This window comes from Pseudomonas sp. (genome assembly GCF_035554175.1).
In the GTDB taxonomy this organism is placed as follows: Bacteria; Pseudomonadota; Gammaproteobacteria; order Pseudomonadales; family Pseudomonadaceae; genus Aquipseudomonas.
Genome location: NZ_DATMIV010000041.1, coordinates 1 through 51423, shown reverse-complemented (window position 1 = coordinate 51423; position 51423 = coordinate 1). Strand labels below are relative to the sequence as shown.

At 60.2% G+C, this 51423-nt stretch carries 47 protein-coding genes; 7 read left to right on the top strand and 40 right to left on the bottom strand.

The annotated features are described in order from the left end of the window. Nucleotides 1-236: 236 nt before the first annotated feature. Together VNV36_RS18500 and VNV36_RS18495 are read right to left on the bottom strand one after the other, a co-directional pair. Complete coding sequence (locus tag VNV36_RS18500; protein ID WP_325719217.1) at nucleotides 237-3305, bottom strand: efflux RND transporter permease subunit; 3069 nt, start codon at nucleotides 3303-3305, stop codon at nucleotides 237-239. Between the two features lie 6 nt (nucleotides 3306-3311). After that, nucleotides 3312-4412: an efflux RND transporter periplasmic adaptor subunit gene (locus VNV36_RS18495; protein ID WP_325719215.1), complete on the bottom strand. Its 1101-nt coding sequence runs from the start codon at nucleotides 4410-4412 to the stop codon at nucleotides 3312-3314. Between the two features lie 94 nt (nucleotides 4413-4506). Here VNV36_RS18495 and VNV36_RS18490 point away from each other — a divergent pair, with 94 nt between their 5' ends. Continuing rightward, nucleotides 4507-5142 (top strand): TetR/AcrR family transcriptional regulator, encoded by a 636-nt coding sequence (locus tag VNV36_RS18490; protein WP_325719213.1) that lies wholly within the window; start codon nucleotides 4507-4509, stop codon nucleotides 5140-5142. A gap of 107 nt (nucleotides 5143-5249) precedes the next feature. On the opposite strand, the gene VNV36_RS18485 is transcribed toward VNV36_RS18490, so the two are convergent. Beyond that, entirely contained in the window at nucleotides 5250-6032 is a 783-nt protein-coding gene (locus tag VNV36_RS18485; RefSeq protein ID WP_414705528.1) for a class I SAM-dependent methyltransferase, read from the bottom strand. A gap of 92 nt (nucleotides 6033-6124) precedes the next feature. Here VNV36_RS18485 and VNV36_RS18480 point away from each other — a divergent pair, with 92 nt between their 5' ends. Next, the gene (locus VNV36_RS18480; RefSeq protein ID WP_325719211.1) at nucleotides 6125-6745 is read left to right on the top strand and encodes an energy transducer TonB; all 621 of its coding nucleotides are present in this window, start codon (nucleotides 6125-6127) and stop codon (nucleotides 6743-6745) included. Between the two features lie 3 nt (nucleotides 6746-6748). Here VNV36_RS18480 and VNV36_RS18475 read toward each other — a convergent pair whose 3' ends face one another. The 7 genes from VNV36_RS18475 to ppc form a co-directional block, all read right to left on the bottom strand. After that, complete coding sequence (locus VNV36_RS18475) at nucleotides 6749-7441, bottom strand: extensin-like domain-containing protein (protein ID WP_325719209.1); 693 nt, start codon at nucleotides 7439-7441, stop codon at nucleotides 6749-6751. 2 nt (nucleotides 7442-7443) lie between these two features. Beyond that, on the bottom strand, nucleotides 7444-8280 hold the full coding sequence (locus VNV36_RS18470) for an isocitrate lyase/PEP mutase family protein (RefSeq protein ID WP_325719207.1): 837 nt from the start codon (nucleotides 8278-8280) through the stop codon (nucleotides 7444-7446). 31 nt (nucleotides 8281-8311) lie between these two features. Continuing rightward, nucleotides 8312-9172 carry a DUF72 domain-containing protein gene (locus tag VNV36_RS18465; protein WP_325719205.1) on the bottom strand — a complete coding sequence of 287 codons (861 nt, stop codon included), beginning with the start codon at nucleotides 9170-9172 and terminating at the stop codon, nucleotides 8312-8314. Further along, on the bottom strand, nucleotides 9172-9477 hold the full coding sequence (locus VNV36_RS18460) for a hypothetical protein (protein ID WP_325719203.1): 306 nt from the start codon (nucleotides 9475-9477) through the stop codon (nucleotides 9172-9174). Before VNV36_RS18460 ends, VNV36_RS18465 begins: the two co-directional genes overlap by 1 nt. A gap of 223 nt (nucleotides 9478-9700) precedes the next feature. Beyond that, the gene (gene tsaB, locus VNV36_RS18455; protein ID WP_325719200.1) at nucleotides 9701-10375 is read right to left on the bottom strand and encodes a tRNA (adenosine(37)-N6)-threonylcarbamoyltransferase complex dimerization subunit type 1 TsaB; all 675 of its coding nucleotides are present in this window, start codon (nucleotides 10373-10375) and stop codon (nucleotides 9701-9703) included. Nucleotides 10376-10468: 93 nt separating this feature from the next. After that, a complete protein-coding gene (gene adk / locus VNV36_RS18450) occupies nucleotides 10469-11119 on the bottom strand; it encodes an adenylate kinase (RefSeq protein ID WP_217864255.1) in 651 nt (216 codons plus the stop codon). Between the two features lie 300 nt (nucleotides 11120-11419). Continuing rightward, nucleotides 11420-14050: a phosphoenolpyruvate carboxylase gene (gene ppc / locus VNV36_RS18445; protein ID WP_325719196.1), complete on the bottom strand. Its 2631-nt coding sequence runs from the start codon at nucleotides 14048-14050 to the stop codon at nucleotides 11420-11422. Nucleotides 14051-14263: 213 nt separating this feature from the next. Here ppc and VNV36_RS18440 point away from each other — a divergent pair, with 213 nt between their 5' ends. From VNV36_RS18440 to lptF, 3 genes are all read left to right on the top strand, one after another. Then, nucleotides 14264-14608: a pilin assembly protein gene (locus VNV36_RS18440; RefSeq protein WP_325719194.1), complete on the top strand. Its 345-nt coding sequence runs from the start codon at nucleotides 14264-14266 to the stop codon at nucleotides 14606-14608. A gap of 377 nt (nucleotides 14609-14985) precedes the next feature. Continuing rightward, nucleotides 14986-15390, top strand: coding sequence for a DUF4398 domain-containing protein (locus VNV36_RS18435; protein WP_325719192.1), 405 nt, complete (start codon nucleotides 14986-14988; stop codon nucleotides 15388-15390). A gap of 55 nt (nucleotides 15391-15445) precedes the next feature. Beyond that, the gene (lptF, locus tag VNV36_RS18430) at nucleotides 15446-16234 is read left to right on the top strand and encodes a lipotoxin F family OmpA-related lipoprotein LptF (RefSeq protein WP_325719190.1); all 789 of its coding nucleotides are present in this window, start codon (nucleotides 15446-15448) and stop codon (nucleotides 16232-16234) included. A 143-nt stretch (nucleotides 16235-16377) separates the two neighbouring features. Here lptF and VNV36_RS18425 read toward each other — a convergent pair whose 3' ends face one another. From VNV36_RS18425 to VNV36_RS18355, 15 genes are all read right to left on the bottom strand, one after another. After that, a complete protein-coding gene (locus VNV36_RS18425; protein ID WP_325719188.1) occupies nucleotides 16378-16707 on the bottom strand; it encodes a PA3694 family proteiin in 330 nt (109 codons plus the stop codon). Then, nucleotides 16704-17609: an alpha/beta hydrolase gene (locus VNV36_RS18420; protein WP_325719186.1), complete on the bottom strand. Its 906-nt coding sequence runs from the start codon at nucleotides 17607-17609 to the stop codon at nucleotides 16704-16706. Before VNV36_RS18420 ends, VNV36_RS18425 begins: the two co-directional genes overlap by 4 nt. A gap of 154 nt (nucleotides 17610-17763) precedes the next feature. Next, nucleotides 17764-19014, bottom strand: coding sequence for a flavohemoglobin expression-modulating QEGLA motif protein (locus tag VNV36_RS18415; protein WP_166554750.1), 1251 nt, complete (start codon nucleotides 19012-19014; stop codon nucleotides 17764-17766). A 184-nt stretch (nucleotides 19015-19198) separates the two neighbouring features. Further along, complete coding sequence (locus VNV36_RS18410) at nucleotides 19199-19912, bottom strand: TetR/AcrR family transcriptional regulator (RefSeq protein WP_325719184.1); 714 nt, start codon at nucleotides 19910-19912, stop codon at nucleotides 19199-19201. 106 nt (nucleotides 19913-20018) lie between these two features. Continuing rightward, nucleotides 20019-21521 (bottom strand): lysine--tRNA ligase, encoded by a 1503-nt coding sequence (lysS, locus tag VNV36_RS18405; protein WP_325719182.1) that lies wholly within the window; start codon nucleotides 21519-21521, stop codon nucleotides 20019-20021. Between the two features lie 114 nt (nucleotides 21522-21635). After that, a protein-coding gene (gene prfB, locus VNV36_RS18400) for a peptide chain release factor 2 (RefSeq protein WP_325719180.1) occupies nucleotides 21636-22731 on the bottom strand; the annotation gives its coding sequence in 2 pieces (ribosomal slippage) (nucleotides 21636-22658 and nucleotides 22660-22731; 1095 coding nt in all). A 202-nt stretch (nucleotides 22732-22933) separates the two neighbouring features. Next, the gene (locus VNV36_RS18395) at nucleotides 22934-23935 is read right to left on the bottom strand and encodes a diguanylate cyclase domain-containing protein (protein ID WP_325719178.1); all 1002 of its coding nucleotides are present in this window, start codon (nucleotides 23933-23935) and stop codon (nucleotides 22934-22936) included. Nucleotides 23936-23983: 48 nt separating this feature from the next. Further along, entirely contained in the window at nucleotides 23984-24994 is a 1011-nt protein-coding gene (locus tag VNV36_RS18390; RefSeq protein ID WP_325719176.1) for a chemotaxis response regulator protein-glutamate methylesterase, read from the bottom strand. Further along, complete coding sequence (locus VNV36_RS18385; RefSeq protein ID WP_325719174.1) at nucleotides 24991-27261, bottom strand: hybrid sensor histidine kinase/response regulator; 2271 nt, start codon at nucleotides 27259-27261, stop codon at nucleotides 24991-24993. The genes VNV36_RS18390 and VNV36_RS18385 overlap by 4 nt, the downstream gene beginning before the upstream one ends. Then, nucleotides 27258-27941, bottom strand: a complete 684-nt coding sequence (locus tag VNV36_RS18380) for a chemotaxis protein CheW (RefSeq protein ID WP_325719172.1) — start codon at nucleotides 27939-27941, stop codon at nucleotides 27258-27260. The genes VNV36_RS18385 and VNV36_RS18380 overlap by 4 nt, the downstream gene beginning before the upstream one ends. Next, nucleotides 27938-29209, bottom strand: a complete 1272-nt coding sequence (locus VNV36_RS18375) for a CheR family methyltransferase (protein WP_325719170.1) — start codon at nucleotides 29207-29209, stop codon at nucleotides 27938-27940. Before VNV36_RS18375 ends, VNV36_RS18380 begins: the two co-directional genes overlap by 4 nt. Then, nucleotides 29206-29742 (bottom strand): chemotaxis protein CheW, encoded by a 537-nt coding sequence (locus tag VNV36_RS18370; RefSeq protein ID WP_325719168.1) that lies wholly within the window; start codon nucleotides 29740-29742, stop codon nucleotides 29206-29208. Before VNV36_RS18370 ends, VNV36_RS18375 begins: the two co-directional genes overlap by 4 nt. Next, nucleotides 29742-31364: a methyl-accepting chemotaxis protein gene (locus VNV36_RS18365; protein WP_325719166.1), complete on the bottom strand. Its 1623-nt coding sequence runs from the start codon at nucleotides 31362-31364 to the stop codon at nucleotides 29742-29744. The genes VNV36_RS18370 and VNV36_RS18365 overlap by 1 nt, the downstream gene beginning before the upstream one ends. 704 nt (nucleotides 31365-32068) lie before the next feature. Next, nucleotides 32069-32791, bottom strand: a complete 723-nt coding sequence (locus tag VNV36_RS18360; protein WP_325719164.1) for a tellurite resistance TerB family protein — start codon at nucleotides 32789-32791, stop codon at nucleotides 32069-32071. Nucleotides 32792-32966: 175 nt separating this feature from the next. Further along, nucleotides 32967-33152: a hypothetical protein gene (locus VNV36_RS18355; protein ID WP_016771524.1), complete on the bottom strand. Its 186-nt coding sequence runs from the start codon at nucleotides 33150-33152 to the stop codon at nucleotides 32967-32969. A gap of 403 nt (nucleotides 33153-33555) precedes the next feature. On the opposite strand from VNV36_RS18355, the gene VNV36_RS18350 reads away from it, so the two are divergent. Then, nucleotides 33556-35184: a glucan biosynthesis protein D gene (locus tag VNV36_RS18350; RefSeq protein WP_325719160.1), complete on the top strand. Its 1629-nt coding sequence runs from the start codon at nucleotides 33556-33558 to the stop codon at nucleotides 35182-35184. A gap of 118 nt (nucleotides 35185-35302) precedes the next feature. Here VNV36_RS18350 and VNV36_RS18345 read toward each other — a convergent pair whose 3' ends face one another. The 3 genes from VNV36_RS18345 to VNV36_RS18335 all read right to left on the bottom strand — a co-directional run bounded on the left by VNV36_RS18345 (nucleotide 35303) and on the right by VNV36_RS18335 (nucleotide 39061). Then, entirely contained in the window at nucleotides 35303-36409 is a 1107-nt protein-coding gene (locus VNV36_RS18345) for an NADH:flavin oxidoreductase/NADH oxidase (protein WP_325719158.1), read from the bottom strand. 345 nt (nucleotides 36410-36754) lie between these two features. Then, complete coding sequence (gene recJ / locus VNV36_RS18340) at nucleotides 36755-38464, bottom strand: single-stranded-DNA-specific exonuclease RecJ (protein WP_325719156.1); 1710 nt, start codon at nucleotides 38462-38464, stop codon at nucleotides 36755-36757. Between the two features lie 54 nt (nucleotides 38465-38518). After that, the gene (locus tag VNV36_RS18335) at nucleotides 38519-39061 is read right to left on the bottom strand and encodes a YaeQ family protein (RefSeq protein WP_325719154.1); all 543 of its coding nucleotides are present in this window, start codon (nucleotides 39059-39061) and stop codon (nucleotides 38519-38521) included. 146 nt (nucleotides 39062-39207) lie between these two features. Here VNV36_RS18335 and VNV36_RS18330 point away from each other — a divergent pair, with 146 nt between their 5' ends. Further along, nucleotides 39208-40407 (top strand): CaiB/BaiF CoA transferase family protein, encoded by a 1200-nt coding sequence (locus VNV36_RS18330; protein WP_325719152.1) that lies wholly within the window; start codon nucleotides 39208-39210, stop codon nucleotides 40405-40407. A gap of 200 nt (nucleotides 40408-40607) precedes the next feature. On the opposite strand, the gene VNV36_RS18325 is transcribed toward VNV36_RS18330, so the two are convergent. From VNV36_RS18325 to VNV36_RS18270, 12 genes are all read right to left on the bottom strand, one after another. Next, entirely contained in the window at nucleotides 40608-40889 is a 282-nt protein-coding gene (locus VNV36_RS18325) for a DUF3509 domain-containing protein (RefSeq protein WP_016771530.1), read from the bottom strand. 162 nt (nucleotides 40890-41051) lie between these two features. After that, complete coding sequence (locus VNV36_RS18320) at nucleotides 41052-41459, bottom strand: response regulator (protein ID WP_325719150.1); 408 nt, start codon at nucleotides 41457-41459, stop codon at nucleotides 41052-41054. A 117-nt stretch (nucleotides 41460-41576) separates the two neighbouring features. Beyond that, nucleotides 41577-42950 (bottom strand): transporter substrate-binding domain-containing protein, encoded by a 1374-nt coding sequence (locus tag VNV36_RS18315; RefSeq protein ID WP_325719148.1) that lies wholly within the window; start codon nucleotides 42948-42950, stop codon nucleotides 41577-41579. A 119-nt stretch (nucleotides 42951-43069) separates the two neighbouring features. Next, nucleotides 43070-44479: a threonine synthase gene (gene thrC, locus VNV36_RS18310; protein ID WP_325719146.1), complete on the bottom strand. Its 1410-nt coding sequence runs from the start codon at nucleotides 44477-44479 to the stop codon at nucleotides 43070-43072. Between the two features lie 105 nt (nucleotides 44480-44584). Further along, nucleotides 44585-45889: a homoserine dehydrogenase gene (locus VNV36_RS18305; RefSeq protein WP_325719145.1), complete on the bottom strand. Its 1305-nt coding sequence runs from the start codon at nucleotides 45887-45889 to the stop codon at nucleotides 44585-44587. A 131-nt stretch (nucleotides 45890-46020) separates the two neighbouring features. Next, a complete protein-coding gene (dsbC, locus tag VNV36_RS18300; protein ID WP_325719143.1) occupies nucleotides 46021-46752 on the bottom strand; it encodes a bifunctional protein-disulfide isomerase/oxidoreductase DsbC in 732 nt (243 codons plus the stop codon). Nucleotides 46753-47002: 250 nt separating this feature from the next. Next, nucleotides 47003-47899 (bottom strand): site-specific tyrosine recombinase XerD, encoded by an 897-nt coding sequence (gene xerD, locus VNV36_RS18295; RefSeq protein ID WP_129999851.1) that lies wholly within the window; start codon nucleotides 47897-47899, stop codon nucleotides 47003-47005. A gap of 196 nt (nucleotides 47900-48095) precedes the next feature. After that, the gene (gene rplS, locus VNV36_RS18290; protein ID WP_041478196.1) at nucleotides 48096-48446 is read right to left on the bottom strand and encodes a 50S ribosomal protein L19; all 351 of its coding nucleotides are present in this window, start codon (nucleotides 48444-48446) and stop codon (nucleotides 48096-48098) included. A 45-nt stretch (nucleotides 48447-48491) separates the two neighbouring features. Beyond that, the gene (gene trmD, locus VNV36_RS18285; RefSeq protein WP_038860625.1) at nucleotides 48492-49244 is read right to left on the bottom strand and encodes a tRNA (guanosine(37)-N1)-methyltransferase TrmD; all 753 of its coding nucleotides are present in this window, start codon (nucleotides 49242-49244) and stop codon (nucleotides 48492-48494) included. A 2-nt stretch (nucleotides 49245-49246) separates the two neighbouring features. Then, on the bottom strand, nucleotides 49247-49783 hold the full coding sequence (rimM, locus tag VNV36_RS18280; RefSeq protein ID WP_325719138.1) for a ribosome maturation factor RimM: 537 nt from the start codon (nucleotides 49781-49783) through the stop codon (nucleotides 49247-49249). 5 nt (nucleotides 49784-49788) lie between these two features. Then, nucleotides 49789-50040, bottom strand: a complete 252-nt coding sequence (gene rpsP / locus VNV36_RS18275; protein ID WP_003185073.1) for a 30S ribosomal protein S16 — start codon at nucleotides 50038-50040, stop codon at nucleotides 49789-49791. Nucleotides 50041-50351: 311 nt separating this feature from the next. After that, nucleotides 50352-51423 (bottom strand): signal recognition particle protein (locus tag VNV36_RS18270; RefSeq protein ID WP_325719137.1); only part of this gene is annotated, 1072 nt, incomplete at its 5' end.

Sequence of the window (51423 nt, the reverse complement as noted above, 5' to 3'; positions counted from 1 at the left end):
ACACAGCGAGTGTAGGTGCAGCGAAGCAAACCGGAGCCGCTGCGCCCGGATCGATCCCGCAGCGAAGGAACCCGAGCCTGCGAGGGCCGAACGCAGGAGCAAGCCTTTTGGGTTACCTTTTTGGCGTTTGAAAAAGGTGACCCGCCGTAAGGGCGGAACCGTAACCAGCAACACCCAAAAAAACGGATATTCACCCAAAACCCCTAGAACCTGGTCGGCCCGAAGGCCGCCAAGGCTCAACCCTCCCGCCGAACCCTGAACCAAGCCGCATACAACGCCGGCAAAAACAACAGCGTCAACGCAGTAGCAACAATCAACCCACCCATGATCGCCACCGCCATCGGCCCGAAAAACACACTGCGCGACAACGGAATCATCGCCAACACCGCCGCCAGCGCCGTCAACACAATCGGCCGGAAGCGCCGCACGGTTGCCTCGATAATTGCCTGCCAGGGCTTGAGCCCCGAAGCAATGTCCTGCTCGATCTGATCCACCAGAATCACCGAATTACGCATGATCATCCCGGACAGCGCGATAGTCCCCAACATCGCCACAAATCCGAACGGCTGGCGGAACACCATCAGGAACAAGGTCACCCCGATCAAGCCCAACGGTGCGGTCAGAAACACCATCGCGGTACGCGAGAAACTGCGCAGTTGCACCATCAGCAAAGTCAGCACCACGACGATGAACATCGGCACTCCGGCATTCACCGACTTCTGCCCGCGCTCGGAATCCTCCACCGTGCCGCCGACATCCAGCAGATAACCATCGGGCAACTCGGCACGAATCGGCTCCAGCGTCGGCATGATCTGCTTCACCAGCGTCGCCGGTTGCTCCTTGCCATAAATGTCCGCACGCACCGTCACGTTCGGCAGGCGATTGCGGTGCCAGATGATGCCTTCCTCGAAGCCATATTCCAGCGTGGCAATCTGCGACAACGCCACACTGCGACCGTTATCGGTCGGCACAGCCAGACTCGGCAGCAACGACAACTCCGTACGCTCATGCACGGTGCCGCGCAGTAGAATCTCGATCAATTCGTTGTCTTCGCGGTACTGGCTGACCGTCGAACCGACCAACGAACTCTGCAGGAATTTCGCCAGATTGGCGGTGCTCACACCGAGGGCGCGGGCGCGATCCTGGTCGATGTTCAGATAGACGACTTTGCTCGGCTCCTCCCAGTCCAGATGCACGTTGACCACATGCGGGTTCTCGCGAACCTTCGCCGCCACCTTGCGCGCCAGCGCGCGGACTTCTTCAATGTGTTCGCCGGTAACGCGGAATTGCACCGGGTAGCCAACCGGCGGGCCGTTTTCCAGGCGGGTGACCCGAGAACGCAGGGCCGGGAATTGTTCGTTGAGGGTTTCGATCAACCAGGTGCGCAGCGCCTCACGCTCTTCGATGGTTTTCGCCAACACCACAAATTGCGCAAAGCTTGCTGCCGGCAGTTGTTGATCCAGCGGCAGGTAGAAACGCGGCGAACCGGTTCCGACGTAGGCCACGTAATTATCGATGCCGGCGTGCTGCTTGAGCATCGCTTCGAGGCGTTTGACTTCACTGGTGGTATTGGCCAGCGACACACCTTCGGCAAGCTTCAGATCGACCATCAACTCCAGCCGGTTCGAGGCCGGAAAGAATTGCTGTGGGACGAAACGGAACAACATCACCGAAGCGATAAACAGGCCGACGGTGAGCACGATCACCGTCTTGCGGTGCGCCACGCACCACTCCACCAGACCACGGACGCGTTGATAAAACGGCGTCGCGTACGGATCCGGCTGACCATGGCCAGTGCCATGTTTGGCCGCGTGAATTTTCGCCAGATCCGGCAGGAGTTTTTCTCCCAGGTACGGCACGAACATCACCGCTGCCACCCATGAGGCCAGCAGCGCAATGGTCACGACCTGGAAAATCGAGCGGGTGTATTCGCCAGTGCCGGACTGTGCGGTAGCAATCGGCAGGAAACCGGCGGCGGTGATCAGCGTGCCGGTGAGCATGGGAAACGCCGTGCTGGTCCAGGCATAACTCGCCGCTTTGATACGGTCGAAGCCCTGCTCCATTTTGATCGCCATCATTTCCACGGCGATGATCGCATCGTCCACCAGCAGCCCGAGCGCCAGCACCAACGCACCGAGGGAAATCTTGTGCAGGCCGATACCCAGGTAATACATGCAGGCGAACGTCATCGCCAGCACCAGCGGAATGGTCAACGCGACGACCATGCCGGTGCGTACACCGAGAGAGAAGAAGCTCACCAGCAATACGATCGCCAGCGCCTCGACCAACACCTGGACGAACTCGCCCACCCCGGTTTTCACCGCGGCCGGCTGATCGGAGACCTTGCGCAATTGCATGCCGGCCGGGAGGTTTTTCTGAATCCGCGAGAACTCGCCTTCCAGCGCTTTGCCCAGCAGCAGAATATCGCCGCCATCCTTCATTGCCACGGCCAGACCGATCGCGTCATCGCCCATGAAACGCATGCGCGGCGCCGGTGGATCGCTGAAACCGCGACGCACATCGGCGATATCGGAGATACGGAACGTACGATCGGCGACCCGGATCGGAAAGTTCTTTATCTCGTCGACTGTCTGAAAATTCCCCGAAACACGTAGCTGCAAGCGCTCGCTGCCGGTCTCGAAAAAACCCGCCGTGGACACCGCGTTCTGCTCCTCCAGCGCCTGCTGCACGGCCGCCAACGGCAGGCCGAGGGTGGCGAGTTTGACATTGGACAGCTCGACCCAGATCTTCTCGTCCTGCAGACCGAGCAGTTCGACCTTGCCGACATCCTTTACCCGCTGCAGCTGAATCTGGATGCGGTCGGCGTAATCCTTGAGCACGGCGTAGTCGAAGCCATCGCCGGTCAACGCATAGATGTTGCCGAAAGTGGTGCCGAATTCATCGTTGAAGAACGGCCCCTGAATCCCCGGCGGCAAGGTCTGGCGAATGTCGCCGACCTTTTTCCGCAGCTGGTACCAGAGGTCGGGGATGTCCTTGGAATGCATCGAATCGCGGGCGATGAAGGTGACCTGGGATTCACCGGGACGGGAGAACGACATGATGCGTTCGTACTCACCGGTTTCCATCAGTTTCTTCTCGATGCGTTCGGTGACCTGGCGCGAAACTTCCTGCGCGGTCGCGCCGGGCCAGCGGGTCTGAATGACCATGGCCTTGAAGGTGAACGGAGGATCTTCGCTCTGGCCAAGTTTGGTGTAGGACAACGCACCGACAACGGCGAGCAAAAGCATCAGGAACAGTACGATCTGGCGATTACGCAACGCCCATTCGGAGAGGTTGAAGCGCATCGGGGCTTACTCCTTGTTCGCCAGATTGACCACACGGTTGGAACGATCCACCGGCCGCACCTGCTGACCATCCAGCAATACGTGAACACCGGCGGCGACCACCCAGTCGCTGGCATTCAGGCCTTCGAGCACTGCCACGCTTTTCTCACCGAACGGGCCGACCCGCACCGGAGTTTTCTTCAGCGTGTTATTGCCGTTGACCACCCACACGTACGTCGCGCCGTTTTCAGCGGTCAGCGCGGAAAGCGGTACCGACAGCGAGACACTGTCGGCCGATTGCACGAAGACGCGGGCACTCTGGCCCAACTCTGCCGGGACTTTGCCGCTGGTGAAGGAGATACGGGCGGCGAAGGTGCGCGAGCGCGGGTCGGCGGACGGCGACAGTTCGCGGATCTGCCCGGCGAAGCGCTGATTCTGCTGCGCCCACAGTTCTACGGAGACCGGCTGACCGACTTTGAAACGGCCGAAGCTTTGCTCCGGCAGGCTGATCAGCACTTCGCGCTCGCCGTCGGTGGCGAGGGTGAACACGGTTTGTCCGGCAGCGACCACCTGACCGACTTCCACCGAGCGCTTGGCCACCACACCGTCCTGCGGCGCACGCAGCACCGCGTAACTGGCCTGGTTGGTCGAGACGTTGAATTCGGCTTTGATTTGTTTAAGGCGGGCTTCGCCGGAGCGGTATAGATTTTCCGCGTTGTCGTAGGCCGAGCGGCTGACCATCTGCCGCTCCATCAGGGTTTTGTAGCGATCACGCTCGGCGCGCACCAGGTTCAGATTGGCCTCGGCGGCCGCGACCTGAGCGCGGGTGGCTTCCAGTTGCAGGCGCACGTCCTGCGGATCGAGCTCGGCCAAAGGCTGATCGGCCTTGACCCGCTGGCCTTCGTCGACCAGCCGTCGGCTGACCTTACCGCCGATGCGGAAAGCCAGATCAGGCTCATAGCGGGCACGCACCTCGCCCGGATAACTTTCCATCGCCTGCGCGGAAGGTTCGGGTTGCACCACCATGGCCGGTCGTGTGGTGACTTTCGTCACCTCTTCCTGACCGCACGCCGATAACAGGAACGCCAGACTGACTGGCACGGCAAAGGACAACGCATGGCGGAACATGGTGACGGACCTTTCGCGAATGAGGCTTGGAATATTTATACTGGCGGGTATGGTATTAATAGCAAACTCACCAGTCCAGTATTAAAAGCGAAGAATGTCGAACAATCTTTCAGCTCCAAACGGCCCGGGCCGCCCCAAGGATCTGGCCAAACGCCAGGCGATCCTCGATGCGGCGAAAACCCTGTTTCTCAGTCATGGTTACGCCAACACCAGCATGGACGCGGTGGCCAGTGAGGCCGGCGTGTCGAAGCTGACGGTCTACAGCCATTTCAACGACAAGGAAACCTTGTTCTCCGCCGCCGTGGTGGCCAAATGCGAAGAGCAACTACCGCCACTGTTCTTCGAATTGCCGGAAGGCATCCCGGTGGAAAATGTGTTGTTGAACATAGGCCGAGGCTTTCATCAACTGATCAACAGCGATGAATCAGTGAATCTGCATCGTCTGATCATGGCCCTGGGCAGCCAGGACCCGAAGCTGTCGCTGATCTTCTTCGAGGCCGGCCCTGAGCGAGTAGTCAACGGGATGGAAGGTTTGCTGACGAAGATCCATGCGAGCGGCGCGTTGAATATCGACCAGCCGCATAATGCCGCCGAGCACTTCTTCTGCCTGATCAAGGGTGCGGGGAATTTTCGCTTGTTGTATGGCTGCGGCGAGCCGCTGACGGGTGACGCGGCGGAACGGCATGTGCGCGAGGTGGTGGGGTTGTTTATGCGGGCATACAAACCCTGACAGTTTTGCGATGTTTGTGCAGACCGCTTCGCGAGCAGGCTCGCTCCCACATTGGAATGCATTTCAACGGTGGGAGCGAGCCTGCTCGCGAATGAGGCGATACGGTCTCAGGGCTTCAGTGCTTTCTTCGGATAAATGTCATACCGGCTCGATTTGCCATCCAGCGCATGGCTCGGTTTCGGCCCTTCGATGCAGGGTGCCTTGCGCGGGCGTTTGACCACCACCCGGTGCGTGGCCAGTGCCAGTGCCGCTTCAAGCAGCGCCGGCGCATCCGGGTCATCGCCCACCAAGGGGCGGAAGAGGCGCATCTCTTTTTTCACCAGCGCGGTTTTCTCCCGATGCGGGAACATCGGGTCGAGATAGATCACCTGCGGCGGCTCGCCTTCCCAGTTGCGCATGACCTCGATGGAGTTGCCCTTGAGCAGTTTCATCCGCGCCACGATCGGCGCCACGTCGAAATCCTCCGCCGCCCGCGCCAGACCATCCTCGAGCAGTGCGCCGATCAACGGCTGGCGCTCGATCAGGCTCATTTCACAGCCGAGACTGGCCAGCACAAACGCATCCTTACCCAGCCCTGCCGTGGCGTCCAGCACACGCGGGCGTACGCCTTGGGCGATGCCGACTGCCTTGGCGATCATCTGGCCGCTGCCACCGCCATACAAACGCCGATGCGCCGCACCACCCTCGACGAAGTCCACTCGCACCGGCCCGGGGGCGTCCGGGCCGAGCTGCTGCAACTGCAAACCCTGCTCGCCGACCTGCAAGGCGAACTCGCCGTCAGCGTCGCCCAGCGGCAGACCGAGGCGTTCAGCCCAGTGCTCGGCCTGCGCTTGAAACGTCGGGGCGAGGGCCTGGACATGGATGCGGCAGGCCGCAGGTGACTCAATCATGAAAAAACGCTCAAAAAAGTTAAGGATCGACAAAAACCGCCGATAAACCATTCAACGCGCATTTTGCCAGAGCTGAGCGTCAACCGAAAAAAATGTCAGGCATTCTTCCCACATCGATTGGCTACATTTCGCCCCATGGCGATTTCAGCCGTCATAACACTCAAGCACTGAGCGGCGTCAGTCACCTGTGGCAGGATTTCTTCGCCCAGGCCCTGGCCGAGCAGACGAGTGATGTGGTGCCAGCCTGCGGCACGTTTCCTCCGGTAGACCTGAACAGCCCTGAAGAGCCAACCCTCGGCAGCGAGCTGCACGCGCACATCGTCAGCCAGCGTGAATGCGACGTGGTCGAAACCGAGGTTCGCCCGCCGGAGCCATTGTTCCTGCCGATCGCCGAGTTCGAAATGGAGCTGCTGGACAAGCCGTTCCCACCGTTCCCTCCGGAAGAACTCAAGTCGCAGCAAGCGCAACAGGATTTCGACAGCAGCTGGGTGCGCCCGATTGTGATCAACAATGGTCAGCCACTGCCTGAGCCCGGCCCTGCCCCGCAGAAACGTCCGCTGTACCTGCCGATCGCCGAGTTCGATCTGGACTTGCTGCAGAAGCCTTACCCGCCGTTCCCGCCGGAAGAAATCGCCGAGCAGCAGAAAGCCCTGGACTTCGATAACGGTTGGGCGCGCCCGATCGTTCTGCAGAACCTGCGCCTCGCCGCCTGAGCCTCAGCGACACACGCTCCAGCGTCCGACATCGACATGAAAGTGATTGCGATGGGCGGCGTTGTAATCCGGACTCAACACCACACTGAATGACTCGCAGGCGCCATCGCGCACTTGGCGCAGAAACTGTGCGTCCTGATTTTGTTTTGGCCAGTCCTTGAGCACGCTGATCGTGCGCCCGTCAGCCAGGCGGAAACCGGCGATGTCCAGCGCGTCGGCACTGGCATGTCGACTGAGGGCGCCGCTTTCACGGTTGTAGACATTACGACAGGCGAAGCTGCCGAGGTGATCGACGCGCGTGATCTTCTGGCCGTAAACCGATTGCGCGGCAGGTTGCAGGGCGTGGTGTTCGAACATCGCGTAGGCCACTGCCAGCGGGCAACTGGCGATGAAACTGCTGCTCAGCGCCACCTCACCGCCCTGCACCCGCAGAGCGCCGATCAGCGGACACTTGGCGCCGGGGCTGTCGGCCTGGCGGCTGACGCGCATATCCGAGCTGCTCAGCGCCTGTGCACAAAGCTCTGGGTCGCTGCGCAGGCGCATGAGTTTGTAACCGGTCAGCCAGTTGCGCGCTGCTTTTACCTCCAGGGGTGCCCACGGGTTCCACTGCGGCGGCACCTGCAACCAGCCGCGCCAGACACTCACCGCAATGCCCGCCACAGTCAGCACCAGCAGCCAGAACAGCCAACGCCCCATGCTCAATCCTTGAAGAACTGATTGGCCTTGGCATACGGCATCGACTGTGAGGTAAAGCCGAAGGTGCCGGACTGCCGGATTTCTTCAGCCGCGCGAAAGAATTCGCCGAACGCCGCGAGCGCCAGCGCCGAACCGGTGCTGATCCGCCTCACGCCCATTTCTTCGAGTTGCTGCACGGAGAGTTTCAAACCGCCGGACATCAACACGTTGACCGGTTTCGGCGCCACGGCTTGGACCACCGCCAGCACTTCTGCGGCAGTGCGCAATCCCGGCGCATAGAGCACATCGGCGCCCGCCTCGGCAAATGCCTGCAAGCGGCCAATGGTGTCGTCGAGATCGGGGTTGCCATGCAGGTAGTTCTCCGCACGGGCGGTGAGGACAAAGGGGAAAGGCAGCGTGCGCACTGCCGCAACGGCCGCTTCAATTCTCGCCACGGCGTGTTCAAAGCAATAGATCGGCGCATCCGCACGGCCCGTGGCATCTTCGATCGAGCCACCCACGGCGCCCGCCTCGGCTGCGCGAATCAAGCTCTGCGCGGACTCCGCCGGGTCATCGGCAAAACCGTTTTCCAGATCCACGGCCACCGGCAGATCCGTCGCCGCAACTATTGCGCGGACATTGGCCAATGTCTCATCGAGGTTCAACGCTCCATCGGCTTTGCCCTGCGAAAACGCGTAGCCGGCACTGGTGGTCGCCAAGGCCTGATAGCCGAGGCTGGCGAGCATTTTCGCCGAGCCGGCATCCCACGGATTGGGAATGACGAAAATCCCCGGACCGTCATGCAGAGCTTTGAAGGCTTGGGCTTTACGCAGTTGTTCTTGACTGGCTTGGACGTCCATCGACGGGCTCCCGGGCAGGAAAAAATCCGCTTCAGAGCAAGCCAAGTTGCTCAGCGGCGGGTTCTCTGTATAGCTCAGGCAGCGCGGGCAAGCCAGGCAAACGTTGCATCAGTTGTGCGTGAAAACGTTGTGCCAGCTTCGCCGCCAACAGGTTGTCGGCGGTGTGCAGGAAGATGTAGGGCGTGCGCCCCTCTTCGATCCACTCGGCAATTTTCGCGACCCACGGCAACAGAAACGGATCGTTGGCCTCAAGCTCGGGATGGCCGATGAAGCGCACCTGCGGGAACTGGGTGAACGCCGCCGGGCGCGTCGGCACTCGTGGTTTCTTCGCTTGCGCGTGGATCACCGAAGACTCGGTCGACAGACAGCTGAACAGCGCACGCGGATCAAGGCAGATGCGCTCTACACCGCGATCAAGCAGCAGACGATTGAGCAGGCGCTCGCTCTCGCCTTTAGCGAAGAACTGCTCATTGCGCACCTCCACAGCCAACGGGCAATCCAGCGCGTCGATGAACGCCAGCAGTTCCGGCAGACGCTGCGCAGTAAAGCTCTTCGAAAGTTGCAGCCAGAGCGGTGAGACACGTTCGCCGAGGGGGTTGAGTAATTGCAGGAAGGTTTCGGCAGCGGTCAGCTGCTCGCGCAAGTCGCCGCTGTGGCTGATGTCGCCGGGGAATTTGGCAGTGAAGCGAAAGTGCGCCGGCATGATCTCGGCCCAACGCTGCACAGTGGCTGGCGAGGGGCTGGCGTAGAAAGTGGTGTTGCCTTCGACGGCGTTGAACACCTGGCAGTAGAGCGCGAGAAAGTCGGAGGTTTTGGCATCTACCGGATACAGATACTCGCGCCAGGCATTTTCGCTCCAGGACGGGCAACCGAGGTAGTAAGGCAGATCCATCAGATATACAGATCGAGGCCCAGCACATCCGCATCCCAATCGACAAAACCGGCAGTGCTCAGGTAGCTGGCCAGGGCCATGGCTACGCTCTTCTTCATTGCACGGTGGTAGATCATGTCTTGCTGACGTGCAGGCAGATTGCTCAGGCGTTGCGCAGCGGCTTGAGCGCGAGCAGCCATTTGCTCTTCGCTCGGGAATTCCAGCTCGCCATCGATGATATCGGCGGACTCATCCAGCGCGGCGTTGCCTTTGCGAAGCTTGCGCTTGATGGGGTAGGACTGAGTGGAAACGCCGTCTATACGCATAATGTCATGCCCGGTATCGATGATGGCAATTTAGCGGCACCTGACCGACTTAGCAAACTGCCGAGTGATAACTAGAACACAGAAAGCGCAAAAGGTTTTAAGCGAGGGTGAGAAACTGACGATTGGCGTTTATAAAAGTCCAAAGATCGCAGCCTTCGGCAGCTCCTGCATTTGGAATGCATTGCCCTGTAGGAGCTGCCGAAGGCTGCGATCTTTCAAAGGCTCAGCGGGCTTTCGGAGTGGCGACTTTATCGCGCAGGTAAACCGGTTGTGCGTCGTCGGCCTGGATCGCCTCGCCGCGCTCCCAGGCGAAACGCGCCAGGGTCAGCAGATCTTCGGCGTGGGGCAGCATGCCAGCGTCGGAGCCGGCCAGATTGACCGCAATACGTTCGCCGTAGCCCCAACCGGTGCCAGCGCCGAACCAATCGCCATCAGCATCGGCCGGCAGCGCGGCCACTTCCGGCGGCAGTACGGCTTCGGCGCCCACCAGACGCATCTCCCCCGCCGTCTCGCGATAGCAGCCCCAATACACTTCATCCATCCGCGCATCGATGGCGGCCGCCACCTGGCCTGCGCCATGTTCACGGAAGGCACGCTGCGCGAGCACGGCAAGGTTGGATACCGGCAGCACTGGACGATCCAGAGCAAATGCCAAACCTTGCACTACGCCGATGGCAATACGCACCCCGGTAAACGCGCCAGGACCACGACCAAAGGCGATCGCGTCGACCGCTTGCAATGTGGTGCCCGCATCAGCCAGCAATTGCTGGATCATCGGCAGCAGCTTCTGCGCGTGCAGGCGCGGGATCACCTCGTAATGGCTCGTGACCTTGCCGTCATGCAGCAAGGCAACGGAGCAAGCTTCAGTCGCGGTGTCCAGGGCCAGCAAGGTGCTCATCGATGTTTCCAAAACAGGAGTGGGAAAAAGTGCGTCAGTATAAACAACTACGGCCCGCAAGCGGGCCGTGGATGATGCGGCGGTTCAGACTTCTCAGCTCAGCGCGGCCAGCACCTTGGCGGTGATTGCATCGACCGAACCCACGCCTGGAATGTGGCTGTACTTCGGCTTGCCACCATTGGCGGCAGACAGCTTCTGGTAGAACTCCACCAGCGGTTTGGTCTGCGAATGGTAGACCGACAGGCGATGGCGCACGGTTTCTTCGGTGTCGTCCTTGCGCTGCACCAGCTCTTCACCGGTGATGTCGTCTTTGCCAGCCAGTTTCGGCGGGTTGTAGACGATGTGATAAACGCGGCCGCTGGCTTCGTGAACACGGCGACCGGCGATGCGCTGGACGATTTCTTCGTCTTCAACAGCGATTTCAACCACAGCGTCCAGCTCGACACCGGCAGTGACCAGGGCTTCAGCCTGCGGAATGGTGCGCGGGAAGCCGTCGAACAGGAAGCCGTTGGCGCAATCAGGTTGAGCGATGCGGTCCTTGACCAATGCGATGATCAGGTCATCCGACACCAGGCCGCCGGCATCCATGATGCTCTTGGCTTGCACGCCCAGCGGGGTGCCGGCCTTGACCGCAGCACGCAGCATGTCGCCGGTGGAGATTTGCGGAATGCCGAATTTTTCGGTGATGAACTTTGCCTGAGTACCTTTACCGGCCCCGGGAGCTCCCAGCAGAATGACGCGCATCGATGTGCTCCTCAATTTTTTATATAAAAGCTTTACAAAACAAAGGATTCGCTCGTAACCGGCGAATCCTGAAAATACGGGTCGTGGCCGCATAAACGGCCAAAGGCTGATCAAGATACACAGCAGGCTGCGCCCACACAAGACGCCAAAAGTCGGAGAAACCGACGCCCGCCGTGACCTCGCGACGCGGTAACCCAAGTCGCAACCCCAACATTAACTGTCGCCTCGCGGCACTTTCCTACACGTGGTGCAGCAGCATCCGACCCTCAATGCGAATGCTGCCTGACGTGATCAGCAACCTTAGCCGGTATTGCGCAATCCGGCGGCAATCCCCGCCACAGACACCAGCAGCGCCTGTTCCACCGGGCTGCCCTGCTCGACATCCTGCTGTCGCGAACGGGCCAACAGTTCAGCCTGCAATAGATGCAGCGGGTCGAGGTAGGTGTTGCGCAACCGGATGAATTCGAGGGTGTCGGGGCTGTGCGCCAGCAGTTGCGACTGGCCGGTCAAGCCCAGCACCACGGAGCATGCCTGCGACAATAGGTCGCGTAACTGCGCGCCCAACGGCAGCAGATCCGCCTCGACCAGACGCTCGTCGTAGGACTGCGCAATATCGGCGTCAGCCTTGGCCAGGACCATTTCCAGCATGTCGATGCGGGTACGGAAGAACGGCCATTGTTCGCGCATCTGTCCCAGCAACTCGCCCTCGCCGCGCTCCAGCGCCTTGCTCAGTGCCGTCTCCCAGCCCAGCCAGGCCGGCAGCATCAGCCGCGTCTGGGTCCAGCCGAAGATCCACGGGATCGCCCGCAAGCTTTCGATGCCGCCGGCGCGGCGCTTGGCCGGACGACTGCCCAAAGGCAAACGTCCCAACTCCTGCTCTGGGGTCGACTGGCGGAAATACTCAACGAATTGCGGATTTTCCCGCACCACCTGGCGGTAAGCGCTGACACCGTCAGCCGCCAATTCGTCCATCAGATGGCGCCACTCAGGGGTCGGCGGCGGCGGTGGCAGCAAGGTCGCTTCGAGCACGGCGGCCAGATACAGATTGAGGTTTTGTTCGGCGATGTCCGGCAGGCCGAATTTGAAACGAATCATTTCTCCCTGTTCGGTGGTACGGAAGCGCCCCGCCACCGAACCCGGCGGCTGCGACAGAATCGCCGCGTGCGCCGGACCGCCGCCACGGCCCACGGTGCCGCCTCGACCGTGGAACAACAGCAATTCGACTTGCTGCTCGCGGCAGATTTCCACCAGCCGCTCCTGCGCGCGATATTGCGCCCACGCCGCAGCGGTGGTGCCGGCATCCTTGGCCGAGTCGGAATAACCGATCATCACTTCCTGCGGGCCGTGCAGGCGCGCGCGATAGCCCGGCAAGAGCAACAGGCGCTCCATCACCGGCCCGGCGTTGTCGAGGTCGGCGAGGGTTTCGAACAGCGGCACCACGCGCATCGGCCGCAGCACCCCGGACTCTTTGAGCAGCAGTTGCACGGCGAGCACATCGGAAGCTGCGCCAGCCATGGAAATCACGTAGGAGCCCAGCGAAGCCGCCGGTGCAGCGGCGATTTCCCTGCAGGTGTCGAGCACTTCAGCGGTGTCCGCCGACGGCTTGAAATGCGCGGGCAGCAACGGACGCCGGTTGCTCAGTTCCTCGGTGAGGAAGCTGATGCGCTGTTCTTCGTCCCAATCCTCATAGCGTCCAAGACCGAGGTAATCGGTGATTTCCGTCATCGCCGAACTGTGCCGCGTCGAGTCCTGACGCACATCCAGGCGCACCAGGAACAAACCGAACGTTACCGCCCGGCGCAGGCAATCGAGCAACGGCCCGTCGGCGATGACGCCCATGCCGCATTCGTGCAGCGAGTTGAAACACAGCTGCAAAGGCTCAAGCAGATCGCGATTGTCGTGCAGGACATCGACCGGTGCCGGGGTCGGCGCGGTCAACGCGGCGTGTGCCCAATTGCGCGTGGCGCGCAGGCGTTCGCGCAATTGCTTGAGCACCGCGCGATAAGGTTCGGCACTGTCGCCCGCCTTGGCCTTCAGCGCAGCGCTGGCCTGTTGCATCGACAGTTCGGCAGCAAGATGGTCGACATCACGCAGGTACAAATCGGCCGCCATCCAGCGCGCCAGCAACAACACTTCGCGAGTGACCGCAGCGGTGACATTGGGATTGCCGTCACGGTCGCCGCCCATCCATGAGGCAAAGCGGATCGGCGCCGCTTCCAGTGGCAAGCGCAGGCCAGTCGCGGCGAACAGCGCCTGATCGGCCTTGCGCATGTGGTTGGGAATCGCCTGCCACAACGAATGTTCGATGACTGCAAAGCCCCACTTGGCTTCGTCGACCGGTGTCGGCCGCGTGCGGCGGATTTCTTCGGTGTGCCAGGCCTCGGCGATCAGGCGCTGCAATTTGCTCTGGATCTGCTCGCGCTCGGCGCTGGTCAGGTCGCGATGATCCTGTGCGGCGAGTTGCGCAGCGATTGCATCGTACTTCTGGATCAAGGTGCGCCGCGCCACTTCGGTCGGGTGCGCGGTCAGCACCAGTTCGATTTCCAGCCGGGCCAATTGTCGGGCCAGGGATTCGGCGCTGTGACCTTCGCTGCGCAGACGAGCGAGCAGCTCAGGTAATACGCGCGATTCGAACGGTGCGGGCTGCGACTCCTCGCGACGATGGATCAGTTGATACTGCTCGGCGATGTTGGCCAGATTGAGAAACTGGTTGAAGGCCCGCGCGACCGGGAGCAATTCGTCCTCGCTCAATTGATTGAGGCTCGCGCTCAGTTCCGCGTCCATCGAGCCGCGCCGGTCGGCCTTGGCACCCTTGCGAATCTGCTCGATCTTGTCGAGAAATGCCTCGCCGTACTGGTCTCGAATGGTGTTGCCCAACAGCTCTCCGAGCAGGTGAACATCTTCGCGCAAACGTGCATCGATATCGGTCATCAGCAGTTCTCCAGCGGTAATCGGGGGCAGCGCAGAAACGCATGCTTTGCCAGAGAGTGCCGCTCTGCGCCGCATCTTACAAGCCGCCGGAGAAGGGACTTTAAACCTTGTCGCATAAAGCGAGTCTCAACAATAAGCCCTACAACGGCCTGCCGCCGGCGCTGCCGGACACTTACCCAGGCCTGCCATCAGCAGGCGCGAAATGAGGTCATCATGAAAATTCGTGAACTCGCCCAGCATTGGGAAGAAAACGCCAAAGGTCGTCTGACCGATACCGGCTACACGATTCATCTGGACGTAGAAGCCGCCGCGCGCCTGGCGGCGATTGCCGAGATGTACCCGAAACGTCGTCCCGAGGAACTGCTCGGCGAACTGATCGGCGCCGCCCTCGAAGAGTTCGAGGCGAGCCTGCCGTATGTAAAGGGTTCGACGGTGGTGGCGACGGATGAGGAAGGTGATCCGCTGTATGAAGACGTCGGGCCTACGCCGCGTTTTCTGGCGTTGTCGAGGCGGCATTTGCATGACCTGTCGTCAGCCGAGCACAAGCAAAAGCACTGACACGACACCCATCAACCCTGTGGGAGCGAGCCTGCTCGCGAATGCAGATTTCCATTCAGCAGTTGCGCTGACTGATACACCGCATTCGCGAGCAGGCTCGCTCCCACACCGGCCGATTTCAGTTCGCAAAGCTGTTTTGCACAGCGTAGAGAACCCCCGCGCGTACCGCTCAAAACCGCCAAAGTTCCCGTCCCAGAGCCTTGTCCACACGGTCAATTTAATTTTTGGCGATAGGCCATCTTTTCTGAACTTTTCAAAAATGCCGCCGGTCGGAACTGGTAACCACGCCTGGAACGAGCGTTTCAATTCGCGTCAACAAGCGATGCTTTCGGCTCCTCTGCCAGGATGGATTCAGTTGTATTTTCAGGAGATGCCTAATGGAGTTGAAGACCATGAAAACCCAAACCTCGTTTTCCCACTTGCGCGGTCTGAAACTGGCCGCTCTGGCCATCGGCACCAGCTTCGTGCTGGCCGGTTGCGCGGGTAACCCACCGACCGAGCAGTACGCCGTGACCCAATCGGCCGTCAACAGCGCCGTCAGCGCGGGCGGTACCGAATTCGCTGCGGTGGAAATGAAGCAGGCTCAGGACAAACTGAAACAAGCTGAAATCGCCATGCACGACAAGAAGTATGACGAGGCCAAACGCCTGGCCGAGCAGGCCGAGTGGGACGCTCGCGTCGCTGAGCGCAAGGCTCAGGCCGCCAAGGCCGAACAGGCTGTGAAGGATTCCCAGAAAGGTGTTCAGGAACTGCGTCAGGAAAGTCAGCGCACCGTGCAGTAAGCGCGCATCCCGACCGCAAAGCTGAAACTCTTACCGATAGAAAGGACGACAAATTATGCGTAAGCAACTGATGATTCCCGCTCTTCTGGCCGCAAGCGTTGCATTGGCTGCCTGCTCCACCCCGCCTAACCCGAACCTGGAACAGGCGCGCACCAACTACGCCGGCCTGCAAGCCAACCCACAAGCGAGCAAAGTAGCGGCGCTGGAAACCAAAGACGCCAGCGATTACCTGGACAAGGCCGACAAGGCTTATCTGGACAAGGAAGACGCGGCCAAGGTTGATCAACTGGCTTACCTGACCAACCAGCGCGTGGAAGTGGCCAAGCAGACCATCGCCCTGCGCACCGCTGAAAACAACCTGAAAAACGCCGCTGCCCAACGCGCCCAAGCGCGCCTGGATGCCCGTGACCAGCAGATCAAACAGCTGCAGCAAAGCCTCAACGCCAAGCAGACCGATCGCGGTACGCTGGTAACTTTCGGTGACGTGCTGTTCGCCACCAACAAGGCTGATCTGAAATCCAGCGGTCTGGTGAACATCAACAAACTGGCGCAATTCCTCCAGGAAAACCCGGATCGCAAAGTGATCGTCGAGGGTTACACCGACAGCACCGGTACCGCGAGCTACAACCAGTCGCTGTCCGAGCGTCGCGCGACTTCCGTGCAGATGGCTCTGATCAAGATGGGCGTCGATCCTTCGCGCATCGTGGCTCAGGGTTACGGCAAGGAATATCCGGTAGCGGATAACGGCAGCGTGTCGGGCCGTGCGATGAACCGTCGCGTGGAAGTGACCATTTCCAACGACAACCAGCCGGTAGCACCGCGTTCTTCGGTGAGCTCGAACTAAGCTTCACGCCGTAACGCAAAAGCCCCCGCCTGAGTGATCAGGCGGGGGCTTTTTTTGAAGATCAAAAGATCGCAGCCTTCGGCAGCTCCTACATTTGCAATGCGTTCCCTGTAGGAGCTGCCGAAGGCTGCGATCTTTTGCTTTTAAGGTTCCAGTTTTTGCGGGGTTTGCTCGCCCATGCAGCGCACAGCTTTTTTCTGTGCATTGACCAACACCCCGGTCAGGCCCTTCTGTTCGGTATCGAACAGCACCAGCACGCCATCAATACACTGCGCCACTTGCGGTGCGGGGGTCAGGGAGAGTTTGTAGTCTTCGCCGGGAACGGTCTTGAGCATGGTGAATTCGTTGAGCAGCAACGCATCCTCAGGCTTGGCGAAATGCAGATAGCCGTAGTACCACAGCGCCCCCACGGTGCCGAGGATGCTGCAAATACCCGTGATGATCAGCGGGATAGCGTTACGTTCTTCAGTCATTGCGGATTCTCATCTTCAGAATTCGGGAGCGGCGGATAGTTGGGGATTTCGCCGAGGCGACGCAGGCCGTCGAAGTGTTCGGGATCGTCGAGATAGCGCAGCATGACCTGACGCCATACCGGGTCGCCGAAAGTTTGCACATGACCACCACGGGTCAGCTGCAACACGCGCGGTGGCGGCGCTGCCTGATACAGGCGAATACCGTTGGCCATCGGCACCAGCGGATCGTCGATGCTGTGGTAAATCAGCTTCGGCACGCCAGTCAGCTGCGCCATCGAGTTGATCGCGCTGTCACCATCCGGCACCAGCCAGGAAAGGGGCACCTGCAATGGCCAGGTCAACCAGGAAGTGCTGAGGGCGAACTGGCCGACACTCCGGTAACTGGCCGGCACGCCGTCCAGCACCAAGGCCTTGAGCTGTTTCTGCCGCTCCGGGTGCTGCGCCAGCCAATGCACCGCCATCGCGCCGCCAAGGCTTTGCCCGAGCAGCACCAGCGGCTTGCCTTTGACCTCCGGCGCGTGGTCGAGCCAGGCGAACGCCGCGTCGATATCCCGATAAATTGCCGGCAGGCTAGGCTTGCCCTCGGACAAACCGTAACCACGATAGTCGACCAGCAGCACCTGATAGCCGTTCTTCGGCAACCACCAGCTGCCGCCCAGGTGCATCGGCAGATTGCCGCCGTTGCCGTGCAGATGCAGGACGGTCCCTTTGACCTCGACACCGGATTTGGCCGGTAGCCACCAGGCGTTGAGTTTGAGGCCGTCGGCAGTGGTCAGGGTGACAGTGCGGTATTCGAGCCTGGCTTTGTCGGGGGTGAAGATCTGGCCCGGTTCGGGATAGAACAGCAGCGAACTGCAACCGCCGAGGGTCAGAAGCAGGCATAGGATGCCGAGGATTCTCATCCGGTGAAACCTCGCAATAAAAGAGAAGCTGACACAAATCAAACCTGTGGGAGCGAGCCTGCTCGCGAAAGCGGTGTGTCAGCCAACATCAATGTTGAAGATGAAATCGCATTCGCGAGCAGGCTCGCTCCCACAGGGGGAGTCGTGGCTGGGGTTAAAGGATATTTGAATAATCCGCTTCGATGCGGTCCAGACTCAAATGGTTGAGGAAGTTGGAGAAACACATCCACGCCGACAACGCATTCAAGTCACGGAACTGATCCGGCAAATATTTGGGCGGCACCACCAGGCCTTCATCCACCAGTTGCCGCAAGGTACGCATGTCTTCCAGCGTGGTCTTGCCACAGAACAACAGCGGAATCTGCTCGAGCTTGCCCTTGCGCACGGCCAACTGAATGTAGTTGTAAACCATGATGAAGCCTTTGAGGTAGGACAAGTCTTTGGTGAATGGCAGACCGGTCGGCGTCGAGCCACGGAAAACCCGACTGGCGTTGCCGTAGCTTTCCGCCATTTCGAACCCCTGCTCGCGGAAGAATTCGTAGATCTGCAAAAAGTCCGCGCCCTCTTCGACCATATGAATCGCGCGGGTACGGTTGGTCAGTTTGCGCAGACGACTCGGGTAGGACGCGAACGTGATGATCTCCATCAGAATCGCCAGGCCTTCCTGCGTTACCGTCGATGAGGGCGGGCCCTTGGACAGGAACGTGCAGATCGGCTGGTTCAAACCGTTGAGCGTGGTGCCGACATGCACCAGGCCTTCGTGGACTTCCAGAGCGCGCACGTCGCGGTCATTGAACAGCGCGTCGGTGCGGATCTTGATGTAGTCGGCACCCGCTGCGGCGTCGGCGACAATGCCGTCGGATTCGAACACGCGAATGGTCTCTTCGGCCTCGCCGAACACCTTGTTCAGCCGGGTTTGCAGCAGGTGTACTGCGTCTTTGGCGGTGAGGATTTTTGGCTCGTCCTTGAGGTCGCCGCGCCCGTCGATGTTGTTCAGGTAGTCGGACATCATCAGGCCGAGGTCGGCCAGGGTCGGGTCACCGGCGTGGAAGGCGTCGGATGCCGCGCCGTACAGCTCCTGCGAGATCAGGCCGAAATCCTCGGTGCCGCGCGCTTCGAGCATGCGCACCACCATGCGGTATTCCTTGCACATGCGCCGCATGATCTGCCCGACCGGGTTGAACTGGCCGAGCTGGCGGGTGATGTCGCGCTCGATGTTCTGGAATTCCAGTTTGACCTGGCTTGAGTCGAATGACAGCGGCCGGTTGAGGTAGTAGTCGCGATCCACCGCCGGCATTTCCTTGCCCTTGGCCTTGAGGAAACCCTTGCGCACGTTGTCGTCCCACTTGACCGCATCGAGCACGCGGATCGGCGTCTGCGCCAGCACAATGCGATCGGACAACATGCGTATCGTCTGCTGGTAATCGTCCACCCGAAACTCCTGTAGAAAACGTGACGTAGTCAATCATAGGCGTTGAGGCCTTTGTGGGAGCGAGCCTGCTCGCGAATGTGCTGTTTCAGGCACAGAGTCTTGAAGCTCAGACCGCTTTCGCGAGCAGGCTCGCTCCCACAGGGTATAGCGTCGAATGCTAGACCGACGCCAGCACCAGATGCATATACCGCGTCAGAATCCCGAGCATTTCCTCTTCGGCCAAAGGCTCGGCGTCGTTGAGCAGGCCCTGATATTCCATGCGTCCGATAATGGCCGTCAACACCTTGGCATCCTGCTGCGGTTCGCGCGAGCCCAGTACCTGGAACAACTGGCAGGTGCCCTGCAACAGAATCTGCTGATGCGAACGCACCAGGATCGCCAGTCGCGGGTTGAGCAGCGCCTCCTGACGGAACGCCTGCTCGGCCATCAGATGCTCGCGGCGATTGATCAGTTGCCGGTGCACGTAATCGGCCATTAACCGCGCGATGTCGTCGGCCAGTTGCGAGCGCGACTCGGGACTGCCGTCAGCACTGACCACCATTTCGCGCAACAGACCTTCATTGTTGATCCACAACTTGGCCATGTACGCCGCGCTGCGTTCGACGTATTGAGCGAAGGTATCGGTGAGCAGGTCGTCGATGTCCTTGAAGTAATACGTGGTCGCCGACAGTGGCACCCCGGCCTCCGCCGCTACCGCACGATGGCGCACGGCACGCACGCCATCGCGCACCACAATACGCATCGCCGCATCGAGAATGTCCTGACGACGCTGCTCACTGCCCTGTCGGCTGGCCTTGCGGCCCTGGTACTGAACACTTTCAGCAACCGCAGTGGCGATACCCGCTGCACCTTCTTGAGCTATTGCACCCATCACGACAGCACTTCCTCTGCTATTTGCAAAATTAACCAATTGATACATTTGTACCAGACGGGCAATAAAAAGCCGCCTGTTTTAGGCGGCTTTTTAACTGAAACGTTTACGCTTGCGGTCGCATGTGCGGGAACAGAATCACATCGCGAATCGACGGCGAGTTGGTCAGCAACATCACCAGTCGGTCGATGCCGATACCTTCACCGGCCGTTGGCGGCATGCCGTACTCCAGCGCTCGCACGAAGTCGGCGTCGTAGTGCATGGCTTCGTCGTCGCCGGCGTCCTTGTCAGCCACCTGCGCCATGAAGCGCTCGGCCTGATCTTCCGCGTCGTTCAACTCGGAATAGGCGTTGGCGATTTCACGGCCACCGATGAACAGCTCGAAGCGGTCGGTAACGCTCGGGTTCTCGTCGTTGCGACGGGCCAGCGGCGATACTTCGAACGGGTACTGGGTAATGAAGTGCGGCTGTTCCAGCTTGTGCTCGACCAGCTCTTCGAAAATCATCACCTGCAGCTTGCCCAGACCTTCGAAGCCCAGCACCTTGGCGCCCGCCTTTTTGGCGATGGCGCGGGCCTTGTCGATGTCGTTCAGGTCATCGGCGGTCAGCTCAGGGTTGTACTTGAGGATCGAGTCGAATACCGACAGACGCACGAACGGCTCGCCAAAGTGGAACACCTTGTCGCCGTACGGCACGTCGGTGCTGCCCAGAACCAGCTGCGCCAGCTCGCGGAACAGTTCTTCGGTGAGGTCCATGTTGTCTTCGTAATCGGCGTACGCCTGGTAGAACTCCAACATGGTGAATTCAGGGTTGTGACGGGTCGAAACGCCTTCGTTACGGAAGTTGCGGTTGATCTCGAAGACTTTCTCGAAACCGCCGACCACCAGACGCTTGAGGTACAGCTCTGGAGCGATACGCAGGAACATTTCCATGTCCAGCGCATTGTGGTGGGTTTCGAACGGCTTGGCCGCAGCGCCGCCCGGGATGGTCTGCAGCATCGGCGTTTCGACTTCGAGGAAGTCGCGCTTCATCAGGAAGCTGCGGATGTGCGCGATCACTTGCGAACGCACGCGGAAGGTATGGCGCACATCTTCGTTGACGATCAGGTCGACGTAGCGCTGACGGTAGCGCTGCTCGGTGTCGGTCAGGCCGTGGTGCTTGTCCGGCAGCGGGCGCAGCGATTTGGTCAGCAGGCGCACGTTGGTCATTTCAACGTACAGGTCGCCCTTGCCGGAACGTGCCAGGGTGCCTTCGGCGGCAATGATGTCGCCCATGTCCCAGGTTTTCACCGCGGCCAGGGTTTCTTCCGGCAGGGTCTTGCGGTTGACGTAGACCTGGATACGCCCGGTCATGTCCTGAATCACCATGAACGAGCCACGGTTGAGCATGATGCGACCGGCAACCTTGACCGGGATTGCAGCCTCTGCCAGCTCTTCCTTGGTCTTGTCCGCGTACTGTTTCTGCAGTGCATCGCAATAGTTTTCGCGGCGGAAGTCGTTCGGGAAGGCATTGCCTTTGGCGCGCTCGGCAGCAAGCTTTTCCTTGCGCAGGGCGATCAGCGAGTTTTCTTCCTGTTGCAGGGCTTGCGGGTCGAGTTGTTGGTCGCTCATGTCTTTAAGTATTCCATCAGGTTCGTTGCCCCCGGGCCCTGCGGCCCGGGGATCGCCAGCAGGCTGGCTCCTACAGGGATGGCGTTGAATCAGCCGATCCTGTGTTGGCGTCTGTTACAGGCCCGATTTCAGGCTGGCTTCCAGGTACTCATCGATGTCGCCATCGAGCACCTTGTCGCAATCGCTGCGTTCGATGTTGGTCCGCAGATCCTTGATCCGCGACGCATCGAGCACGTAAGAGCGGATCTGGTGACCCCAGCCGATGTCCGACTTGGTGTCTTCCAGCGCCTGCGAGGCCGCGTTGCGCTTCTGCATTTCCTGCTCGTACAACTTGGCCCGCAGCATTTTCATGGCGGTGTCCTTGTTGGCGTGCTGGGAACGTTCGTTCTGGCAGCTGACCACGGTGTTGGTCGGAACGTGGGTGATCCGTACGGCCGAGTCGGTGGTGTTTACGTGCTGACCACCGGCACCGGAGGAACGATAGGTGTCGATCCGCAGGTCTGCCGGGTTGATCTCGATTTCCACCTTGTCATCGATCTCTGGCGAGACGAAAACGGCGGAGAACGAAGTGTGGCGACGGTTGCCGGAGTCGAACGGGCTCTTGCGCACCAGACGGTGCACGCCGATCTCGGTACGCAACCAGCCAAAGGCGTATTCACCCTTGATGTGCACGGTCGCGCCCTTGATCCCGGCGACTTCGCCGGCGGACAGCTCCATGATGGTTGCGTCGAAACCGCGTTTGTCGGCCCAGCGCAGGTACATGCGCAGGAGGATGTTGGCCCAGTCCTGCGCTTCGGTGCCGCCGGAACCGGCCTGGATATCCAGGTAGGCGTTGTTCGGGTCCATTTCATGGCTGAACATGCGACGGAATTCGAGTTTGGACAGGGACTCTTCAAGACCTTGCAGAACTTCGACGACATCGTTGACCGCGCCTTCGTCGTTCTCTTCGACAGCCATCTCCAGCAGCTCGCGGCAATCGGCCAGACCGCCGTTCAGTTCGTCGAGGGTGTCGACGATCTGCGCCAGCGCGGCACGCTCGCGGCCCAGCTCCTGGGCGTATTCAGGTTTGTTCCAGACACTCGGATCTTCAAGCTCGCGATTGACTTCGGTCAGACGCTCATGCTTTTGATCGTAGTCAAAGATACCCCCGAATAGTTTCGGAGCGCTCGGACAGGTCCTTGATGGTGTTCAGGATCGGGTTGATTTCCATGACGGGCAGCACTCGTTGGCGAACTTTTGAAAGCCGGCGAGTATAACGTAAACAGGCTGTCGCGGCAGCCCGTCTGGCGGCTGTGGGGGCGATTCACTTGACACATTTTCCCGGTAGGAGCTGCCGAAGGCTGCGATCTTTTGATTTTGCTTCAGGATCAAAAGATCGCAGCCTTCGGCAGCTCCTACCGGGATCGTGGGGTCTATTCGATCCCGACCTGATTCCGCCCATTGTTCTTGGCCAGATACAACCCGCGATCCGCCGCGGAAATCAGCAGCCGGCAATCCGTACCCGACTGCGGCACCATGGTCGCCAGGCCAATACTGATGGTCAGACTGGAGCCCTCAGTCGGTGTGTTGTGCGCAATTTTCAGCGCCGCCACGGTCTGGCGCAGCTTCTCGGCCAGCAACCGCGCGCCGCCCGGCGAGGTGTTCGGCAGCACCAGCACGAATTCCTCACCGCCATAACGCGCCGGCAAATCCGAGGGTCGAGCGCTGGCCTCACGAATCGCCGTGGCGACCTTGCGCAGCGCCTCGTCGCCTTCAACGTGGCCAAAGCTGTCGTTGTACGACTTGAAGTAATCGACGTCGATCATCAGCAACGACAGCTGCGTCTGATCGCGCAGGCAGCGGCGCCACTCCAGTTCCAGATACTCGTCGAAGTGACGACGATTGGACAGACCGGTCAGGCCGTCGGAGTTCATCAGCCGTTGCAACACCAGGTTGGTGTCGAGCAATTGCTGCTGGCTGACCCGCAGCGCACGATACGCCGCATCGCGCTGCAGCAGGGTCATATAAGAACGCGAGTGGTAACGGATGCGTGCGACCAGCTCGATGGTGTCCGGCAGTTTCACCAGATAATCATTGGCACCGGCAGAGAACGCCGCGCTCTTGATCAGCGGGTCCTCCTTGGTCGACAGGACGATGATCGGGATGTCCTTGGTCGCCGGATGATTGCGGTATTCGCGCACCAGGCTCAGGCCATCGAGGCCGGGCATCACCAGATCCTGGAGGATCACCGTCGGTTTGATCCGCACCGCTTGGGCGATGGCCTGCTGCGGGTCGGAGCAGAAGTGGAAGTCGATGTTTTCCTGATTCGACAGCCCACGGCGCACCGCTTCGCCGATCATCGCCTGATCATCCACCAACAACACCATGGCGGCGTTCTCGTCGGTTTTAATGTCGTCGATCTGTAAATCATTCATGGGCGGTCACCTGAGTACTGCGGGGGCCGGGATTGCGGATCAACCGGTTCATTTGGGGAAAATCTCCAGCAATCGTGGCGCTATCTTTTCCAGCGAGCGAATTTCCACCGCGGCATCAATCGCCGCGGCAGCCTTGGGCATGCCGTACACCGCACTGCTGTGCTGATCCTGGGCGATGGTCAAATACCCCTGTTGACGCATGAGCTTAAGCCCTTGCGCGCCATCGCGCCCCATCCCGGTCAATAAAACCCCGACGGCGTCACCGTTCCAGTAACTGGCGACGCTTTCGAAAAACACGTCGATGGAGGGGCGATAGATTTCATTGACCGGCTCGGCGGTGTACGCCAGCGTGCCGTTTTTCAACAGGCGAATATGGTGATTGGTCCCGGCCAGCAGCACCGCGCCACTTTGCGGCGGCTCGCCTTCGCGGGCCAGACGCACATCGAGGCCGCTGGCGCTGGCCAGCCATTCGGCCATGCCGGCGGCGAACACTTGATCGACATGCTGCACCAGCACGATCGCCGCGCAAAAATCTTTCGGCAAACCTTTGAGCAGCACTTCCAGCGCGGCGGGCCCGCCGGCGGATGAGCCAATGGCCACCAGCCGCTGACGTGACGGCGAACCGCGCGGAGCACTCGGCGCCGGGCGCGAACGCGGGGCCTTGTCGCCGATCAGCCAGCCGATATTGAGGATCTTGCGCAACAAGGGCGCCGCCGCTTCCTTGGCATTGCCGGCGCCGATGGCAGGCGTATCGACCACGTCCAGAGCGCCATGCCCCATGGCCTCGAAAACGCGGTGGACGTTCTGCTGACGATCCACCGTGACGATGACAATGGCGCAGGGCGTCTCGGCCATGATCCGACGCGTGGCTTCGACGCCGTCCATGACCGGCATGATCAGGTCCATGAGGATCAGGTCCGGCGTGTATTCGGCGCAGCGTTGCACCGCCTCGGCGCCGTTGCTGGCGACCCAGACCACCTGATGTGCCGGTTCGAAGGCCAGGGCTCGGCGCAGAGCCTCCACGGCCATGGGCATGTCGTTGACGATTGCGATCCTCATGCCCGCGCTCCTCCAATGAGCTCGACCACTGCATCGAGCAGGGCGTCGTCATGAAAACTGGCTTTGGCTAGATAATAGTCGGCGCCAGCGTCCAGTCCACGGCGCCGGTCTTCTTCACGATCCTTGTACGACACCACCATCACCGGCAGCGATTGCAGACGGTTGTCGCGGCGCAACAAGGTAACCAGTTCAATGCCATCCATGCGCGGCATGTCGATGTCGGTGATCAGCAGATCGAAGTTCTCCGAACGCAGCGCGTTCCAGCCGTCCATGCCGTCCACCGCGACGGCGACGTCGTAGCCGCGATTGAGCAGCAATTTGCGTTGCAGCTCGCGCACGGTCAGCGAATCGTCGACCACCAGTACCCGTTTGCGCGCGGCTTCGGCAGCCTGATTGCCGTGGCGGGCAATGCGCTCCAGTCGCCCGGTATTGAGCAGTTTGTCGACCGAGCGCAGCATGTCTTCGACATCGACGATCAGCACCACCGAACCATCATCGAGCAAGGCCCCGGCGGAAATGTCCTGAACCTTGCCCAGGCGCTCATCCAGCGGCAACACCACCAGCGTGCGCTCACCGACAAAGCGCTCGACCGCCACGCCGTAAATCGCTTCGCGCTCGCGAATCACCACGACTTTCAGGGTATCGCCAGCGTTCTGGCTGGCCGGGCGATTGAGCAACTGGCTGGCCGCAACCAGCCCGACATGCCGGCCCTCGTGCCAGAAATGCTGACGTCCTTCGACCTGGACGATGTCTTCGGGCGCCAGGTCGCACATGCGTTCAATGTGCGCCAAGGGGAATGCGTAAGCCTCTTCGCCGACTTCCACCACCAGACTGCGCACCACCGACAGCGTCAGCGGCACTTCGAGATGGAAGCGACTGCCCTCGCCTGCCGTCTGCTCCAGCACCACGGCTCCGCGCAACTGGCGGACCATGTGCTGCACGGCGTCGAGACCGACGCCACGGCCCGACACTTCAGTGACCTTGTCGCGCAGGCTGAAACCGGGCAGGAACAGGAAAGTCAGCAGCTCTGCCTCGCTCAATTGCGCCGCGGTTTCGGCGGGGGATAACTGCCGCTCGACGATGCTGCGGCGAACTTTTTCCAGGTCGACGCCATGGCCGTCATCGCTCAATTCCAGCACCAGCAAACCCGCCTGATGAGACGCGCGCAGGCGGATCAGGCCTTCCTCGGGCTTGCCCTTGAGCACGCGTTGTTCCGGGGTTTCGATGCCGTGATCGACCGCATTGCGCAACAGGTGAGTCAGCGGTGCTTCGAGTTTTTCCAGCACGTCGCGATCGACCTGGGTTTTCTCCCCTTCGATCTCCAGACGCACCTGCTTGCCGAGGCTGCGCCCGAGGTCGCGAACCATGCGCGCCTGGCCGCTCAACACATCGGCGAACGGGCGCATGCGGCAGGCCAGCGCGGTGTCGTAAAGCACCTGCGCACGCTGGCTGGCCTGCCAGGCGAATTCGTCGAGCTCGGCGTTTTTCTCGCTGAGCAACTGCTGCGACTCGGCGAGCAAGCGTCGCGCATCTTCCAGGGCCTCCAGCGCTTCCAGGCTCAGCGCATGTTCTTTCAAGTGAACGTTGAGGTTTTCCAGAGCGCGCAGGCCGTTGTTCTGCATGCGCTTGAGGCGCTGCATGGTGGCCAGATGCGGTTTCAACCGCTGGGTTTCCACCAGCGACTTGCTCGACAAATCGAGCAGGCTGTTCAGGCGTTCGGCGGTGACGCGCAAGACGCGCTCGCCGCCCTCGGTGGTGCGTTTGTTTTTGCGCGGTGTTGGCTCGGCGGGCTCGTCAATGGCAGGCGCCGACACAATTGGCGCTGGCTCGATCTGCAACTCGGCCATCGGCGGCGGCGCAACAACAGCGGCTGCCCCCGACGGATCGAGCAGCCGCCCCATCAGTGCCACATAAGCTTCGATATCTGACGGTTGCGGCGCTATGGCCGGCGTGGCGATACGCATCAGCAGATCGGTGCCCTGCAGCAACGCATCAATGTGTTCAGGGCGCAGCAACAAGCGCCCTTCCTGCGCGCTGACCAGACAATCTTCCATGACATGGGCGACGCTGACGCCACTGTCGATGCCAACAATGCGCGCCGCGCCCTTGAGCGAGTGCGCCGCGCGCATGCACGATTCCAGTTGATCGGCCTGTGTCGGGTTGCGCTCCAGCGCCAGCAGCCCGGCGCTGAGCACTTGTGTCTGCGCTTCGGCCTCGAGGCTGAACAGCTCGAGCAGAGAGGCGTCGCGCATTTGCTCGGGGGTCATGTCAGGCTCCGGGTCACGGCGGACAACAGCTGTTCTTCATCCAGCCAGCGCAAGCTGCGACCGCGATACTGAAGAACGCCACGGGTGTACTTGGCACTGGCTTGCGCGCCGGACTGCGAGGCGGCATCGAGGATGCGTTCGTCGATGGCATGAATGCCGTCAACTTCATCCACCGGCACCACCACCGGCCCGCCGTGGGCGGCGATGATCAGCATGCGCGGCATGACACGCCCGCCACTGACCGGCGCGACGCTGCCGTCGAGGTCGAGCAATTCCACCAGCGACAGGCACGCCACCAGCGCGCCACGTACGTTGGCCACGCCGAGCAAGGCGCGCGAGCGCTGGTGCGGCAGCGAATGAATCGCCTGCAGCGGTGCGACTTCGACCAGGCTGCGCGTGGCCAGTCCCAGCCATTCTTCACCGAGGCGGAACATCAGCAGCGAGCGGGTTTTGACATCGGCTTCAACATTCGTGACCACCGCATCGCGCTGGTCCTGCTGCAATGAATAGCGGTCGAGCAGACGCGTGGCGGCAGCGGAATACACCGAGCAGTTACGGCAATGGATGTGCTCTTCCAGCAACGGACACGACTTGTCGCCATGAATGCCGATGCGGTTCCAGCAATCGTCGATGGCCCGGGCGTCCTCGTGGGTGACGTTCAAGGTGTCGGACGCGTTCATGGTTTACGCTCACTGTCGGCAGTGCGCCCGCTGCGGGCGGCGCGCTCCTGCAATCGTCGGGCACCCGCCGTGTCGCCCTGAGCCTGCAGCAACGCGGCCAGGTGCATCAGCGCTTCGGGGTGTTGCGGTTCGAGATACAAGGCCTTGCGGTAGTAGCCCTGGGCTTCGAGGCTTAGACCGGCGACATCGCTGAGCAGGCCGAGCCAGTAGAACACCTGCGCCACCGGTTCATGGCTGCGCAGGTAGTCTTCGCACGCGGCACGGGCCGCGGCGCTTTTGCCTTCGTTGGCCAGTGCAGCAATCTGCGCCAGCAGCGTTGCTGCGTCCGGGTCGGCGGTTTTTTTCGTCACTGGCAAAGCGGTCACGGCGGCAAACGGACGGCTGCGCACTGGCGCTGGCGGCGTGCTGCGCTGTGGCTGGATGACCGGCACGGCAAGCGGTTCAGGCGTGGGCAACGGTTCGGGGTGCGGCTCGCTGTGACGGCTGAAGGCGAACGACTGCGCGATGCCGATGGAACGCATGCCCAAGCGTCCGAGCAGACTGCCTTCGGCCGGGCCGATAAACAGCACGCCGTCGACATGGGTCAGGCGCTTGAGCACTTCAAACACCTGGTTCTGCGTCGGCTGGTCGAAGTAGATCAGCAGGTTGCGGCAGAACACGAAATCGAAGGCCGGCTCGTTCGCCAACAGCGTCGGATCGAGGACATTGCCGACCTGCCAGCGTACCTGTTCGCGAACATATTCATTGACGCGGTGACCGTCCTGCTCGGGCATGAAATGCCGCTCGCGAAACTGCAGATCCTGCCCGCGAAACGAGTTCTTGCCGTAGACAGCGCGGCGCGCCTTATCCACCGACAGCGGGCTGATGTCCATGCCGTCGACCTTGAACTGATGGGGCTTGAGTCCGGCATCGAGCAAGGCCATGGCGATCGAATAGGGTTCTTCACCGGTCGAGCACGGCAGGCTGAGGATGCGCAATGCGCGCATGTTGTTCAGCTCGGCCAGACGCTGGCGCGCCAGTTTGCCCAAGGTGGCGAAGGACTCCGGGTAGCGGAAGAACCAGGTTTCCGGGACGATCACTGCTTCGATCAATGCCTGCTGTTCATCCCGCGAGCCTTGCAACAGTTGCCAGTATTCATCGGCGTGGGCGGCTTGGGAAAGCGTGGTGCGCTGGCGCACGGCCCGCTCAATGATCGCCGCGCCCACCGAAGCGACATCGAGGCCGATGCGTTCCTTGAGGAAATCGAAAAAGCGCTGTTCACCGCTCATGGCTGCGCCTCAAGCGTCATTGGATCGCGCGGCGGATCGGGGAACAGCACACTGCGCACGGCGTCATCGAGCAAGTCATTGACTCGCACCCATTGCAGTAATCCCTGCGCGTCTTCGCGCACCGGGCCGAGGTACGGCGCCTCGCGGTTATCGAGACCGTAGGGCTGAAAGTCTTGCGGATGACAGCGCAGCGTGTCGGTGGCCTGCTCAAGAATCAGTCCGAGCCATTGCACCGGCTGCGCTTGATCCGGCTGGTAGTTGACCAGCACCAACCGCGTGCTGGTGCGCGCCTCGGCGGGCTGACCAAAAGTCAGCGCGCTGAGGTCGATCACCGGCACCACCGCGCCGCGATAGGCGAACACCCCGGCCACCCAATGTGGCGCCCGGGCAATCGGCTTCAACGGCAGACGCGGCAGCACTTCGGCCACTTCCGTCGCACGCAAGGCATAGCGCTCGCTGCCGATGCGAAACAGCAGAAACAGCGCCTGCTTCACCACTGGCGCGGCGCCGCGTTTGGCGATGATTTCGCTCATCAGACTTTGAATCGCGAAACGCCGCTGCGCAGGCCGACGGCCACCTGGCTCAGTTCGTCGATGGCGAAACTGGCCTGGCGCAGCGATTCGACGGTCTGGCTGCTGGCATCGCCCAACTGCACCAGCGCATGGTTGATCTGCTCGGCACCGGTGGCCTGGGCCTGCATGCCCTCGTTGACCATCAACACCCGCGGTGCCAGCGCCTGCACCTGATGGATGATCTGCGACAGCTGCTCGCCGACCTGCTGCACTTCGGCCATGCCTCGGCGCACTTCTTCGGAAAACTTGTCCATGCCCATCACCCCGGCCGACACCGCCGACTGGATCTCGCGGACCATTTGTTCGATGTCGTAAGTAGCGACGGCGGTCTGATCGGCCAAACGTCGCACTTCGGTGGCCACCACGGCGAAACCGCGACCGTACTCGCCGGCCTTCTCGGCCTCGATCGCCGCATTGAGCGACAGCAGGTTGGTCTGGTCGGCCACTTTGACGATGGTTACCACCACCTGATTGATATTGCCGGCCTTCTCGTTGAGGATCGCCAGTTTGGCGTTGACCAGATCCGCTGCGCCCATCACCGAATGCATGGTGTCTTCCATACGCGCTAGGCCTTGCTGGCCGGAACCGGCGAGCACCGAGGCCTGATCGGCAGCGGTGGAGACTTCGGTCATGGTGCGCACCAGATCCCGCGAAGTCGCGGCGATCTCGCGAGACGTCGCGCCGATTTCGGTGGTGGTCGCTGCAGTTTCGGTGGCGGTGGCTTGTTGTTGCTTGGAGGTGGCGGCGATTTCAGTGACCGAGGTGGTCACCTGCACCGACGAGCGCTGGGCCTGGGACACCAGCGCTGTCAGCTCGGTCATCATGTCGTTGAAGCCGGTTTCGACCGCGCCGAACTCATCCTTGCGATCAAGGTTCAGGCGCGAACTCAGATCACCGGTGCGCATGATGTCGAGGATCGTCACGATACGGTTCATCGGCGCCATGATCGCGCGCATCAACAACAGGCCGCAGAGACCCGCGGCCAGCACCGCGACCAGCAGGGAAATGACCATGCTGACTTTGGCCGTTGCGACTGCATCGTCAATGTTGGCCATGGCGTTATCGGCGACCCGTTTGTTTTCACCGATGATATCGTTGAGTTTCATGCGCCCCGCGTACCACGCCGGGGTCAGTTTTTCATGGAACATCCTGACTGCATCGGCCTCCAGATTGCGCTTGTGCAGATCCAGCACGGCATCCTGCATCTGGATGTAGGCATCGTGGTACTTCTCGAAGGCGGCAAATTCGCTGCGATCTTCATCGGTGGCCATGGTCTTGCGATAGTTGGCCATCTGCTCTTGCAGACGCGCCTCGAAAGCCTTGTAGTCCGCCGCATCTTCGCTGGAAATGCCCTGACCTTCCTTGAGGCCCAACAGCTCCTGGGTCTGCAGATAACTGTCGACCCACGCGCCGCGAATCATCGAGCTGTAATAAACGCCGGGGATGGCATCGTCACGCACACTGTTTTCACTGGCCTCGATCTTCAACAGCCGCGAGTAGGACAGCACCACCATCAACAGCATGATGGTGATAATCACCGCAAAGCTCGCCAAAATGCGTTGGCGCAATGTCCAGTTCTTCACAGTGAATCCTCGTGCCTGATCGAAATGCGGGGAGTATAGCCGAGCGCGGTGTTTCATTAATAAGACGGTTATCAACCTGCGTCCCCCGCTTCCTTGCAGGAGCGAGCCATGCTCGCGATAGCGGTTTATCAGTCGCCGATGATTCGCCTGAACGGACGCCTTCGCGAGCAGGCTCGCTCCCACAGGTTTCGCGGATGAACTTGAATTCGGGGCAAACCAAAAATCCCTTGCAGGAGTGAGCCTGCTCGCGAGAGCGGTTTATCAGTCGCCGATGATTTGCCTGCACAGACGCCTTCGCGAGCAGGCTCGCTCCCACAGATTTCGCGGATGAACTCGAATTCGGGGCAAACCACAAAGCCCTGTGGGAGCGAGCCTGCTCGCGAAGCCAACACCTCGGTCTCGGCAAATACCCAACTGCGCAAGAAGTTGCGCTTGCCAACGTTGAGTACGTCCTGACTCAGCCGAAACACGGAGCCTGGACAGCGGTTCAGTTACCTGAAATCACGCATAGAACTGACGAAGGTACAGTGATCACGTTCTCAGCCTGGTGGCAGGAGGTCTGATTCGCGCTTCATGCGGCAGCCAGACAGCTGTAATCACAGGCGCAAAAAGCAGATCTTTCTAACCGCGCTCCACTGTCGCTTTCCTCCAGTCCGCAGGCAAAAAAATCGCAGCCTAACACTGCGATTTTTTAAACGATAACTTTAAACCGCCGCCAACCGCACCTGCTTCTCCAGCTCCACCTTCAACCCCGGCTCCAGTTTCAACTGCCGTGCCAGTTCGTCCAGATAACTCTTCTCCATGAAGTTCTCCTCATCCACCAGCATCACACTGGCGATGTACATCTCCGCCGCCATTTCCGGCGTGCTTGCCGCACGGGCAACATCCGTAGGGTCGAGGGGTTTGTTGAGTTCGGCGTGGAGCCAGTGTTGCAGTTCCTGGTCGTTGTCGAGTTTGCTGAATTCGCCTTCGATCAATTCACGCTCGCGCTCGTCGATATGACCGTCGGCCTTGGCAGCAGCGACCAGGGCTTTGAGGATCGCCTGGCTGTGTTCTTCGACTTGCGCGGGTGGCAGGCGGTCGAGAGTTTGTGGTTCGCGTTGTGGCGCGCTGCCTTTCTGGGCGTTGTAGTTGCCGTAAGCCTTGTAGGCCAGCACGCCCAGCGCGGCGAGGCCGCCGTAAATGGCGACTTTGCCGCCGACCTTGCGGATCTTTTTATTGCCGAGCAGCAGGCCCATCGCGCCTGCGGCCAATGCGCCGCCACCCGCGCCGGAGAGCAATCCGCCGAGGCCGCTGGAGCCAGACGAGCCACCGAGCAAGCCGCTGAGTCCGCCGGCAGCCGACTTGTTGGAAGCGCCGCCAGCCTTGTTCTGCAGCATTTCCTGCCCGGACTTGAGCAGTTGATCGAGCAATCCACGGGTGTTCATGTTCCGTCTCCAAACAAGGGTTATCCGGATCTAAGGCCCTCAGCCTAGTTCGAAAGTGCCCGAAGCCGACGTGCGAGTGTGCTTCCAGATGTTGCTCGGTACTCAAAGCCGCCCACAAAGGACGCTACGAAAAAAAGGGGCAGGCTTTTCTGCCTGCCCCTTCTCCATTCGCGTTTCAAAACCGCGAAACACTCCGCATCGCATCCACCAGATAGCGCATGGCGATCCGGTCGCTCTCCGATAGCTCTCGATAGCGCTCTACCAGTTTCAATTCCTCGGAATTGAGACGGCGTCTTCTGCGTCCGCCGCCCAAGCAAGGAAAGATGCCCAACATTTCGGTGATGCCCTGTATTTTTGCCATGGACGATGTCCTTCTCTATTGAGTCAAGAAACTGCTAAACCTCACATCGCCCTGCCTCTCCGAGCAGCGTCGTGTGCCCTGCCGGCACGAAGGCTTGTATCCGGTCTTGTCCATAGAATAGGAATTAAATCGGCGTTGAAAAGCGGTTTTTAGAGTAATTAATCGAAAAAAGCAGATATGCCCTCTAAATCAGAGAGCCCTGTCAGAAAAATTACAGACATGTCTTGTTTCATTGCCAGATGACTCGGCGTAAACAACCCTTTTTGCCCGACAATCGAACCGTTTAAGCTAGCGCGCATCTGTTTATAGTCCGTTGCGTTTGGCCGAAGGCATGACCGAACCGTAATTTCTGATCCAGCACGTGCCAGGAACGGCGCGGGATTGCTCACGACAGGTTGTAACTATGCATCGCAGGAATTTGCTCAAAGCATCCATGGCCATTGCGGCTTATACCGGTCTTTCGGCGTCCGGCCTGTTGGCCGCCCGCGCCTGGGCTGCCAATGGTGGCGCCGCCGATGGCGAGGCCCAGGCGTTCGATTTCGATTCGTTGAAGCGCCAGGCGAAACAACTCGCCGGCAGTGCCTATCAGGATACGAAACAGGTGTTGCCGCCAACCTTGGCGACCATGACCCCGCAGAATTTCAACGCGATCCGCTACGACGGCGAGCATTCATTGTGGAAGGAAAACAAAGGCCAGCTGGACGTGCAGTTCTTCCACGTCGGCATGGGCTTCCGTCAGCCGGTGCGCATGTACAGCGTTGATCCGAAGACCCGCATGGCGCGCGAAGTGCATTTTCGCCCGGCGCTGTTCAACTACGAGAACACTTCGGTGGACACCCAGCAGCTCAAGGGCGACCTGGGTTTTGCCGGCTTCAAATTGTTCAAGGCACCGGAACTGGATCGGCATGACGTGGTGTCGTTTCTCGGCGCCAGCTATTTCCGCGCGGTCGATGCGACTGGCCAATATGGCCTCTCCGCGCGTGGCCTGGCCATTGATACCTACGCGAAGAAGCGCGAAGAATTTCCCGACTTCACCAAATTCTGGTTCGACACACCGGACAAGAACGCCACACGCTTTGTGGTCTATGCACTGCTCGACTCGCCGAGCGCCACCGGCGCCTACCGGTTCGACATCGATTGCCAGGCCGAACGCGTGGTCATGGAAATCGACGCGCACATCAATGCCCGCACCACCATCGAACAACTGGGCGTCGCGCCGATGACCAGCATGTTCAGTTGCGGCACCCACGAACGCCGCATGTGCGACACCATTCACCCGCAGATCCACGACTCCGATCGCCTGGCGATGTGGCGCGGCAACGGCGAGTGGATCTGCCGGCCGCTGAACAACCCGGCAACGTTGCAGTTCAATGCCTTCGCCGACAAGGATCCGAAAGGTTTCGGCCTGGTCCAGACCGACCACGAATTCGCCAACTATCAAGACACCGTCGATTGGTACAGCAAACGCCCGAGCCTGTGGGTAGAGCCTACAACCGCGTGGGGCGAAGGCTCGATCGATCTGCTGGAAATTCCTACGACCGGCGAGACGCTGGATAACATCGTTGCGTTCTGGACGCCGAAAAAGCCGGTGGCTGCCGGTGATTCGCTGAATTACGGTTACAAGCTTTACTGGAGCGCGTTGCCACCGGTCGGCACGCCGCTGGCACGGGTGCATGCAACGCGCTCGGGCATGGGCGGTTTCACCGAGGGTTGGGCGCCGGGTGAACATTATCCGCCGGTGTGGGCGCGGCGCTTTGCCGTGGACTTCACTGGGGGTGGTCTGGAGCGCCTGCCACAGGGCACCGGGATCGAACCGGTGATCACTTGCTCCAACGGCAAGGTGCAGGACTTCAGCGTGCTGGTGCTGGATGACATCAAGGGTTACCGGATCCTGTTCGACTGGTACCCGACCAATGACAGCGTCGAGCCGGTGGAGCTGCGCTTGTTCATTCGCACCAATGACCGCACGTTGAGCGAGACCTGGTTGTACCAGTATTTCCCGCCGGCACCGGACAAGCGTAAGTACCCTTGAAGTTTTGTAGCGTTTGAACGGGCCTGCTCGCGATAGCGCCAGCCACGGCAACACAAACTGCCGGAGACAGAAAAGCCCCGACCATCACCGGCTCGGGGCTTTTGCTTTTCAGCTTTTATCAATCACGCAAATCCGACTCATGAATCGGCTGATCCCGATGGGTCGCACGCTGATACTGCGCCGGCCACACCGCTTTGCGCCCGCCCAGATCGTCGTCGGCATGCAACGGCCAGTACGGGTCACGCAGCAATTCCCGGGCAAGGAAAATGATATCGGCCTGACAGGTGCGCAGAATGTGCTCGGCCTGCGCCGGTTCGGTAATCATTCCCACCGTGCCGGTGGCGATGCCTGACTCTTTGCGCACACGCTCGGCAAAGCGCGTCTGATAACCCGGCCCGACCGGAATCTCCGCGTTAGCCGCCGTACCGCCCGATGATACGTCAATGAGATCCGCGCCGAGGGTGTGAAGGCGGCGCGCCAGCTCGACAGTTTCGTCCGGGTTCCAGCCGTCCTCGACCCAGTCGGTCGCCGAGACGCGGACGAATACCGGCAATTCCTCCGGCCACACCGCCCTCACCGCTTCGGTGACCTGCAGCACCAGACGGATGCGATTTTCGAACGAGCCACCGTATTGATCGCGGCGCTGATTACTCAGCGGCGAGAGAAACTGATGCAGCAGATAGCCGTGCGCCGCGTGCACCTCGACCACGCTGAAACCCGCCGTCAGGGCGCGTTTGGCCGCATCGACGAAGGCTTGAATCACTTCGTCGATCTGCGCTTCATCCAGTTGTTTCGGTTGCGTGTGTTGAGGGTCGAAGGCAATCGGCGAAGGCCCGACCGGTGTCCAGCCGCCGTCCTCGGGTTTAACGCTGCCATGCTTGCCGATCCATGGCCGATGCGTGCTGGCCTTGCGTCCGGCGTGAGCCAGCTGAATGCCGGCGACCGCGCCCTGGGCGGTGATAAACCGGGTAATGCGTTGCAGAGGAGCAATCTGTTCGTCGTTCCACAGGCCGAGGTCTTCGGCGGTGATGCGCCCGTCGGCCGTCACCGCCGTGGCCTCGGTGAACACCAGACCGGCGCCGCCCACAGCGCGGCTGCCCAGATGCACCAGATGCCAGTCGTTGGCCAGGCCATCGACGCTGGAGTACTGGCACATCGGCGAGACGGCGATGCGGTTGGGCAGGGTCAGTTGGCGAAGGGTAAAGGGTTCAAGCAGCAGACTCATGGGGCACCTCTCGAATCAGTGGGCAGGCTCCAGGGTTCTGTTTGAAAAGTCGACGAGTGACAGAAAGAAGGTGCAGCACCCGCCCCCGCGGGCAAAAATTCGACAAGACGTCACAAGGCCAATCAAGCAGTGCTTAGAGCCTAGTCGACAACCGGGGATGAGCGAGGGTTCAAGACGTTTTCTGTGAGCACCCCTCGCCTGTGGCGAGGGAGCTTGCTCCCGCTCGGCTGCGTAGCAGCCGTTAAACCTGCCAACGCAGTTTTCCGACGCAATGCGGTGAAAGCGTTTAGGGCCGCTTCGCAGCCCAGCGGGAGCAAGCTCCCTCGCCACGAAAGCTCTGCGTGTTTAGCGCGGTTCGATGTGGGCGATCATCAACTGAACGGTCTCGTTGCCGCGAAACTCGTTAACGTCGAGCTTGTAAGCCAGTTCAACCCACTGGATCGTCGGGTTCGGCCACACATCGCGATCAATGCCAAATGCGATGCCATCGAGTTTCACCGAGCCGCATTCGCTTTTCAGCACCACTTTCAAATGCCGCTCGCCGACCACCCGCTGCTCGACCAACTGAAACACGCCGTGGAATAGCGGCTCCGGAAAGTGCTGGCCCCACGGGCCGGCGTGGCGCAACGCGCGGGCCAGTTCGAGATGGAATTCCTCAACCGCCAGCGTGCCATCGGAAAGCATGCGCCCGGTCAGGTCTTCCTCGCGAAGTTGTCTACGCACTTCGGCGTCGAAAGCCTCGGCGAACAGCGGAAAATTCTCCTGCGCCAAGGTCAGGCCGGCGGCCATCGCGTGGCCGCCATACTTGGCGATCAGGTTCGGATGCTGCGCCGCGACCACGCTAAGCGCATCGCGAATATGAAAGCCTTGCACCGAACGCCCGGAGCCCTTGAGCAGACCATCGCCGGCATCGGCGAAGGCAATGGTCGGGCGGAAATAGCGTTCCTTCATGCGCGAGGCGAGGATGCCGATCACGCCCTGATGCCACTGCGGGTCGAACAGGCACAGACCAAACGGCATCGATTCGACCGGTAAATCCTTGAGCTGCGCCAGCGCTTCACGCTGCATGCCCTGCTCGATGGATTTTCGATCCTGATTCATGCCGTCCAGTTGCGCGGCCATTTCCCGCGCCAGATTGGCGTCAGCGGTGAGCAGGCATTCGATGCCCAGGCTCATGTCGTCCAGACGCCCCGCAGCGTTCAGGCGCGGGCCGACGATAAAACCCAGATCAGTGGAAGTGATTCGCGCCGCATCACGCTTGGCCACTTCAAGGATCGCTTTGATCCCCGGCCGCGCCCGTCCCGCGCGAATCCGCTCCAGCCCCTGGTGCACAAGGATGCGGTTGTTGGCGTCCAGCGGCACCACGTCGGCGACGCTGCCCAAGGCCACCAGGTCAAGCAGTTCACCGATGTTCGGTTGCGGTTTGCTCTCGTACCAGCCGAGGCTGCGCAAACGCGCGCGCAGCGCCATCAACACATAGAAAATCACCCCGACGCCGGCCAGCGCCTTGCTCGGAAACTCGCAGCCCGGCTGGTTCGGATTGACCAGCGCATCAGCCTTCGGCAGTTCATCACCGGGCAAGTGATGGTCGGTGATCAGCACGTTGAGCCCGGCCCGCTTAGCCGCCGCGACGCCTTCGACGCTGGAAATGCCGTTGTCGACGGTGATCAATAATTGCGGTTCACGGGTCAGCGCGACTTCGACGATTTCCGGCGTCAGGCCATACCCGTATTCGAAGCGGTTGGGCACCAGGTAGTCGACATGTGCCGCACCCAGCAGGCGCAAGCCGAGCACACCGACGGTACTGGCCGTGGCGCCGTCCGCATCGAAGTCGCCAACGATGAGAATGCGCTGACGCTGCTCCAGTGCCGTCACCAGCAGATCCACGGCCTTATCGATGCCCTTGAGCTGCTGGAACGGAATCAAGCGCGCCAGACTCTTGTCCAGCTCCGCTTCCGATTGCACGCCCCGCGCCGCGTACAGGCGGGTCAGCAGTGGCGGCAGATCACCGAGAAAAGGCAGCGTGGCAGGCAGTTGACGAGGTTCGATACGCATGGGGTGACGGAGGCTTCTCTTTGATTCGTAGGAAATATCAGCGGTGTCGCGACTTCAGCCGCGCTCGCCTTGCAGCCATTGCAACTGGACTTCGTGCTGACCGCGGTCGTCGGTGACGAAGATCGTGCCTTCGCTGATCATCACGTCCCACTTGATGACGCGGGGCATGTCCTTGGCCAGAGTCTCCAGCACTTCTTGCGGAACGGCGGCGATGTTGACGTTTTTCAGATTCTTGATCGCCGGAATCACCTTGGTTTCCCACACGCGCAGACTGCCGTAGGCAAGCAGGCTGGTGCGCTCGGTGCGGCGCGAGCACCAGGTCAGGCGATCGACATCCGGCTGACCGACTTCGATCCAGTGCAGGACCCGGTCGTCCAGACTCTTTTCCCACAAGGCCGGTTCATCCACGTCTGACAGACCACGGCCGAAAGACAATTGCTCGTTGTACCAGAGTGCGTAAGCCAGCAGACGCACGGTCATGCGCTCTTCGGTTTCCGAAGGATGACGGGCAATGGTCTGCTTGACGTTCTCGTAGACGCTACGGTCGAGGTCGGTGAGGTTCAGTTCGAATTTGTAGGTAGTGGACGGCTGGGCCATGAACGGGCTTCTTGATACGAGGAAAGTCGGCAAGTCTAACCGATGCCACAGGCAATCATCGAACTGATGGCGATCAAGCAGCGGCGTCTGACAGTCGGCTATGTTAAAACGCTGTATCCGCTCAGCCTTGTCCCACAGGATTTCGCATGCCGTTTACCAGCAAACCGCTCTCGGGTCTGAAAGTCATTGAATTGGGTACGTTGATTGCCGGGCCATTCGCCTCGCGCATTTGTGGCGAATTCGGCGCTGAGGTGATCAAGATCGAGTCGCCGGACGGCGGTGACCCCCTGCGCAAGTGGCGCAAATTGTATGAAGGGACGTCCTTGTGGTGGTTCGTCCAGGCGCGCAACAAGAAGTCGCTGACGCTGAACCTCAAGCATCCCGACGGTTTGGCGATTCTGAAAAAACTGCTCGGTGAGGCCGACATCCTCATCGAAAACTTCCGCCCCGGCGTGCTGGAAAAACTCGGCCTGGGTTGGGAAGCCTTGCACGCACTGAATCCGAAACTGGTGATGGTGCGCCTGTCCGGCTTCGGCCAGACCGGACCGATGAAAGACCAACCAGGTTTCGGTGCAGTCGGCGAATCCATGGGCGGCCTGCGTTACATCACCGGTTTCGAGGATCGGCCACCGGTGCGCACCGGGATTTCCATCGGCGACTCGATCGCCGCGTTGTGGGGGGTGATCGGTGCGCTGATGGCGCTGCGTCATCGCGAGGTCAATGGCGGCGTTGGCCAAGTCGTTGATGTCGCGCTGTACGAAGCCATTTTCGCCATGATGGAAAGCATGGTGCCGGAGTTCGATGTCTTCGGTTTCATCCGCGAACGCACCGGCAATATCATGCCAGGCATCACCCCTTCGTCGATCCACACCAGTGCCGACGGCAAGCATGTGCAGATCGGCGCCAATGGCGATGCCATCTTCAAACGTTTCATGCAAGTGATCGGTCGTGAAGACCTGGCCAATGACCCGGCGCTGGCGAGCAATGACGGCCGTGACGGTCGCCGTGACGAGTTGTATGGCGTGATTGATCGCTGGGTCAATTCGTTGCCGCTGCAAACCGTGCTCGACCTGCTCAATCAGGCGCAAGTGCCGGTCAGCCGGATCTTCAGTGCCGAGGACATGTTCAGCGATCCGCAGTACCTGGCCCGGGAAATGTTCCTCCAGGCCAAACTGCCGGACGGCAAGGATTTCAAGATGCCCGGCATCGTACCGAAACTTTCCGACACCCCGGGTTCGTCCGAATGGGTTGGACCGCAGCTTGGCGAACACACTGCGCAGGTGCTTGGTGATCTGGGCTACGACGCGCAGCAGATTGCCCGCTTGCGTGAAGACGGCGCCATTTAAGCTGGCGAGTCGCAGACGTCGGGGCAAACGCCAGGCAAAAAGAAACCCCGAGAAGTGGGGAGACGACTCGGGGTTAAACGTGGTCTGCTTCGAGACCCGTAGCAGCAAGCGACAAGCACCGGAGCACAATGCTTGATCCTGCTGTTATGAGGTCTGACTGACGGGGATGCAGGAAGGTTCCCACAAAAAATATTTCATCTTTACAGCGCCGGACGCTTGTCCAGAGCCGCATTGCGCAGCGCCGCGATGACGCAGGGTTCCAGTCGTCCCTCGGCGATCATTACGTCGCGGTGCAGGCCATCCACCACATCTGTCAGCAAGCGCTTGTCGCTCAACTGGGCCTGATTGAATTCGCGTTCCACCACAATTGCGCCGCTGCTGTTCTTCAGCGTCACCAGACATTCACCATGGCTGCCGCGAGGGGTCAGCGTCACCTGATACGGGCTCAGAGCCTCACCGAGCAATAGACTGATACTTTCCATCTCGATCTCCACTCAATAGTCCGAAAACACAGTGCCTGGGGCGTGTTCACATTAAATGACCACCGGCCCGAGAAGAAAGTTCTGTCCGTCACGTCCCGATCTCGTGGGTCCGCGCCTGTCAGAGCATGCACGGCGAAGATGACAGAAAAATAACCGACGGTTTCAGGCTTCAAGGAGTTCTGCTGGTGAAATCAAGTAGCTGTCCAGCAGCCCTCTCATCAACACCGCCGAGACCGGCGTTTGCAAACGGCCCAGCAGGCGCAGACGTTGTTGGCGGAGCAGCGGCTCGAGGTCATTCAACAGGCTCTGCGCGATCGTGCCCAACAGGATCAGGGCACGCGCCTCACGGTGTGCCGCCAAGTGGTGAATCAGTGCCAGACCATCCCCACCTTTGAGTTGCGGATCGCAAATGGCAATATCGACCGTGCCGCGATGCCCCAGCGAACACAAGGCTGACGCTAACGAAGGCGCGGTCAATACGTCGTAGATGCCGATGGCGTTGAGCATCTGGTGCAACGCCATGAGCTGGAACGGATTGGGTTCAAGAATCAGGACTTTAAGCGAGCGCATGGGCGACCTCTGGAGCGATCATCGCGGACTCTCACCGCAGTTGTCGTTCACTCTAGGGCAGGCGTCTTAAGCCTCCCATCAGAAAAGGAGCCACGTCTTGCAGGACATTTCCCTTCTTTATTGCAGACATCGGCACCCGCTCTCGGCCCGACGCTGGGTGATGTCGGTCCAGCCGCCCAACAAGCCGCGCAATTTACCGTCACCGCTGTAAAACGGCACCGTCCACTGATAGACCTCACGCGGCCCGCCATTGAAAACCAACTGCCGCTTGCTGAAGCGCGACTTGCGGGTTTGCAATTGCGCGATGAATTCGTCGTGGAGCATCCGCGCGGTGGCTTCGGGAAATGCATCGACCTCGATCAGCAGGCGCCCCTGCATCTGGTCCAGACGGACCGACAACGCCTCCTCGTAACTGCGATTGCAGATGATCAGCCGCCCTTGCAGATCCCGGACGAACACCGGATCGGGCATCGAATCGATCAAGGCATGCTGGAAAGCCAATTGATCGCCCAGCTCTTTTTCCGCTTCGCAGCGCAACTTGATCACCGCCGCCAGGCGCCTGCTCCATACCAATGACAGTATTCCGAAAACGCCGATTACCCCCATCGCCCAGCATCCCCACTCGACCAATTGCTGCCAGATCGACGGCACGGGAGCCGGGGAAATGCCTTCCAGCCATTTCAGACGGATCGCCCGTAACTCAGCGGCCGGGAAAGCTTCCAGCGCCTTGTTGAGAATACTCAGCAGCTCTGGCATGCCTTTTCGTACAGCCAGGTGATCGGCTTCCCACTTGCCCTCCACCAAGCCACCGACCTTGAGCATGCCCAATGGATAGAGCTGTGCACCGATTTCATTTTCGATCGTGGCGTAGGCTTCACCACTCTCTACCAGCGCCCGCGCTTCGGCATAGGTTTTCACCGAACGAATTTCTATCGACGGGTAGTCGCGTCGAATCACATCTTCCAGCGCATGCCGGGCCGGCAGCACCACGACGCGTTTCGCCAGTTGTTCGAAAGACTCAACACTCGGCGCACTGGCATGCCCGACGAACACCCAGCCCGCCCCGCCGAACGCATGGCTGAAGTCAAGAAACAGTTTGCGATCATCGCTCATGGCCAAGGTCGTGCTGATGTCGGCGACCCCGCTTTGCAGGCGCTCGAGCATGTGATCGGTTGAAAATGATTCCTGATGCTCGAATTGCAGCCCGGTCATCGCACTGACGCGTTTGAGCACGTCGTTGTTCAGACCGCTCCAGTGTCCGTGCTCGTCCTGAAACAGATACAGCGGGTACTGCACCGACGCCACCGTCACCTTGGGGTTGTCGCGAATCCATTGACGCTCGCGCGCGTCCAGTTCGACAGGCTGCACATGGCCTGACGCATTCGCCTGATCGAGTGCCATCTGCGCTGCCATTGCGCTATGCATCCATCCCTGCACCGCCAACAAAAACAACCAGCCCAGTGCCGGTTTCAAACCTCTGTAAAACAGCATTGCCATTTCCTTCGTGATCGACTCACCCGTCCTTCGTGGGTGAAAACCCGAGCAGTGTGGCAGCAGAAACAAAAAAGCCCGTCAGGAGACGGGCTTCAAAATGTGACAGCTTTTGCGGCTTAAAGCGGCTCGCCGCGGTTGCCATGCTGACTGACAAAGGCTTGCACGGCTTTCAGGTCGTTTGGCAGAACCGTGCAGCGCTCGTTTCGCTCAAACAAATCAGAAAGATGTGTAGGGAGTTCGAGCGCTTTTCCTACACCGGCTTTCTCCACTGCCTCGGGAAACTTGACCGGGTGGGCAGTACCCAGAATCACCATCGGAATGTCCAGGCTGCGACGGCATTCACGCGCAGCCCTGACGCCGATGGCGGTATGCGGATCGAGCACTTCACCGGTCTGCTCGTAAACCTCGGCGATGGTTTCGCAGGTCTGCGCATCGTCCACAGCCAGCGAGTCGAACAGTTTGCGTGCTTCGGTCCAGCGCTCTTGTTCGACGCTGAAGCTGCCGTCCTTTTTGAACGAGTCCATCAGGCCGGCAATCGCTGCACCGTTGCGACCGTGCAGGTCGAACAGCAGGCGTTCGAAGTTCGAAGAGACCATGATGTCCATCGACGGCGACAACGTGGCGTGCAGGGTTTCCTTGACATACTGATTGCCGCTCATGAAGCGGTGCAGGATGTCGTTGCGGTTGGTCGCGACGATCAACTGATTGATCGGCAGGCCCATGTTGCGAGCCAGGTAACCGGCGAAGATATCGCCGAAGTTGCCGGTCGGTACCGAGAACGACACCGAGCGCGCCGGTCCGCCAAGCTGCAGGGAGGCGTGGAAGTAGTAAACGATCTGGGCCATGATTCGCGCCCAGTTGATCGAGTTCACCGCCACCAGACGCGTGCCCTTGAGGAAGCTCTGGTCGGCGAAACTGTTTTTGACCATTTCCTGGCAGTCATCGAAGTTGCCTTCGATGGCGATGTTGTGGATGTTTTCACCAAAGATGGTGGTCATCTGCCGACGCTGCACTTCGGACACTCGCTTGTGCGGGTGCAGGATGAAGATGTCGACGTTCTCGCAATGCTTGCAACCTTCGATGGCGGCCGAGCCGGTATCACCGGACGTGGCACCGACGATCACTACGCGTTCGCCGCGCTTTTCCAGCACGTAATCGAGCAGACGACCGAGCAATTGCAGGGCGAAGTCCTTGAACGCCAGAGTCGGGCCGTGGAACAGCTCCAACACCCATTCGTTACCATTCAACTGACGCAATGGCGCCACGGCACTGTGGGTGAACACACGGTAGGTTTCTTCAAGGATCTTTTTGAAATCGGCATCCGGGATGCTGCCGGTGACGAATGGGCGCATCACGCGGAACGCCAGTTCGTGATATGGCAGACCGGCCCAGGAAGCGATCTCTTCCTGAGTGAAACGTGGCAGGTTTTCCGGGACGTACAGACCGCCGTCGGTTGCCAGACCGGCCAGCAGGACGTCTTCGAAATTCAGGGCCGGGGCCTGGCCGCGAGTACTGATATAACGCATAGGGGCAAACCTTTGGTTTGAGCTGCAAGCGGTAAGCTGCAAGCTACAAGTGAAAAGCGGCTGTGCTTTTACTTGCAGCTTGAAGCTTGAAGCTTGCCGCTGCTTTTAGTTCAAGTGTTCGACGCGGATCCGAACAACCGGACCGTCGACGCCTGCCAGTGCTTCAAGGGCGGTGATCGCATCGTTGATGCGCTGCTCGACCACGCGGTGGGTCAGCAGGATCATCGGCACCAGACCATCATGCTCTTCGACTTCCTTCTGCATGATCGATTCGATATTGATGCCCCGCTCCGACAGGATGCTCGCCACCTGGGCCAGCACGCCCGGATGATCCTTGGCCTGAATGCGCAGGTAGTAAGCGCTTTCGCAGGCTTCAATCGGCAGGATCGGATGCGCCGACAGCGAGTCCGGCTGGAAAGCCAGGTGCGGCACACGGTTTTCCGGGTCGGAGGTCATCGCGCGAACCACGTCCACCAGATCGGCGATCACCGACGAAGCGGTCGGCTCCATGCCAGCGCCGGCGCCGTAGAACAACGTCGAGCCGGCCGCGTCACCATTGACCATCACCGCGTTCATCACGCCGTTGACGTTGGCGATCAGACGATCAGCCGGAATCAGCGTCGGGTGCACGCGCAATTCGATGCCAGCGTCCGTACTGCGCGCCACACCGAGGTGCTTGATGCGATAGCCCAGCGCCTCAGCGTAGTTGACGTCGGCGGTGGTCAGCCTGGTGATGCCTTCGGTGTAAGCCTTGTCGAATTGCAGCGGAATGCCGAAGGCAATGGACGCCAGAATGGTCAGTTTGTGCGCAGCGTCGATGCCTTCTACGTCGAAGGTCGGATCGGCTTCGGCATAACCCAGCGCCTGCGCTTCGGCCAGTACGTCTTCGAACGTACGGCCCTTCTCGCGCATTTCGGTGAGGATGAAATTGCCGGTTCCGTTGATGATCCCGGCGACCCAGTTGATGCGGTTGGCGGACAAGCCTTCGCGGATCGCCTTGATTACCGGAATGCCGCCGGCCACGGCCGCTTCGAAAGCCACGATCACGCCTTTCTCGCGCGCCTTGGCGAAAATCTCATTACCGTGAACGGCTATCAGCGCCTTGTTCGCGGTGACCACATGCTTGCCATTCTCGATGGCCTTGAGTACCAGCTCGCGGGCAACGGTGTAGCCGCCCATCAGCTCTATGACGATGTCGATCTCAGGGTTCGTGGCCACTTCGAAGACATCGTTGGTAATCGCAATACCGGTCGTCTGGAACTGAGGCTTTGGCGTGCGCGTGGCAATTTGTGCCACTTCGATTCCACGCCCGGCACGACGAGCAATTTCCTCGGCGTTGCGCTGAAGTACGTTGAAGGTACCGCTACCGACGGTCCCTAACCCACAGATGCCTACTTTGACCGGATTCACTGTGAACTCCCCATAAAACGGCCGACGCGGGGTCGGCCGGAAAACAACCGCGTGCTCGCGGCTCTCTGTTGATGGCCCGACGCTGTTGCTGCCGGGCCACGATCGTCAGCGGCTGCCCGTGACGATGCGAATTACTTCGCGCCCAGCGCCAGTTTGGCGACTTGTGGCGCAGGCTGGTAGCCCGGAATGACTTGTCCGTCGGCCAAAACGATGGCCGGTGTACCGTTCACGCCGATCGACTGACCAAGGGCAAATTGTTTGGAAACCGGGTTATCGCACTTGGCGGCCTTGATTTCCTTGCCATCTACCATTTTGTCCATGGCGGCTTTCTTGTCCTTCGAGCACCAGACTGCTTGCAGCTGCTCGTCACCCGGCGAATTCAGGCCTTGGCGCGGGAACGCCACGTAGCGCACCTCGATGCCGCGCTTGTTCAGCTCCGGCACTTCGGCGTGCAGTTTGTGGCAGTACGGGCACGTGGTGTCAGTGAACACGGTGATGTGCGATTTGGTCTCGCCCACGGCCGGGTAAACCACGGTTTCAGCAACCGGAATGGCGTTGATCAGTTTGGAAATGCCCAGACGTTCGGTCTTCTCGGTCAGATTGACCGGTTTGCCGTCCTTGAGCTGGAACAGGTAGCCCTGAACGATGTACTGGCCATCGGCGCTGGCGTACAGCACACGGCTGCCTTTGAGTTTGACTTCGTACATGCCCGGCAACGGGCTGGCATTGATGCTCTCGACTGGAACTTCGAGTTCGAGTTTTTCCAGGCTTTGACGAATGGCTTTGTCGGCCGCGTCATCGGCGACGGCAAAGGTGCTCGCCAACGCAATGGCGGCGGCGGCGAAAATCTGGGTCAGACGCATGAGTACTCCTGAGGGCGGGCCAATGGAACGATCAGAACGCCCGTGCGAAACACCGGGTCATAACCGTCCATCGTGCAAACCGGCAAAGCCTAACACATAAGGCCACGAGGGCCGAATGCGCCTGACACAAGACATCGATCTCACTCCGTAGGAGCTGCCGAAGGCTGCGATCTTTTGATTCTGGCTTCTGTAAACGAAAGCAAGATCAAAAGATCGCAGCCTTCGGCAGCTCCTACACAGGGTTTCGTGTTCAGCCGCGAGGATGGTGCTTGGCGTGTAGGTCCTGCAAGCGGGCGCGGGCGACGTGGGTATAGATCTGCGTGGTAGACAGGTCGCTGTGCCCGAGCAACATCTGCACCACACGCAAGTCTGCGCCATGGTTGAGCAGATGCGTGGCAAATGCGTGGCGCAAGGTGTGCGGCGACAGCGATTTGCTGATCCCGGCGACCTTGGCCTGGTGTTTGATGCGATGCCAGAACGTCTGCCGGGTCATCTGCTCGCCGCGCTGACTGGGAAACAGCACATCGCTGGGGCGCCCACCGAGCAATTCGCTACGGCCATCACGCATATAACGCTCGACCCAGACAATCGCCTCCTCGCCCATCGGCACCAGGCGTTCCTTGCTGCCCTTGCCCATCACCCGCAAAACGCCTTGGCGCAGATTGACTTGCTCCAGCGTCAGACTGATCAGCTCGGTGACTCGCAAGCCACAGGCATACAGGACCTCCAGCATGGCCCGGTCCCGCTGGCCGATAGCGTCGCTCAGGTCCGGCGCCTTGAGCAGCGCTTCGACATCTGCCTCCGACAGCGACTTGGGCAGCGGTCGGCCGAGTTGCGGCATGTCGACGCGTAGAGTCGGGTCGACGCTGATCAGTTTTTCCCGCAGCAGATAGCGATAAAAGCCACGCACCCCGGAAAGAAATCTGGCAGTGGAGCGCGGCTTGTAGTTTTGCTCCAGACGCCAGGCCAGGTGGTCGAGGATCAACTCGCGCCCGGCATTGATCAGTTCGAGATTCTTCTCCTGCAACCAGCCGTTGAACAGGGCCAGGTCGCTGCGATAGGCGTCGCGGGTGTTGTCGGACAGGCCTTTCTCAAGCCACAAAGCGTCGAGGAATTGATCAATCAGCGGATGGTCGATGGCAGGCATGGGTGCTCAGGGCAGGCAACGTTGCGCGTTTGCGTGCTAATAGACAGCGAACGACAGAATGGGCGCTAGTCTTTCATAGCCGGCCGAATCAAGGAACAGGGAGCCGACACCAATGAGTGGTCTGGTAGGCATCAAGAAATCGCGGGCAACAAAAAAGCAGCCCGTAGGCTGCTTTTTTCTGCATCGGAAGCTGGACTTAAGCCAGTTTTTCCTTGATGCGAGCTGCTTTACCCGACAGGTCGCGCAGGTAGTACAGCTTGGCTTTACGTACGTCACCGCGACGTTTAACAGCCATGCTGTCGATCTGCGGGGAGTAGGTCTGGAAAGTACGTTCTACGCCAACACCGTTGGAGATTTTACGAACGGTGAACGCACTGTTCACGCCGCGGTTACGCTTGGCGATTACAACGCCTTCAAACGCTTGCAGACGGGAACGATCGCCTTCCTTCACTTTCACCTGAACGACAATAGTGTCGCCTGGGGCGAAGGTAGGGATTTCTTTGCTCATCTGCTCTGCTTCGAGTGCAAGGATGATTTTGTTGGTCATGCTGTGCTCCTAAGGTAAATCGTTCGATCTACCATCGATACGTTGTTAACTATCGTCCCGCTCGCGGATGTATTCCTCGAGCAGCTTCTTCTCTTCTCCAGAAAGCGAGCGGCTTTCCAGAAGATCGGCGCGTCGTTCATAGGTCCGACCAAGGGACTGCTGTAAACGCCAACGCCGGATATGCGCGTGATTGCCACTCAGCAACACGTCGGGAACACGCTGATCCGCATACACCTCCGGTCGGGTGTAGTGCGGGCAATCCAGCAGACCATCCGTAAAGGAATCTTCCTCAGCGGAATCCGCATGCCCTAAAGCTCCAGGCAGCAGTCGTGTAACCGCATCGATCAGGACCATGGCCGGCAGCTCGCCGCCAGACAGTACATAGTCGCCAATCGACCACTCTTCATCGACATGAGCCTCAATAAAGCGCTCGTCAATGCCTTCATAGCGGCCGGCAATCAGGATCAATGCATCCGATTGTGCCAGCTCGCGTACCGCCGACTGAGTCAGTTGACGGCCTTGGGGGGACAGGTAAATCACCTTCGCCGCCTCCCCGGCTGCTGCCTTGGCCTGAGCCAGCGCATCTTCCAGGGGCTTGATCTTCATCACCATGCCCGGACCACCGCCAAACGGGCGATCGTCCACAGTGTGATGCCGATCCGTCGTGTAATCTCGCGGATTCCAACAGGTCAGCTGCAAGAGCCCCTGTTTGACCGCACGACTGGTGATGCCGTAATCGCCAATGGCGGAAAACATTTCGGGAAACAGACTGATCACTTCTACGCGCAAGTTAGCCACGTTCAGAAGTCCGCGTCCCAATCCACCTTCATCTCGCCCGCTTCCAGGTCGACGGCCAACACGCATTGCTCGGTATAGGGCAACAGGCGTTCGCGATCATCCAGGCTGCCAGCGCAAGGCTTGACGACCATTACATCATTGGCGCCGGTTTCCAGAAGATGATCGATCTTCCCGAGCAATTGCCCAAGAGTGTCGATGACCTTCAGACCTTCAAGCTGGTACCAGTAGTACTCGCCTTCGGTCAATTCAGCGAACAGGTTGCGCGGCACGCAGATCTCATAACCAGCCAGAAGACGAGCTTCTTCACGATCATCGAGACCCTTGAGCTTGGCGACCAGGAACTTGTCGCTCCCGCGTCCACTGACCAGCTCGACCTGTTTGACATTGCCTTCACGCTTGAGCGTCCAGGTTTTGTACTGCAACAGGTTTTCAGTCGGATCAGTAAAGGAATACACCTTCACTTCGCCGCGAACGCCATGAACAGAATAAATTTTGCCAATAACGATCAAATCATCGGCAACAGCAGGCGTCGCGTTCATATTGCTCAGGCCGCAGCCTTGGCAGATTCCTTCAACAACTGAGCAACGCGCTCAGAAGGTTGTGCACCAACGCTCAGCCAGTAGGCAACGCGCTCTTGGTTCACGGACAGACGGATTTCCTGACCACGGGCAACAGGGTTGAAGAAGCCAACCTGTTCTTTGTGGGAGCCGTCACGCGGGTTACGCGAGTCGGTTACGGTCAGGTGGTAAAACGGGCGCTTTTTGGAGCCGCCAAGGGCAAGACGGATTGTTAGCATGTGAACATCGTTCCTGTAGTCGGTGCTGCAAATCTAAATGCACAGCGGGCATGGGTGCCCGAAAGGCCGCATATTCTAAGGAATATCCGGACTTTTGCAAATGCCTTTTTCCGGCGCCCAGGGCATGCCGTGCAGATTTGCATGGAGAGCCGTCGATGAAAACGGCCAGTCAGCTCCCGCCGAGTGCGGGTTTGCTGTTGATCCTGCGTCCTTGCAGGGTCTGCGCCGGTGCGACGACCGGCGCGGATCTTGTGCCCGCCTCACTCATTTCACTCGCCATACATAAGCAGAAATGAGTCAGACGGAACGTCTTACATCTTCGGCATGCCGCCGCCGGGCAACATACCGCCCATGCCGCGCATCATTTTTGCCATACCGCCCTTGGCGGTGAATTTCTTCATCATCTTCTGCATCTGCTTGTGCTGCTTGATCAAGCGGCCGATGTCCTGCACCTGGGTGCCGGAACCCATGGCGATGCGGCGCTTGCGCGAACCGCTGATCAGCTCGGGGTCGCGGCGCTCGGCCGGGGTCATCGAGTTGATGATGGCTTCCATCTGCTTGAATTGCTTCTCTGCGGCATTCTGGGCATTGCCCATCTGCGACAGGTTGACGCCGCCGATGCTTGGCAGTTTGTCCATGAGCCCGCCGAGGCCGCCCATGTTCTTCATCTGTTGCAGCTGATCGCGGAAGTCTTCGAGGTCGAAGCCCTTGCCCTTCTTCAGCTTCTTGGCCAGCTTATCGGCCTTGTCCTTGTCGAGGGTGGCTTCGGCCTGTTCGATCAGGCTGAGCACGTCGCCCATGCCAAGGATCCGCGAGGCGATCCGCTCAGGGTGGAACGGGTCGAGCGCTTCGCTCTTCTCGCCCATACCGATGAACTTGATCGGCTTGCCGGTGATGGCGCGGACCGACAGTGCGGCACCGCCACGGGCATCGCCGTCGACCTTGGTCAGGATCACGCCGGTCAGCGGCAGCGCATCACCGAACGCCTTGGCGGTGTTGGCCGCGTCCTGGCCGGTCATGGCGTCTACCACGAACAGCGTTTCCACGGGCTTGACCGCGGCGTGCAGCGCCTGGATCTCGGCCATCATGTCGGCGTCGATGTGCAGGCGGCCGGCGGTGTCCAGGATGACCACGTCGATGAACTTGAGCTTTGCCTCGCGGATCGCCGCCTCGGCGATGGCCACAGGCTTCTGGCTGATGTCGGACGGGAAGAAGGTCACCCCGACATCGTTGGCCAGGGTTTCGAGCTGCTTGATGGCCGCGGGGCGGTATACGTCCGCCGACACCACCATGACCGACTTCTTCTTGCGCTCCTTCAGGAAGCGCGCCAGCTTGGCGGCGGTGGTGGTTTTACCCGCGCCCTGCAGGCCGGCCATGAGCACC

What these genes read in the sequence shown, in the direction of transcription:
- VNV36_RS18500 (WP_325719217.1), bottom strand. Translation starts at nt 3,305, where the DNA reads ATGCGCTTCAACCTCTCCGAATGGGCGTTGCGTAATCGCCAGATCGTA.
- VNV36_RS18495 (WP_325719215.1), bottom strand. Translation starts at nt 4,412, where the DNA reads ATGTTCCGCCATGCGTTGTCCTTTGCCGTGCCAGTCAGTCTGGCGTTC.
- VNV36_RS18490 (WP_325719213.1), top strand. Translation starts at nt 4,507, where the DNA reads ATGTCGAACAATCTTTCAGCTCCAAACGGCCCGGGCCGCCCCAAGGAT.
- VNV36_RS18485 (WP_414705528.1), bottom strand. Translation starts at nt 6,032, where the DNA reads ATGATTGAGTCACCTGCGGCCTGCCGCATCCATGTCCAGGCCCTCGCC.
- VNV36_RS18480 (WP_325719211.1), top strand. Translation starts at nt 6,125, where the DNA reads ATGTCAGGCATTCTTCCCACATCGATTGGCTACATTTCGCCCCATGGC.
- VNV36_RS18475 (WP_325719209.1), bottom strand. Translation starts at nt 7,441, where the DNA reads ATGGGGCGTTGGCTGTTCTGGCTGCTGGTGCTGACTGTGGCGGGCATT.
- VNV36_RS18470 (WP_325719207.1), bottom strand. Translation starts at nt 8,280, where the DNA reads ATGGACGTCCAAGCCAGTCAAGAACAACTGCGTAAAGCCCAAGCCTTC.
- VNV36_RS18465 (WP_325719205.1), bottom strand. Translation starts at nt 9,172, where the DNA reads ATGGATCTGCCTTACTACCTCGGTTGCCCGTCCTGGAGCGAAAATGCC.
- VNV36_RS18460 (WP_325719203.1), bottom strand. Translation starts at nt 9,477, where the DNA reads ATGCGTATAGACGGCGTTTCCACTCAGTCCTACCCCATCAAGCGCAAG.
- tsaB (WP_325719200.1), bottom strand. Translation starts at nt 10,375, where the DNA reads ATGAGCACCTTGCTGGCCCTGGACACCGCGACTGAAGCTTGCTCCGTT.
- adk (WP_217864255.1), bottom strand. Translation starts at nt 11,119, where the DNA reads ATGCGCGTCATTCTGCTGGGAGCTCCCGGGGCCGGTAAAGGTACTCAG.
- ppc (WP_325719196.1), bottom strand. Translation starts at nt 14,050, where the DNA reads ATGACCGATATCGATGCACGTTTGCGCGAAGATGTTCACCTGCTCGGA.
- VNV36_RS18440 (WP_325719194.1), top strand. Translation starts at nt 14,264, where the DNA reads ATGAAAATTCGTGAACTCGCCCAGCATTGGGAAGAAAACGCCAAAGGT.
- VNV36_RS18435 (WP_325719192.1), top strand. Translation starts at nt 14,986, where the DNA reads ATGGAGTTGAAGACCATGAAAACCCAAACCTCGTTTTCCCACTTGCGC.
- lptF (WP_325719190.1), top strand. Translation starts at nt 15,446, where the DNA reads ATGCGTAAGCAACTGATGATTCCCGCTCTTCTGGCCGCAAGCGTTGCA.
- VNV36_RS18425 (WP_325719188.1), bottom strand. Translation starts at nt 16,707, where the DNA reads ATGACTGAAGAACGTAACGCTATCCCGCTGATCATCACGGGTATTTGC.
- VNV36_RS18420 (WP_325719186.1), bottom strand. Translation starts at nt 17,609, where the DNA reads ATGAGAATCCTCGGCATCCTATGCCTGCTTCTGACCCTCGGCGGTTGC.
- VNV36_RS18415 (WP_166554750.1), bottom strand. Translation starts at nt 19,014, where the DNA reads ATGTTGTCCGATCGCATTGTGCTGGCGCAGACGCCGATCCGCGTGCTC.
- VNV36_RS18410 (WP_325719184.1), bottom strand. Translation starts at nt 19,912, where the DNA reads ATGGGTGCAATAGCTCAAGAAGGTGCAGCGGGTATCGCCACTGCGGTT.
- lysS (WP_325719182.1), bottom strand. Translation starts at nt 21,521, where the DNA reads ATGAGCGACCAACAACTCGACCCGCAAGCCCTGCAACAGGAAGAAAAC.
- VNV36_RS18395 (WP_325719178.1), bottom strand. Translation starts at nt 23,935, where the DNA reads ATGAATGATTTACAGATCGACGACATTAAAACCGACGAGAACGCCGCC.
- VNV36_RS18390 (WP_325719176.1), bottom strand. Translation starts at nt 24,994, where the DNA reads ATGAGGATCGCAATCGTCAACGACATGCCCATGGCCGTGGAGGCTCTG.
- VNV36_RS18385 (WP_325719174.1), bottom strand. Translation starts at nt 27,261, where the DNA reads ATGACCCCCGAGCAAATGCGCGACGCCTCTCTGCTCGAGCTGTTCAGC.
- VNV36_RS18380 (WP_325719172.1), bottom strand. Translation starts at nt 27,941, where the DNA reads ATGAACGCGTCCGACACCTTGAACGTCACCCACGAGGACGCCCGGGCC.
- VNV36_RS18375 (WP_325719170.1), bottom strand. Translation starts at nt 29,209, where the DNA reads ATGAGCGGTGAACAGCGCTTTTTCGATTTCCTCAAGGAACGCATCGGC.
- VNV36_RS18370 (WP_325719168.1), bottom strand. Translation starts at nt 29,742, where the DNA reads ATGAGCGAAATCATCGCCAAACGCGGCGCCGCGCCAGTGGTGAAGCAG.
- VNV36_RS18360 (WP_325719164.1), bottom strand. Translation starts at nt 32,791, where the DNA reads ATGAACACCCGTGGATTGCTCGATCAACTGCTCAAGTCCGGGCAGGAA.
- VNV36_RS18355 (WP_016771524.1), bottom strand. Translation starts at nt 33,152, where the DNA reads ATGGCAAAAATACAGGGCATCACCGAAATGTTGGGCATCTTTCCTTGC.
- VNV36_RS18350 (WP_325719160.1), top strand. Translation starts at nt 33,556, where the DNA reads ATGCATCGCAGGAATTTGCTCAAAGCATCCATGGCCATTGCGGCTTAT.
- VNV36_RS18345 (WP_325719158.1), bottom strand. Translation starts at nt 36,409, where the DNA reads ATGAGTCTGCTGCTTGAACCCTTTACCCTTCGCCAACTGACCCTGCCC.
- recJ (WP_325719156.1), bottom strand. Translation starts at nt 38,464, where the DNA reads ATGCGTATCGAACCTCGTCAACTGCCTGCCACGCTGCCTTTTCTCGGT.
- VNV36_RS18335 (WP_325719154.1), bottom strand. Translation starts at nt 39,061, where the DNA reads ATGGCCCAGCCGTCCACTACCTACAAATTCGAACTGAACCTCACCGAC.
- VNV36_RS18330 (WP_325719152.1), top strand. Translation starts at nt 39,208, where the DNA reads ATGCCGTTTACCAGCAAACCGCTCTCGGGTCTGAAAGTCATTGAATTG.
- VNV36_RS18325 (WP_016771530.1), bottom strand. Translation starts at nt 40,889, where the DNA reads ATGGAAAGTATCAGTCTATTGCTCGGTGAGGCTCTGAGCCCGTATCAG.
- VNV36_RS18320 (WP_325719150.1), bottom strand. Translation starts at nt 41,459, where the DNA reads ATGCGCTCGCTTAAAGTCCTGATTCTTGAACCCAATCCGTTCCAGCTC.
- VNV36_RS18315 (WP_325719148.1), bottom strand. Translation starts at nt 42,950, where the DNA reads ATGCTGTTTTACAGAGGTTTGAAACCGGCACTGGGCTGGTTGTTTTTG.
- thrC (WP_325719146.1), bottom strand. Translation starts at nt 44,479, where the DNA reads ATGCGTTATATCAGTACTCGCGGCCAGGCCCCGGCCCTGAATTTCGAA.
- dsbC (WP_325719143.1), bottom strand. Translation starts at nt 46,752, where the DNA reads ATGCGTCTGACCCAGATTTTCGCCGCCGCCGCCATTGCGTTGGCGAGC.
- xerD (WP_129999851.1), bottom strand. Translation starts at nt 47,899, where the DNA reads ATGCCTGCCATCGACCATCCGCTGATTGATCAATTCCTCGACGCTTTG.
- rplS (WP_041478196.1), bottom strand. Translation starts at nt 48,446, where the DNA reads ATGACCAACAAAATCATCCTTGCACTCGAAGCAGAGCAGATGAGCAAA.
- rimM (WP_325719138.1), bottom strand. Translation starts at nt 49,783, where the DNA reads ATGAACGCGACGCCTGCTGTTGCCGATGATTTGATCGTTATTGGCAAA.
- rpsP (WP_003185073.1), bottom strand. Translation starts at nt 50,040, where the DNA reads ATGCTAACAATCCGTCTTGCCCTTGGCGGCTCCAAAAAGCGCCCGTTT.